General features: G+C 31.9%; 47 protein-coding genes and 1 pseudogene (2 of these 48 running past the window's edge). 36 read left to right on the top strand and 12 right to left on the bottom strand.

All coding sequences use genetic code 11. The features are described 5' to 3' along the window. Positions 1 to 549, bottom strand: partial view of an argininosuccinate lyase gene (gene argH, locus HMPREF2706_RS09340; RefSeq protein WP_030065050.1) — the 5' end (the start) only. 828 nt of this gene lie to the left of the window's left edge; only the first 549 of its 1,377 coding nucleotides appear in the window; its start codon is at positions 547 to 549; the stop codon falls past the left edge of the window. After that, the gene (locus HMPREF2706_RS09335; protein WP_002433255.1) at positions 539 to 1,744 is read right to left on the bottom strand and encodes an argininosuccinate synthase; all 1,206 of its coding nucleotides are present in this window, start codon (positions 1,742 to 1,744) and stop codon (positions 539 to 541) included. The genes argH and HMPREF2706_RS09335 overlap by 11 nt, the downstream gene beginning before the upstream one ends. Before the next feature lie 350 nt (positions 1,745 to 2,094). Between HMPREF2706_RS09335 and HMPREF2706_RS09330 the strand changes: the two genes are divergently transcribed. The 8 genes from HMPREF2706_RS09330 to HMPREF2706_RS09295 all read left to right on the top strand — a co-directional run bounded on the left by HMPREF2706_RS09330 (position 2,095) and on the right by HMPREF2706_RS09295 (position 14,343). Then, on the top strand, positions 2,095 to 3,426 hold the full coding sequence (locus tag HMPREF2706_RS09330) for a glucose-6-phosphate isomerase (protein WP_023350601.1): 1,332 nt from the start codon (positions 2,095 to 2,097) through the stop codon (positions 3,424 to 3,426). A gap of 246 nt (positions 3,427 to 3,672) precedes the next feature. Next, positions 3,673 to 4,248, top strand: coding sequence for a TVP38/TMEM64 family protein (locus HMPREF2706_RS09325; RefSeq protein ID WP_002433402.1), 576 nt, complete (start codon positions 3,673 to 3,675; stop codon positions 4,246 to 4,248). A 4-nt stretch (positions 4,249 to 4,252) separates the two neighbouring features. Further along, the gene (lepB, locus tag HMPREF2706_RS09320; protein ID WP_030065052.1) at positions 4,253 to 4,789 is read left to right on the top strand and encodes a signal peptidase I; all 537 of its coding nucleotides are present in this window, start codon (positions 4,253 to 4,255) and stop codon (positions 4,787 to 4,789) included. Between the two features lie 3 nt (positions 4,790 to 4,792). Next, positions 4,793 to 5,368, top strand: a complete 576-nt coding sequence (lepB, locus tag HMPREF2706_RS09315) for a signal peptidase I (RefSeq protein WP_002433408.1) — start codon at positions 4,793 to 4,795, stop codon at positions 5,366 to 5,368. A gap of 129 nt (positions 5,369 to 5,497) precedes the next feature. Continuing rightward, complete coding sequence (addB, locus tag HMPREF2706_RS09310; RefSeq protein ID WP_030065054.1) at positions 5,498 to 8,965, top strand: helicase-exonuclease AddAB subunit AddB; 3,468 nt, start codon at positions 5,498 to 5,500, stop codon at positions 8,963 to 8,965. Continuing rightward, complete coding sequence (addA, locus tag HMPREF2706_RS09305; RefSeq protein ID WP_070862334.1) at positions 8,965 to 12,621, top strand: helicase-exonuclease AddAB subunit AddA; 3,657 nt, start codon at positions 8,965 to 8,967, stop codon at positions 12,619 to 12,621. Before addB ends, addA begins: the two co-directional genes overlap by 1 nt. Positions 12,622 to 12,819: 198 nt before the next feature. Continuing rightward, positions 12,820 to 13,725 carry a fumarylacetoacetate hydrolase family protein gene (locus HMPREF2706_RS09300; RefSeq protein ID WP_002433262.1) on the top strand — a complete coding sequence of 302 codons (906 nt, stop codon included), beginning with the start codon at positions 12,820 to 12,822 and terminating at the stop codon, positions 13,723 to 13,725. A gap of 216 nt (positions 13,726 to 13,941) precedes the next feature. Then, positions 13,942 to 14,343, top strand: coding sequence for a YisL family protein (locus HMPREF2706_RS09295; RefSeq protein ID WP_002433419.1), 402 nt, complete (start codon positions 13,942 to 13,944; stop codon positions 14,341 to 14,343). A 134-nt stretch (positions 14,344 to 14,477) separates the two neighbouring features. On the opposite strand, the gene HMPREF2706_RS09290 is transcribed toward HMPREF2706_RS09295, so the two are convergent. Both HMPREF2706_RS09290 and HMPREF2706_RS09285 read right to left on the bottom strand, forming a co-directional pair. Continuing rightward, entirely contained in the window at positions 14,478 to 15,794 is a 1,317-nt protein-coding gene (locus HMPREF2706_RS09290; protein ID WP_030065058.1) for a CoA-disulfide reductase, read from the bottom strand. 80 nt (positions 15,795 to 15,874) lie between these two features. Beyond that, positions 15,875 to 16,696 (bottom strand): Cof-type HAD-IIB family hydrolase, encoded by an 822-nt coding sequence (locus HMPREF2706_RS09285; RefSeq protein WP_023350596.1) that lies wholly within the window; start codon positions 16,694 to 16,696, stop codon positions 15,875 to 15,877. A gap of 112 nt (positions 16,697 to 16,808) precedes the next feature. Here HMPREF2706_RS09285 and HMPREF2706_RS09280 point away from each other — a divergent pair, with 112 nt between their 5' ends. The 4 genes from HMPREF2706_RS09280 to HMPREF2706_RS09265 all read left to right on the top strand — a co-directional run bounded on the left by HMPREF2706_RS09280 (position 16,809) and on the right by HMPREF2706_RS09265 (position 23,364). Then, complete coding sequence (locus tag HMPREF2706_RS09280) at positions 16,809 to 17,117, top strand: metal-sulfur cluster assembly factor (RefSeq protein ID WP_002433201.1); 309 nt, start codon at positions 16,809 to 16,811, stop codon at positions 17,115 to 17,117. 462 nt (positions 17,118 to 17,579) lie between these two features. Further along, positions 17,580 to 19,400 carry an acyltransferase family protein gene (locus HMPREF2706_RS09275; protein ID WP_070862379.1) on the top strand — a complete coding sequence of 607 codons (1,821 nt, stop codon included), beginning with the start codon at positions 17,580 to 17,582 and terminating at the stop codon, positions 19,398 to 19,400. Between the two features lie 233 nt (positions 19,401 to 19,633). Beyond that, positions 19,634 to 22,246: an ATP-dependent chaperone ClpB gene (gene clpB, locus HMPREF2706_RS09270; protein WP_049426904.1), complete on the top strand. Its 2,613-nt coding sequence runs from the start codon at positions 19,634 to 19,636 to the stop codon at positions 22,244 to 22,246. A gap of 602 nt (positions 22,247 to 22,848) precedes the next feature. After that, a complete protein-coding gene (locus HMPREF2706_RS09265; protein ID WP_030065066.1) occupies positions 22,849 to 23,364 on the top strand; it encodes a YbhB/YbcL family Raf kinase inhibitor-like protein in 516 nt (171 codons plus the stop codon). A gap of 110 nt (positions 23,365 to 23,474) precedes the next feature. Here HMPREF2706_RS09265 and HMPREF2706_RS09260 read toward each other — a convergent pair whose 3' ends face one another. Next, positions 23,475 to 23,669 carry a YjzD family protein gene (locus HMPREF2706_RS09260; protein WP_002433216.1) on the bottom strand — a complete coding sequence of 65 codons (195 nt, stop codon included), beginning with the start codon at positions 23,667 to 23,669 and terminating at the stop codon, positions 23,475 to 23,477. Positions 23,670 to 23,974: 305 nt separating this feature from the next. Here HMPREF2706_RS09260 and HMPREF2706_RS09255 point away from each other — a divergent pair, with 305 nt between their 5' ends. The 7 genes and pseudogenes from HMPREF2706_RS09255 (at position 23,975) to opp4C (ending at position 32,161) form a co-directional block, all read left to right on the top strand. Beyond that, the gene (locus tag HMPREF2706_RS09255) at positions 23,975 to 24,916 is read left to right on the top strand and encodes a beta-ketoacyl-ACP synthase III (protein ID WP_002433345.1); all 942 of its coding nucleotides are present in this window, start codon (positions 23,975 to 23,977) and stop codon (positions 24,914 to 24,916) included. Between the two features lie 11 nt (positions 24,917 to 24,927). After that, complete coding sequence (gene fabF, locus HMPREF2706_RS09250; RefSeq protein WP_023350591.1) at positions 24,928 to 26,172, top strand: beta-ketoacyl-ACP synthase II; 1,245 nt, start codon at positions 24,928 to 24,930, stop codon at positions 26,170 to 26,172. A gap of 402 nt (positions 26,173 to 26,574) precedes the next feature. Continuing rightward, the gene (gene opp4A, locus HMPREF2706_RS09245; RefSeq protein WP_064212236.1) at positions 26,575 to 28,287 is read left to right on the top strand and encodes an oligopeptide ABC transporter substrate-binding protein; all 1,713 of its coding nucleotides are present in this window, start codon (positions 26,575 to 26,577) and stop codon (positions 28,285 to 28,287) included. Between the two features lie 52 nt (positions 28,288 to 28,339). Beyond that, the gene (locus HMPREF2706_RS09240; RefSeq protein WP_049426911.1) at positions 28,340 to 29,332 is read left to right on the top strand and encodes an ABC transporter ATP-binding protein; all 993 of its coding nucleotides are present in this window, start codon (positions 28,340 to 28,342) and stop codon (positions 29,330 to 29,332) included. Continuing rightward, the gene (locus tag HMPREF2706_RS09235) at positions 29,325 to 30,308 is read left to right on the top strand and encodes an ABC transporter ATP-binding protein (protein ID WP_023350588.1); all 984 of its coding nucleotides are present in this window, start codon (positions 29,325 to 29,327) and stop codon (positions 30,306 to 30,308) included. The genes HMPREF2706_RS09240 and HMPREF2706_RS09235 overlap by 8 nt, the downstream gene beginning before the upstream one ends. Further along, positions 30,301 to 31,263, top strand: a complete 963-nt coding sequence (gene opp4B, locus HMPREF2706_RS09230; protein WP_023350587.1) for an oligopeptide ABC transporter permease — start codon at positions 30,301 to 30,303, stop codon at positions 31,261 to 31,263. The genes HMPREF2706_RS09235 and opp4B overlap by 8 nt, the downstream gene beginning before the upstream one ends. Before the next feature lie 7 nt (positions 31,264 to 31,270). Beyond that, positions 31,271 to 32,161, top strand: a pseudogene (gene opp4C, locus HMPREF2706_RS09225) (oligopeptide ABC transporter permease). Positions 32,162 to 32,217: 56 nt separating this feature from the next. Here the strand turns inward: opp4C and trpS are convergent. Continuing rightward, on the bottom strand, positions 32,218 to 33,207 hold the full coding sequence (trpS, locus tag HMPREF2706_RS09220) for a tryptophan--tRNA ligase (RefSeq protein WP_002433373.1): 990 nt from the start codon (positions 33,205 to 33,207) through the stop codon (positions 32,218 to 32,220). A gap of 291 nt (positions 33,208 to 33,498) precedes the next feature. Between trpS and spxA the strand changes: the two genes are divergently transcribed. The 4 genes from spxA to pepF all read left to right on the top strand — a co-directional run bounded on the left by spxA (position 33,499) and on the right by pepF (position 37,816). Beyond that, the gene (gene spxA, locus HMPREF2706_RS09215; RefSeq protein WP_070862333.1) at positions 33,499 to 33,894 is read left to right on the top strand and encodes a transcriptional regulator SpxA; all 396 of its coding nucleotides are present in this window, start codon (positions 33,499 to 33,501) and stop codon (positions 33,892 to 33,894) included. 253 nt (positions 33,895 to 34,147) lie between these two features. After that, a complete protein-coding gene (gene mecA, locus HMPREF2706_RS09210; protein WP_030065097.1) occupies positions 34,148 to 34,870 on the top strand; it encodes an adaptor protein MecA in 723 nt (240 codons plus the stop codon). Between the two features lie 103 nt (positions 34,871 to 34,973). After that, entirely contained in the window at positions 34,974 to 35,963 is a 990-nt protein-coding gene (locus tag HMPREF2706_RS09205; protein ID WP_049426918.1) for a competence protein CoiA, read from the top strand. Between the two features lie 44 nt (positions 35,964 to 36,007). Then, positions 36,008 to 37,816 (top strand): oligoendopeptidase F, encoded by a 1,809-nt coding sequence (gene pepF / locus HMPREF2706_RS09200; RefSeq protein ID WP_023350584.1) that lies wholly within the window; start codon positions 36,008 to 36,010, stop codon positions 37,814 to 37,816. A 337-nt stretch (positions 37,817 to 38,153) separates the two neighbouring features. On the opposite strand, the gene yjbH is transcribed toward pepF, so the two are convergent. The 3 genes from yjbH to HMPREF2706_RS09185 form a co-directional block, all read right to left on the bottom strand. Continuing rightward, a complete protein-coding gene (gene yjbH / locus HMPREF2706_RS09195) occupies positions 38,154 to 38,945 on the bottom strand; it encodes a protease adaptor protein YjbH (RefSeq protein ID WP_002433191.1) in 792 nt (263 codons plus the stop codon). Positions 38,946 to 38,961: 16 nt separating this feature from the next. Beyond that, positions 38,962 to 39,333, bottom strand: coding sequence for a truncated hemoglobin YjbI (locus tag HMPREF2706_RS09190; protein ID WP_030065104.1), 372 nt, complete (start codon positions 39,331 to 39,333; stop codon positions 38,962 to 38,964). Positions 39,334 to 39,417: 84 nt separating this feature from the next. Continuing rightward, positions 39,418 to 40,005 (bottom strand): CYTH domain-containing protein, encoded by a 588-nt coding sequence (locus tag HMPREF2706_RS09185; RefSeq protein WP_030065105.1) that lies wholly within the window; start codon positions 40,003 to 40,005, stop codon positions 39,418 to 39,420. 290 nt (positions 40,006 to 40,295) lie between these two features. On the opposite strand from HMPREF2706_RS09185, the gene HMPREF2706_RS09180 reads away from it, so the two are divergent. The 7 genes from HMPREF2706_RS09180 to fabI all read left to right on the top strand — a co-directional run bounded on the left by HMPREF2706_RS09180 (position 40,296) and on the right by fabI (position 47,358). Beyond that, positions 40,296 to 40,643: a UPF0738 family protein gene (locus HMPREF2706_RS09180; RefSeq protein WP_002433336.1), complete on the top strand. Its 348-nt coding sequence runs from the start codon at positions 40,296 to 40,298 to the stop codon at positions 40,641 to 40,643. Between the two features lie 16 nt (positions 40,644 to 40,659). Further along, the gene (locus HMPREF2706_RS09175) at positions 40,660 to 41,295 is read left to right on the top strand and encodes a GTP diphosphokinase (RefSeq protein WP_002433078.1); all 636 of its coding nucleotides are present in this window, start codon (positions 40,660 to 40,662) and stop codon (positions 41,293 to 41,295) included. A gap of 13 nt (positions 41,296 to 41,308) precedes the next feature. Continuing rightward, positions 41,309 to 42,118 carry an NAD kinase gene (locus HMPREF2706_RS09170; RefSeq protein WP_030065108.1) on the top strand — a complete coding sequence of 270 codons (810 nt, stop codon included), beginning with the start codon at positions 41,309 to 41,311 and terminating at the stop codon, positions 42,116 to 42,118. Then, positions 42,115 to 42,969 (top strand): RluA family pseudouridine synthase, encoded by an 855-nt coding sequence (locus tag HMPREF2706_RS09165; RefSeq protein ID WP_030065110.1) that lies wholly within the window; start codon positions 42,115 to 42,117, stop codon positions 42,967 to 42,969. Before HMPREF2706_RS09170 ends, HMPREF2706_RS09165 begins: the two co-directional genes overlap by 4 nt. A 25-nt stretch (positions 42,970 to 42,994) precedes the next feature. Further along, complete coding sequence (gene mgtE / locus HMPREF2706_RS09160) at positions 42,995 to 44,380, top strand: magnesium transporter (RefSeq protein ID WP_023350579.1); 1,386 nt, start codon at positions 42,995 to 42,997, stop codon at positions 44,378 to 44,380. A gap of 8 nt (positions 44,381 to 44,388) precedes the next feature. Then, on the top strand, positions 44,389 to 46,233 hold the full coding sequence (locus HMPREF2706_RS09155; RefSeq protein ID WP_049426921.1) for a monovalent cation:proton antiporter family protein: 1,845 nt from the start codon (positions 44,389 to 44,391) through the stop codon (positions 46,231 to 46,233). A gap of 354 nt (positions 46,234 to 46,587) precedes the next feature. After that, positions 46,588 to 47,358: an enoyl-ACP reductase FabI gene (fabI, locus tag HMPREF2706_RS09150; RefSeq protein WP_049426923.1), complete on the top strand. Its 771-nt coding sequence runs from the start codon at positions 46,588 to 46,590 to the stop codon at positions 47,356 to 47,358. Positions 47,359 to 47,539: 181 nt separating this feature from the next. Here fabI and cozEa read toward each other — a convergent pair whose 3' ends face one another. Then, on the bottom strand, positions 47,540 to 48,631 hold the full coding sequence (gene cozEa / locus HMPREF2706_RS09145) for a lipoteichoic acid biosynthesis protein CozEa (protein ID WP_049426925.1): 1,092 nt from the start codon (positions 48,629 to 48,631) through the stop codon (positions 47,540 to 47,542). A gap of 264 nt (positions 48,632 to 48,895) precedes the next feature. On the opposite strand from cozEa, the gene HMPREF2706_RS09140 reads away from it, so the two are divergent. Then, complete coding sequence (locus HMPREF2706_RS09140) at positions 48,896 to 49,642, top strand: esterase family protein (RefSeq protein ID WP_070862332.1); 747 nt, start codon at positions 48,896 to 48,898, stop codon at positions 49,640 to 49,642. A gap of 158 nt (positions 49,643 to 49,800) precedes the next feature. Beyond that, on the top strand, positions 49,801 to 50,310 hold the full coding sequence (locus HMPREF2706_RS09135; RefSeq protein WP_023350576.1) for a YjcG family protein: 510 nt from the start codon (positions 49,801 to 49,803) through the stop codon (positions 50,308 to 50,310). 151 nt (positions 50,311 to 50,461) lie between these two features. Here HMPREF2706_RS09135 and ltaA read toward each other — a convergent pair whose 3' ends face one another. Beyond that, a complete protein-coding gene (gene ltaA, locus HMPREF2706_RS09130) occupies positions 50,462 to 51,652 on the bottom strand; it encodes a lipoteichoic acid biosynthesis MFS flippase LtaA (RefSeq protein ID WP_023350575.1) in 1,191 nt (396 codons plus the stop codon). Then, positions 51,630 to 52,805 carry a diglucosyl diacylglycerol synthase gene (locus tag HMPREF2706_RS09125; protein WP_030065118.1) on the bottom strand — a complete coding sequence of 392 codons (1,176 nt, stop codon included), beginning with the start codon at positions 52,803 to 52,805 and terminating at the stop codon, positions 51,630 to 51,632. The genes ltaA and HMPREF2706_RS09125 overlap by 23 nt, the downstream gene beginning before the upstream one ends. 538 nt (positions 52,806 to 53,343) lie before the next feature. Between HMPREF2706_RS09125 and HMPREF2706_RS09120 the strand changes: the two genes are divergently transcribed. The 4 genes from HMPREF2706_RS09120 to HMPREF2706_RS09105 form a co-directional block, all read left to right on the top strand. Next, positions 53,344 to 54,828, top strand: coding sequence for a UDP-N-acetylmuramoyl-L-alanyl-D-glutamate--L-lysine ligase (locus tag HMPREF2706_RS09120; RefSeq protein ID WP_023350574.1), 1,485 nt, complete (start codon positions 53,344 to 53,346; stop codon positions 54,826 to 54,828). After that, complete coding sequence (locus tag HMPREF2706_RS09115) at positions 54,818 to 55,057, top strand: YueH family protein (RefSeq protein ID WP_030065122.1); 240 nt, start codon at positions 54,818 to 54,820, stop codon at positions 55,055 to 55,057. The genes HMPREF2706_RS09120 and HMPREF2706_RS09115 overlap by 11 nt, the downstream gene beginning before the upstream one ends. Positions 55,058 to 55,071: 14 nt before the next feature. After that, positions 55,072 to 56,634, top strand: coding sequence for a peptide chain release factor 3 (locus tag HMPREF2706_RS09110; RefSeq protein ID WP_002433266.1), 1,563 nt, complete (start codon positions 55,072 to 55,074; stop codon positions 56,632 to 56,634). Between the two features lie 317 nt (positions 56,635 to 56,951). Then, positions 56,952 to 57,671: the 5' portion of a TerC family protein gene (locus HMPREF2706_RS09105; protein WP_002432975.1), read on the top strand. The gene runs 81 nt beyond the window's last position; the window shows 720 of its 801 coding nt (coding positions 1-720); the start codon lies at positions 56,952 to 56,954; the stop codon falls past the right edge of the window.

Below are 57,671 nucleotides of genomic sequence, written 5' to 3'. Positions count from 1 at the left end.
GCGTCCTTTATCACGCTCTAACATCCAGAAGTAAGTCATTACATGATGTGCAAAAGAAATAGGTTGTGCACGTTGGAGATGCGTATATCCTGGCATTATCGTATCTACATGTTCTTCAGCAAGTTTAATTATTTCATGTTGAAATGATTTGATTAATTCGATAATATTTTGAACTTCTTCTTTTGTATATAAATGCATATCTGTAGCAACCTGATCATTTCTACTACGTCCTGTATGCAATTTACCACCAGTTTCCCCAATACGTTGAATCAACTCATGCTCAATATTTAGATGTATATCTTCTAATGATGCTTTGAATTCAATATTACCTTCATTAAAATCCTTTTGAATATTTTTTAGTCCTTGAATGATAGACTGAGCTTCATCCTGTGTAATGATATGTTGATTCGCAAGCATTGTGGCATGTGCAATACTACCTTGAATATCTTGATTAATTAAATTTTTATCAAATTCGATTGAAGCATTAAAGTCATCAACCCAATCTTCTGGTTGAGCTTCAAATCTACCTCCCCAAGCTTTACTGCTCATCACTATAACCTCCATGTAACATTGCATTTACTTGTGTTGGTAATCCATAGATGTCAATAAATCCTACTGCCGCTTCTTGATTGAATGCATCTTCTTTAGTGTAAGTAGCAAGTTTCTCATCATATAAAGTAAATGGTGATTTTCTACCGTTCACTATTGAGTTGCCTTTAAATAATTTAACTCTTACGTCACCTTCTACATATTGTTGCGTACTATCAATAAAGAGTTTCAAACTATCTGTAAGAGGTGAGAACCATAGTCCATTATAGATTTGTTCTGAAAATTGCTTTTCAATAACTGGTTTAAAGTGAGCAACATCTTTTGTTAAAGTAATTGTTTCTAGCGCCTTGTGAGCTTTGAGTAATACTTCAGCACCAGGAGTCTCATAAATCTCTCTAGATTTAATACCCACCATTCTATTTTCAACGTGGTCAATTCTTCCAATACCATGTTTACCAGCTAATTCATTTAAGTAAAGAATAAGGTCATCGAGTTGATAATCTTTACCGTCAATTTGAACTGGAAGTCCTTTTTTAAATGAAATAATAATCTCATCTGCTTTATCAGGTGTCTGTTCTAGAGGTGTAGTTAAGTCAAATGCATCCTCAGGTGGAGCAGCATAAGGATCTTCTAAAATACCACATTCATTTGCTCTTCCCCATAGATTTTGGTCGATAGAGTAGGGAGAATCGTGATTGATTGAAACTGGAATGTTATGTTTGATTGCGTAATCAATTTCTTCTTCTCTACTCCAAGCCCACTCACGTACAGGTGCAAATGCTTTTAAATTAGGGTTTAATGCTTTAATAGCCACTTCAAAACGTACTTGATCATTTCCTTTACCAGTACATCCATGTGCAATTCCAATAGAATTAGTTTTCTCAGCGATTTCCACTAGCTTTTTAGCAATTAATGGACGAGAAAGTGCAGAAACTAGGGGATATGCATTTTCATACATTAAATTTCCTTTAATTGCATAACTTACATAATCTTCACTAAATTCTTTTGTTGCATCTATAATGTGACATTCAATAGCTCCCATATCTAATGCTTTTTGATATACAACATCAAGATCTTTACCTTCTCCTACGTCTAAGCAACATGCTACGACGTCGTATCCTTTATCAATTAACCATTGCACTGCAACGCTTGTATCTAAACCGCCAGAATAGGCTAAAACAATTTTTTCTTTCATAAGTTTACACCTCTAATAAATTTTCAGAATTTTAATATGGATACATCATAGCAGATTACAGATGAAAATAAAACCATTTTATTACATAAATATTCAAAATGCGATAATGATGTAATAGGTGTATCAATTATTAAACTTTGTAATAACGGTATTTTTAATATATTTAAAAATTCTGTAAAATGAATATAAGATTAATAAAGAAATTACTGATAAAAACTATAAATAACTTGTAATTTAACTTAAAAATTCACAGAACAATCATTTTTCAGTCATTGAGATAGTCTTTGGAATTGAATAGCTCATTTAAACTTAGTAGAATTAAAATAGTACACATCATAGGAGGCAATAAGATGACTCATATTCAATTAGATTATGGTAAAACCTTAGAATTTTTCGACAAACATGAATTAGAACAACAAAAAGAAATCGTTAAAACGATTCATCATACAATTCATAAAGGTAATGGTGCAGGTAATGACTTTTTAGGTTGGTTAGACTTACCAGTAGATTATGACAAAGAAGAATTTTCAAGAATAGTGGAAGCATCAAAACGTATTAAGTCTAATTCTGATGTACTTGTTGTAATTGGAATCGGTGGTTCATATCTAGGTGCGAGAGCAGCTATTGAAATGCTAACTTCATCATTCAGAACAAGTAATGAATATCCAGAGATTGTATTTGTAGGTAATCATTTATCATCAAGTTATACTCAAGAATTAGTAAATTATTTAGCTGATAAAGACTTTTCAGTAAATGTAATCTCTAAATCAGGAACAACTACTGAACCAGCAGTTGCATTTAGATTATTTAAACAACTAGTCGAAGATAAATATGGAAAAGATGAAGCGAAAAAACGAATTTTTGCGACTACAGATAAATCAAAAGGTGCTTTAAAACAATTAGCAGATAATGAAGGATACGAAACTTTTGTAGTACCTGACGATGTAGGTGGAAGATATTCAGTTTTAACTGCAGTAGGTTTATTACCAATCGCAACAGCTGGTATTAATATCGAATCAATTATGATTGGTGCAGCTAAAGCACGTGAAGAATTATCATCTGAAGATTTAGAACAAAATATTGCATATCAATACGCAACTATTCGCAATATTTTATATAGCAAAGGTTACACAACAGAAATGTTGATAAACTATGAGCCTTCTATGCAATATTTTAATGAATGGTGGAAACAATTATATGGTGAATCTGAAGGTAAAGATTTCAAAGGTATCTATCCTTCAAGTGCCAATTACACAACAGACTTGCACTCTTTAGGACAATACGTACAAGAGGGTCGTCGTTTCTTATTTGAAACAGTTGTGAAAGTTAATCATCCTAAACATGATATTACTATTGAACAAGATAGTGAAGATTTAGATGGATTAAATTATTTAGCTGGTAAAACAATTGATGAAGTTAATACGAAAGCTTTTGAAGGAACACTATTAGCGCACACTGATGGTGGTGTTCCTAATATCGTAGTTAACATACCTCAACTAGACGAAGAAACATTCGGCTATGTCGTGTATTTCTTTGAACTTGCGTGTGCAATGAGTGGTTATCAATTAGGAGTTAATCCATTCAACCAACCTGGTGTAGAAGCTTATAAACAAAATATGTTTGCATTACTAGGTAAACCAGGATATGAAGATAAGAAAAAAGAATTAGAAGATCGCTTATAATTTTTCGATTGTAAGTTATCATTCGAATATAGTAATTTTATAGCCAAGGCTTGAGAATATTTCTTAAGTTCTTGGCTTTTTTCATACTCTGTTTGAGATTTTATAATTAATTTTCATATAAATACCAAAAAGAGTATTTATCACTAAAATTTGATTTATGTTGTGAACAAAATTTAGTTGTTTCAAAAAGCGTAAAATACCACTATAATAATAAAGTAATACTAACCCTAGAAAGGATTTGATGTTTTGTCGTTTCATCAATTAGAAGAATGGTTTGACATATTTCGGCAATTCGGATACATTCCTGGGTTCATTATGCTCTATTTAAGAGCAATTGTACCTGTGTTACCTTTGACACTCTATGTTGTGTTATTAATGCACGCTTATGGGTCAATTCCGGGAATTATCATCAGTTGGTTAGGCATCGTAACTGGTACATTTACTGTATTTTTAGTGTGTAAGAAATTAATTAATACTGAAAAAATGAAAAATGTGAAGAAAAGAAAATCTGTACAAAGACTTATAAGTTTTATAGATAGACAAGGTTTAATACCTTTATTTATTTTACTATGTTTTCCATTTACACCTAATACATTGATTAATTTAGTAGCAAGTTTATCTCATATTAAGGTAAAGTATTATTTTATTGTTTTAACTATTTCAAAACTTATTTCAATTACTATTTTAGGAGTAATGGGAAGAGAAGTAACTACTATTTTTACTAATCCTATTCGCGCATTAATAATGTTATTATTACTCGTTGCACTTTGGTTTATTAGTAAAAAAGTGGAAAAATATTTTATGGGTTCTACTAAGGAGTGACAATGTGCAACGCACGATTAAATATTTGATTTCCTTAATTTTTGCAATTATTATTGTACTATTCATTCAAACATTTATTGTTGTTGGGGCGGTTATACCAAATCATGATATGTCTCCAACTATGAAGAAGGATGATAGAGTAATTGTTAATAAAATAAAGGTGACTTTCGATTTACTTAAAGATGGGGATGTTATCATGTATAGTCGTGACAATAAAATCCATTTCAGTAGAATTGTTGGTAAACCTGGAGAATCAATTGAAATTATAAATCATAACTTATATAGAGATGATAGACGCGTCAATCAACAATATGGTAAAAATAGACAAATAAATAATATTGCATTACGAGATATTAAAGATTCAGATGGAGATACTGTACCACCTGGTTCATATTTTGTATTAAATGATAATGATGATAAAAAATCAGACTCAAGACGCTATGGTTTAATTGATAAAAAAGATATCATTGGCGATGTGAGTTTAAAATATTACCCTTTTAAAGAATTTGCCTATGATTTTTATAAATTAGAAGAGGTGTGAAAATTGAAAAAAGAAATAGTAGAATGGATTGTCGCCATTGCCGTAGCGCTAGCACTTATATTTGTAATTGGGAAATTTATTGCTAAGCCGTACACTATTAAAGGTGATTCAATGGATCCTACACTTAAAGATAGTCAACGTGTAATGGTAAATATTATTGGTTATAAAATTGGTGGCGTAAAAAAAGGTAACGTCATTGTTTTCCACGCTAATAAAAAGGATGACTATGTAAAACGTGTTATTGGAACGCCAGGCGATAGTGTTCAGTATAAAAATGACACATTATACATCAATGGAAAGAAACAAAAAGAACCATATTTAAATTATAATGAAAAGCGAAAACAAACCGAATATATTACAGGAACATTTAAAGTTAAAGACTTACCAAATGCTAATCCTAAAACAAATGTAATACCTAAAGACAAATACTTAGTTTTAGGTGATAATCGTGAAGTAAGTAAGGATAGTCGCTCATTTGGTTTAATTGATAAAGATCAAATTGTTGGTAAAGTATCATTTAGATTCTGGCCGTTTAACGAATTTAAATCAAATTTTAATCCGGAAAATACCAAAAATTAAAAAGTATACAAAATGATTTTAATAATGGGGATGTCTATAATTAAAAATTATAGACGTCTCCATTTTTTATTAATATTAGAACCTAACTTTGATGTGATAATATAAAGGATAAAGGAGTGAGGGAATGTTATGGAATTAAATACATATATCGGTAGAGCTGGTACGGGCAAATCAGCTTCGATGTTAAATTATATAAAGAATGAAATGAAACATGATCCTTTAGGCGATCCCATCGTATTAATCGCTCCAACTCAGAGTACGTTTCAATTAGAACAAGCTTTTGTAAATGATTCAGAACTTAATGGAAGTTTGAGAACAGAAGTCCTTCACTTTGAAAGATTAAGTCATCGTATTTTTCAAGAAGTAGGGGGATATACAGAACAAAAATTATCTAAAGCTGCTATGCAAATGATGATTTATCATATCGTTCAACAATATGATTCAGAACTTAAATTATACCGTTCTCAATCTAAATATTATGGCTTTAGTGAAAAACTTGCTGAACAGATTCAAGATTTTAAAAAATATAGTGTTACACCGGACCATTTAGATCAATTTATTACAGAACATCAATTACAAACAAGAACGCAACATAAACTAGAAGATATTACTCTAATTTATAAAGAATTAGAATCTCGCATGAGCGGTGAATTTATAACTACTGAGGATAGTTTAGAGCGTTTTATTGACCAAATGTCTAAATCTGAGTGGCTCAAACGGGCAGAAATATTTATCGATGGTTTCTACAACTTCTCAACACTTGAATATAGGATTATTGAAGCTTTAGTACAACATGCTAAGAGTGTCACAGTTCTACTAACAACAGATGGTAATCAAGACCCATTCAGTCTATTTAGGAAGCCATCAGAAGTTTTAACACATCTTGAAGACATTGCGAATCAATTAAATATTCACTTAAATAAAACCTTATTTAAACAAAAGTTTCGATTTGAAAATGATGATCTCAAACATTTAGAAAGTGATTTTGATGCTTTGCAAATGACACCTCAATCTCATTCAAATTATGTGGAAATACTTGAATCTTCAAATATGCGTGAAGAAGTAAATGAATTAGCAAGACGAATTATTAGAGATGTTCGTGATCATCATTTGAGATTTCAAGACATTGCTATCTTATATCGTGACGAATCATATGCATATTTATTCGAATCTATTTTTTCTTTATACGACATTCCCTTTAATATCGATACAAAAAGGTCAATGTCACACCATCCAATTATGGAAATGATTCGTTCTTTAATAGAGGTCATACAGTCAAATTGGAATATTAACGCAATGTTGCGTTTATTTAAAACAAATGTACTAACTTCACAATTTAAGAATAGTAGCTACTTAATAGATTTATTGGAGAATTTCGCATTAGAGCGCGGTGTATATGGTAAACGTTGGTTGGATGAGGAAGTATTTCATGTTGACCAATTTAATAAAATGGGACGTAAATCTCATGCTCTAACCCCTCAAGAAAAAGAAACTTACGAAGAGGTAGTTCGTTTAAAGAATAACGTCATTGATAAAGTTCTTTACTTTGAAAAAGCGATGAGTGACGCTACCACTGTGAGAGATTTCGCGACTGCTTTTTACGAAAGTATGGAATATTTTGAGCTGCCAAACCAACTCATGACTGAGAGAGATGAGTTAGATGTAGAAGGTAAGCATCAACAAGCGGAGGAAATCGATCAAATTTGGAACGGATTTATTCAAATTTTAGATGATTTGGTAACAGTTTTTGATACTCAAGAGATGACTTTGAAACAATTTCTTGAAGTGTTTGATATAGGATTAGAGCAACTAGAATTTGTCATGATACCACAGACCTTAGATCAGGTAAGTATCGGTACAATGGATTTGGCTAAGGTCGATAATAAACGACATATATACATGGTAGGTATGAATGATGGTTCATTACCTCAACCGGTATCTTCATCTAGCTTGATTACAGATGAAGAAAAGAAATATTTTGAACAAAATGCACAAATTGAACTAAGTCCGACATCAGATATTTTACAAATGGATGAAGCATTTGTTTGTTATATTGCTATGACACGCGCACGAGAAAAAGTAACTTTTTCATATAGTTTGATGGGAAATTCAGGCGATGAAAAAGAAATAAGTCCATTTTTATCACAAATTAAAGATTTATATCATCATTTAGATATAGTTAATATTCAACAAGAACATGAAGAACAACCAATAAGTCTTATGCAACATGTGCATCAAACTAAAATTGAATTATTTGATGCATTGCGTACATGGTTAGACCATGAGGACGTGGATATAAGATGGCTAGATGCATACCAAGTGATTCGAGATGATGAGCAATTAAATGATGGATTGGATTATCTTATCACTTCTCTAACTTATGATAATGAAACAGTACAATTAAATGAGACACTCACAAAGCAATTGTATGGAACAACTATTAATGCAAGTGTGTCACGTTTTGAAGGCTATCAACAATGTCCATTTAAGCATTATGCCTCCCATGGTTTAAGGTTAAATGAACGTTCGAAATATGAATTACAAAACTTTGATTTAGGAGATATATTCCATTCAGTGCTCAAACATATTTCTGACCGTGTAGAAGGTGACTTTAAAAACTTAGATCGTAAGAAGATTAAAGAGCTAACTGAAGAAGCATTAGAGTTGATACTGCCTAAAGTTCAATTCAACTTATTGAATTCAACAGCCTACTATAAGTATTTATCTAGAAGAATAGGTTCTATAGTAGAAACAACTTTAAATGCATTAAAGTATCAAACAGGCTTTTCAAAATTTATACCGCAAAGGTTTGAGACAGGATTCCGAAAATCACCTAGAAATAAAGATGAATTAGTTACGCAACCTCTACATACTAAACAGGGAATCCCAATTAACATAAGAGGTCAAATCGATCGGATTGATACGTATACTAAAGGCGATCACAGTTATGTAAATATCATTGATTATAAATCTTCAACTGGTAGTGCGACTTTAGATTTAACGAAGGTGTACTATGGTTTGCAAATGCAAATGATGACTTACATGGACATCGTCTTACAAAATAAAGATAGATTAGAACTTACTGATATCGTTAAACCTGGTGGATTACTTTATTTCCATGTCCATGAACCACGTATTAAATTTGATAACTGGTCTAAAATTGATGAAGATAAATTAAATAAAGAACTAATTAAAAGTTTCAAAATGAGTGGTCTTGTAAATAGTGATGAGGAAGTAATAGATGCTTTAGATAAGCGTTTGGAACCAAGTTTTAATTCAGATATCGCCCCAATTGGTTTAACTACTAAAGGTGCCATAAGTAAGAATACGAGTCGTGTAGCGAATGAAAACGTTATTCGTCAATTTATTCAGCACAACAAAAATAACTTTATCGATACGGCTACTCACATTATGGATGGCCATACAGAGGTAGCCCCTTTAAAATATAAAAATACTTTACCATGTCAATTCTGTAGTTATCAGTCAGTATGCCATGTGGATAGTATGATAGATAGTAAACGCTATAGAACTGTAGACGAGTCTATTAAACCTATAGAATTAATCCAAAATATGATTGACGAAGGTGGTGACCAGTGATGATACCAACTAAACCTAATGACGTAATTTGGACTGACGCACAGTGGCGTAGTATATACGCTAAAGGTCAAGATGTACTCGTCGCTGCTGCCGCTGGTTCAGGTAAAACTGCCGTATTAGTTGAACGTATTATTCAACGTATTCTCCGAGATAATATGGACGTTGATCTTTTACTAGTTGTAACATTTACAAATTTAAGTGCGCGTGAAATGAAGCATCGCGTAGATCAACGTATTCAAGAAGCTTCTCTTGCAGAACCTGAAAATGAACATTTAAAAAATCAACGTGTTAAAATTCATCAGGCTCAAATTTCTACATTACACAGTTTTTGTTTAAAATTAATTCAACAACATTACGATGTTTTAGATATTGATCCTAATTTTAGAACAAGTAGTGAAGCTGAGAATGTCTTATTATTGGATCAAACAATTGACGATGTTCTTGAACGTCATTATGACATTTTAGACTCAGATTTTATCGAGTTAACTGAGCAATTATCCTCAGATAGAAATGATGACCAATTTAGAAATATTATTAAACGTTTGTACTTCTTTAGTATTGCGAATCCTAATCCATTCGAATGGTTAGATCAGTTATCTCAACCTTATAAAAATGAAGGCCAACAAGATCAATTGCTGAAATTACTTAATGATTTGGCAATGATATTTCTTAAAGCTGCTTATGAAGAGATTATAAAAAGTTTTAATTTGTTCTCAATGCTCGACAATGTGGAAAAGCAATTAGAGGTAGTGGAAGATGAACACCGCTTTGTTTCTAAAGTGATCGAAGGTGACATGATTAATTCTGAATTATTGGTCTCACATGAATTTGTGAGCCGTTTCCCTTCAATTACCAAAAAGATTAAAGAAGCAAATGAAGGTATGGAAGAAGCGTTAGATGACGCTAAGAAACATTACGATAAATACAAAAGTCTAGTTAGTGACGTAAAAAATGATTATTTTTCAAGAAGTGCTGAAGATTTGAAGTTAGATATGCAGAAATTGGCTCCCAGAGTAGCCTATTTAGCTCAAATCGTAAAAGATGTGATAGAGGAATTTAGCAAGCAAAAACGAAGTCGTAATTTATTGGACTTTGCAGATTATGAGCATTTTGCCTTGCAAATACTCACTAATGATGATGGTACGCCTTCACATATCGCAAAAACGTATCAAGAACATTTTGAAGAAATCCTAGTGGATGAGTATCAAGATACAAACCGTGTTCAAGAAAAGATTTTATCTTGTATTAAAACAGGTGAAGAGTACAACGGAAACCTATTAATGGTAGGTGATGTTAAGCAATCAATCTATAAATTTAGACAAGCTGATCCAAGTCTATTTATTGAGAAATATAATCGGTTCACTAGTGAAGGGGAAGGTACAGGTATGGTCATCGACCTATCTCAAAACTTCCGTTCTAGACAAGAGGTACTGTCTACCACAAATTATTTATTCAAACATATGATGGACGATAACGTAGGAGAAATAATATATGATGATGCGGCTCAATTATATTATGGAGCACCATACGATCAAACTGATAAACCTGTACAACTTCGTGCATTAATTGAAGCGGATAAAGAAACGAGTGAATTGACTGGAAGTGAGCAAGAAGCCAATTACATCGTAGAACAAGTAAAAGATATAATTGCAAATGAACAAGTATTTGATATGAAGACTGGAACATATAGAAGTGTAACATTCAAAGATATTGTAATACTTGAGAGAAATACTGATAATGCGCGTAATTTGCAACAAGCTTTTAAAAATAGTGATATTCCCTTCCATGTTAAAAGTAAAAAAGGATATTTTGAACAAACTGAAGTACAACTTGTTTTATCATTTTTAAAAACTGTTGATAATCCCTTACAAGATATTTATTTAGTAGGACTCATGCGTTCAGTTATTTATCAATTCACTGAAGATGAATTAGCAGAAATTAGAGTAGTTAGTCCTAACGATATTTATTTTTATCAATCGATTCAAAATTATATTGAGGATGATAATTCTAAAACTCATTTAGTTCATAAACTACAAAGATTTATAAAAGATATAAAAAATTATCAAGATTATAGTCAAAATCAACCTGTTTATCAGCTAATAGATAAATTTTATAACGACCATTTCGTAATACAGTACTTTAGTGGTCTTATTGGTGGTAAAGGTCGACGTGCAAACCTTTATGGCTTAATTAATAAGGCTATCGAGTTTGAGAACTCTAGCTTTAGAGGTTTATTCCAATTTATTCGATTTATTGATGAATTGATTGATAGAGGAAGAGATTTCGGTGAAGAAAATATAGTTGGACCAAATGATAATGTTGTTAGAATGATGACCATTCATAGTAGTAAAGGATTAGAGTTTCCGTTCGTTATTTATTCAGGACTTTCTAAAAAATACAATGAAAAAGACCTGACTCAGCCTGTAATTCTAAACCAACAATACGGATTGGGAATGGATTATTATGATACTGATAAAGAAATGGTTTATCCATCATTATCCTCAGCAGCCTATCGCGCTATTAATAGAAAAGAGCATATTTCTGAAGAAATGCGTCTTATTTATGTAGCATTAACTCGCGCTAAAGAACAATTAATTTTAATAGGTAGAGTCAAAAAAGAACAAGAATTGACAGAACTTGAACAATTACCTATATCTGCAGATCTTATTGCAGTGAATGAGCGCTTGACGGCTAAAAATTCATTTAAATTTATTTACAGTATTTTATCCAAACATCAATCAGCATCTTTACCTGATGATCAGAAATTCGAACGAGATATTGAAACACTTAATTCTGAAGTGAAACCACGCGTAACGATTACAATTGATCACTACGAAGATGTATCTACAGAAGAGGTCACGCCTGAAAATGAACGTCGAACAGTTAACGATATTGACGACATTAACAGTGGAAATGATGACGTAAAAGCTAAGATTCACCATCAATTAGCATATAGATACCCTTATCAAGATGATACTTTGAAACCTTCAAAGCAGTCTGTATCTGAACTTAAACGTCAACTTGAAACTGAGGAAAGTGACACAAATTATGATAGAGTTAGACAATACCGTATCGGCGTAGCGACATATGAGCGACCTAGATTTTTGAGTGAAAATAAGAAACGTAAAGCCAACGAAATTGGTACGTTAATGCACACAGTCATGCAACATCTCCCTTTTAATGAATCAGGATTAACAAGAGAAGAGCTAGATTCATATGTTGATAAGCTGATTCAACTTAATATCATTGAAGAGGATGCCAAAGCTGATATTAAATATGATGATATTATGAGATTTATTGAAAGTTCCTTGTATTTGCAAATTGCACAAGCAGACAAAGTGTATACTGAATTGCCGTTTGTAGTTAATCAAGCTATGGTCGATCAATTACCTGAAGATAATCAAGACGTTTCAATTATCCAAGGTATGATTGATTTAATTTTCCAAAAGGATGGAAAATACTATTTCGTTGATTATAAAACAGATGCATTTAATCGACGAAAAGGGATTACTGATGATGAGATTGGTCAACAACTCAAACAGAAATATCAAATCCAAATGGAGTATTACCGTAATACGTTAGAAACTATACTCAAACAGCCGGTTCAAGGTTATCTATATTTCTTTAAATTTGGTATGTTAAAGATAGATGAATAAAAATGTGTTTCAATTAGTTAGAATAAATATTCGCTATGTCAGTCATAAGTGTAAGGCTTATGATGACGTAGCGTTTTTATTTATTGATATCAAATATCCTATTAAGAAATTTCTTAATTTTCTTACTTATATGTTTGTTATTTGAACTTAGATATAGTTATAATATGTAATAAGATATAGATGAGGAGTTGATTATGAATGAAATTTTTATCATTCAAACACAATGACAGAACTTCATACGGGGTAAAAGTTAAACGTGAAGATGCTGTTTGGGATTTACCAATGGTTTTTGCTGAATTTGGTGAAGAAGATTTTCATCCCAAAACATTACTACAAGGATTACAACAAAACCAGACTTTAGATTTTCAAGAACAAGTACGTAAAGCAGTTGTGGCTGCTGAAGATAGCGGTAGAGAAACAGAGTTTAAAATTTCGTTTAATGATGTAGAGTTTTTACCTCCAGTTACACCTCCAAATAATGTTATTGCATTTGGGCGTAATTACCAAGATCATGCGAGCGAATTAAATCATGAAGTTGAACGTTTATATGTATTTACTAAAGCTGCTTCATCTTTAACTGGTGATGAATCAACAATTCCTAATCATAAAGATATTACAGACCAATTAGATTACGAAGGTGAACTTGGTATTGTCATTGGTAAATCAGGTGAGAAGATTCCTAAAGGTTTAGCTTTAGATTATATCTATGGTTATACAATTATTAATGATATAACTGACCGCACAGCTCAAAATGCGCATGACCAAGCATTCTTATCTAAAAGTTTAACTGGTGGCTGTCCAATGGGACCTTATATCGTCACTAAAGATGAATTACCAACCCCTGAAAATGTTAACATCGTAACTAAAGTGAACAACGATATCCGTCAAGATGGTAACACTGGACAAATGATTCTTAAAATTGATGAGTTAATTGAAGAAATTTCTAAATATGTAGCACTACATCCAGGTGATATTATCGCGACAGGTACACCAGCAGGCGTAGGAGCAGGTATGGAACCGCCACAATTCTTGCAACCTGGTGATGAAGTTAAAGTTACAATTGATAACATTGGTACGTTAACGACTTACATTTCAGAAAAATAATTAATTACTACTAAATTTTAAAAGCTTGTTGTATATAGATAGGCTGTCGATAAAATTACTTTTATCGACAGCTTTTTAGATTTGAGTTAACTCATCATTTATATTTCTAACTACATACAAAATGATAGAGTTATAAAATTTAAAAGTGCTGCTACATTTATAATTTCTAAATATGTTATGATAGTTGAGAAAATAAATATATGGGGGGACACAAGCATGTTACATGTCCATATCTTAAGTTGGGTATTAGCAATAGTATTATTTATCGCAACTTATTTAAACTTTTCAAAAATACAAGGTCCTTCACCTTACTTTAAACCATTACATATGGCATTAAGACTATTTATGTTACTCACATTATTTACTGGTTTCTGGGAATTAATTAAAGAATTTATCGCAGCAGCTCATGGCGATGGTGGAAACCATATGTTACTTACTTTGAAAATGCTATGTGGTTTAGCGGTTATTGCTTTAATGGAAGTAACCATAGCTAAAAGAAAGAAAAAAGAAGAAGGACATAAATTCTTTTGGATTACAATCGCGCTAATTATTATAACAATGGCTATTGGCATCATCTTGCCATGGGGCCCATTAACTAAAATGTTTGGTTTAGGTTAAAGTAATTAAAACAAGAAACTGCGTCTATACGTCATTGTATAGTACGCAGTTTTTTTATGTTCTTTTGGTTACATTATAGATTTTAAATATTACTTTATTAGATAGAGCAAGGTTATGAGCGATGTAAATGTGCTTTATCTAGCTTTGTAACCAATCATATTAATTAAATCTTTTGGGTGACTATATGGTGGAGCATAAGCAACTTCAAATTCTGTTAATTCATCAACTGTCATATGGTTCATCATTGCTATAGACAAGACATCAATTCTTTTATCTACGCCTTCTTGTCCAACTGCAGCGGCGCGTAAAAGTTTACGTGAAGTTTTGTCATAATATACTCTTAAATGTAGGGGAGTATTTCCTGGGTAATAACCAGCATGAGCTCCTTGTTTAACTTCTACCATTTCATAATCAAAATGAGAAAGTTCATTTGGTTTAACACCCACACTTGCGAATGTATAATCAAAGAATTTAACAATATTAGATCCTAAATACCCTTTAAATATAATTGATTTATCTCCAGCTAATTGTTCTGCAATAATGCTAGCCCCTCTGTGTGCTCCCCATGCCAATGGTACTTGAGCTTGTAAATCAACATGTCGATAAAATGAAGTTATAACATCACCTAAAGCGTAAATATTGGGTATATTTGTTTGAAATTTATCATTTACTGGTATGAAGCCGTGATCATCTAAGTGAATATTAGAAGATTTAATAAAGTTCGAATGCGGATGTGTTCCTACGCCTTCAATAATAAGGTCGTATTTTTCAGTTATCCCAGATGTAAAAGTAACTTCATTACCTTTAATTTGATGGATTTCTTCGTCAAATCTGTAAGAGATATATCTTTTTTCTAATTCATCGATAATAGGGTGATTCATATCTTGATCCATTAGTTTATTAATTTGCTCTGAACGATGAATTAATGTGACGTCGAGCCCACGGGTATATAAGTTCTCTAATACTTCTAGTGATATATAACCAGCACCGACTACCAACGCGTTTTTAGCATGGTTATTAGAGATAAACTGATCAATTGCATCAGTATCTTCTAAATTTCTTAAATTAAATGAAATATTGCTATCAAATCCTAGATTATTAGCCCCAGCACCAGGACTTAAAATAAGCGTGTCATATGATTCTTCAAATGTTTCTCCGGTTTGTCTATTCACAACAGTGACTGTTTGATGCTTATCATTAATTTCAGTTACTTCATGATAGGTTTTAACTTTAATTTGCTTTTTATCATAAAATGATTCTGGTGTATAAGCTAATACTTTTTCCCTTTCAGTAACAAGCTGACCAATATAATAAGGTAGGGCACAGTTAGCAAAGCTCATATCTCTATCTTTCTCAAATACAATAATCTCGCTTTCTTTATCTAAACGACGAATCTGACTAGCGCAAGTTGCACCGCCTGCAACAGCACCAATAATGATTATTTTATTCAAATTGTGAACTCCTTTTATAAAAAATTAAAAAAATAAAAAGGGATACATCATCCATGTCATCCCCTTTAATACTTATCTTATTAATAATAACGAATATTCAAATCAAAGAACTCATTTAAATAGCGACCTATACCATCTTCGTTATTACTATATGTCGTATCATTTGCGACATCTTTTAATTCCTGTAAACCGTTATTCATTGCAATACCATGTGATGCATATTTAATCATTTCTATATCATTATCTTCATCACCGAAAGCAATCACTCGTTCATCTGCGACATTAAGATACTGTTTAACGCATTTGATGCCTCGTGCTTTATTAATACCACGTTTAACGATTTCTATAACAGGAAATGGTGCACCCCAACGACGATGTTCAATATTCTCAGCGTAAAAATGAGTTAACATATCCTTTATTTTAGGAATATTATCTTCTTCTGCTTCAACAAGTAAAGAAGTTGGAGGTTCTGTTAGTTGCTCTAATAAATTACCTGTTTGTATTTTAGGATTCCCCATTGAAAATCCTTCAAATAGGCGTGGATCATGATTATTAATGAATACATAATCTTTTACTTCAGCTATGATATTTGTAACATGAGATTGTTGAAGGGCAGTTATTATATTTTTTGAAATTTCTACATCTAAAACTTCATGTATTGTAGTAAAATCGTTAGCTTTAGGATGATGGACGTAAGCGCCATTGAAATTGACAACCGGTGTATTCATATTTAATTCATGATAATAGATTTGACTTGCTCTATATGGACGACCAGTAGCAATCATAATATGATGGCCACGTTGTTGTAGTTCAGTTAAAACTTGTTTTGTATAGGATGAGATTTCTTTGTTGTCATTTAATAATGTTCCATCTAAATCTAGACAAATTAAATAAGGTTGCATATAAGACTCCTTGTGTATCAATTGTTCATGTAACAGTATCATAGCATTTTATTGGCGTTTTGTCGGATATTTGATATATTAGTATAAAGATAATTTTAAAGAGGTGATACTAATGGAGGAAGCATTAAAAGATAGTATCCTAGGGGCTCTTGAAATGGTAATCGACCCTGAATTAGGCATTGATATTGTCAATTTAGGTTTAGTATATAAAGTTGATGTAGACGATGAAGGTCTATGCACAGTTGAAATGACTTTAACTTCTATGGGCTGTCCTTTAGGACCACAAATTATTGAACAAATTAAAGGTGTATTAGCAGAAATTCCTGAGATTTCTGATACAGAAGTAAACATTGTTTGGAATCCGCCTTGGAATAAAGACATGATGTCTCGTTATGCTAAGATTGCTCTCGGTGTTGGATAACTAATAAATGACTAGGAATAGTTACACATTTTTACTTTTAAAATATGTGTAGCTATTCTTTTTTGTTTAAACATATAAAATTTTTTATGATAGCGCTATTTAAGATTAAAGTGAGTTAAGAAATTTTTAATAAATTGACATTACTATTTAAATTGAATTAATGTTACAAATATATTACAATACATAAGACTTACTACATTTCGGGAAATGAAAATTCTTGCATAAAAGTGTTTAGATTTGCGCGTTATATAGTGCATGTTTAATGAAAATGTGAGGTATTTGACATAAATTTATTAAGTTAATAAGAATGAAACAGTAATTTTCAATATTTAATATGTATGGAAAATTGAATAAGAAGTGTATTAGATGAACTGAAAAGCATTTGTTTTATCATGGGAAATTATAAAAAACTCAATTTAACTGTCTAACGAATTAACTACTTATAGGGAATGAATGTTAACAATGGAAAAAGAATTAAAGAAAGGTCATCAACGCGGTAAAAAAATGCGTTATATGCCTGGACTTGATGGTTTGCGAGCAATTGCTGTTATTGGAATTATAATATATCACTTAAATAAAAAATGGCTTACTGGCGGTTTTTTAGGAGTGGATACATTCTTCGTAATTTCTGGTTATTTAATTACTAGTTTATTATTAAAAGAATACGAAGAAACTGGAATAATTAATCTCAAAAATTTCTGGATTAGACGTATAAAGAGATTGTTACCCGCAGTTTTAGCATTGCTAATTGTTGTTGGACTTGCAACACTGATACTTGAACCGGATAATATTGTAAGAGTTAAACATGATATTGTTGCAGCGATATTCTATGTTTCAAACTGGTGGTATATTGCTAAAGATGTTAATTACTTTGAACAATTTTCATTTATGCCATTAAAACATCTGTGGTCACTGGCTATTGAAGAACAATTCTATTTGTTCTTTCCTGCGATATTGATATTATTATTGCTTACGATTAAGAAATATAGAAATGTGGTAGTAATATTTTGGATTATATCATTAGTATCACTTTTATTGATGGTAATTATCTCACAGCCACATATGAATCACTCACGTGTCTATTTTGGTACAGATACCAGATTACAAACGCTTTTATTAGGTGTACTTCTTGCATTTATGTGGCCACCATTTAAACTCAAGACTCAACCACCTAAAGCATTAAGAGCAACAATTGATACTGCTGGAATAGTCGGGTTAATATTTTTATTCATTCTATTCCTTACCGTTAAAGATGATAGTGATTGGATTTATAACGGTGGATTTTATATTATTTCAACGATGACCTTGTTTATTATAGCAAGTGTAGTCCATCCTGCAACTTTAGTTTCTAAAGTATTAGGTAATCCAGTTTTTGTTTATATAGGCAAACGTTCATATAGCTTGTATTTATGGCATTTTGCAGTGATTAGTTTTATCCATAGTCACTATATAGATGGTCAAATACCAATATATGTCTATCTACTTGATATCATTTTAACGATAGCGTTAGCTGAGTTATCTTATCGATACGTCGAAACACCATTTAGAAAGCAAGGTTTCAAAGCATTTGCTATAAACAAACGTTTCAAGCCTCAGTTTATTAGAACAATTATTACTATTGTATTAGCTTTGCCACTTATTTTAATACTTGCAGGTGCGTTTGATAAATTAGGTAAAGATAACATTAATGATAAAGCGCAAACATTTAACACTAGCGAAAATGATAAATATCTTATCCGTATGTTACCTATCGATGACATTAAACTTACTGCTGACGGAAGAACTGAAGAGGGTAAAGAGGATGAAGTATATTCTAATATTAAACCATTGCTAATTGGTGACTCGGTCATGGTAGATATAGGTGAGCAATTTAAATCTAGAGTTCCTAAAGCAAATATTGACGGTAAAGTAGGAAGAAATTTATATCAAGCATTACCTTTAGTAGATAGTAATTATAAACATTATAATCAGCCTTCAGATCAAGTTGTCCTTGAATTAGGTACAAATGGTGATTTTACTGAAGATCAACTTGATAATTTAATCGAAAAATTTGGTAAAGCTCAAGTGTATCTCGTGAACACTAGAGTACCTCGTTCATATGAAGGCCATGTAAATGAATTAATGGCTGATGCTGCTAAAAAACATAAAAATGTAAAACTTGTTGATTGGTATCAACGGTCAGAGGGGCGTACAGAGTATTTTGCTCCTGATGGTATTCACCTTGAAAATAGTGGTGTTGAAGCACTCACTGATGACATTCTAAAAAATATGAAAAAGAAATAGCTTAAAATAAGGAACTAGTTTGACGTATAAATTACGTTAGGCTAGTTTCTTTTTGTGGTAAAAATGAGAGTGATGAATATGAATATCTATTTCAAGAAAAAAATAAAAAGGTCAAAAAGTAAGTGTAAATTATTGAATTAAAAGTAAAGAAGGTCTATAATGTAATTAAGGTCAAAGAAAGTCAAAGTCAAAAATCGATTTTGACCTACTCTAAATAATAGAGGTGATAACAATTGGATATTAATCAAATGACGTATGCTGTTCAAGGAGCTTTACAAAAAGCCGTTGAAGCAAGCAAAGAATATGAATTACAAAATATTGAAATCGAAGCTTTATTAAAAGCTGCTTTAGAAGAAAATGAAAGTTTGTTTAAAAGTGTATTAGAAAGAGCAAATATTGATGTTGATCAATTAACGAAAGCTTATGAAAATAAATTAAAAAATTATCCAACAGTACAAGGCGATAATGTTCAATATGGTCAGTATATAAGTCAAAAAGCGAATGATTTACTAAATAAAGCTGAAACTTATATGAAAGAATATGATGATGAATTTATTTCTATGGAACATTTATTGCGTGCAGCAATGGATATTGATGAAACGACTCAACAACATGTTGGAAATAAAACAGAAGTTATTAAAGAAATCATTACTAAAATTAGAGGAGGAAATCATGTGACATCTCAAAATCCTGAAGTAAATTACGAAGCTTTAGAAAAATATGGTCGAGACTTAGTAGAAGAAGTTCGCCAAGGAAAAATGGATCCTGTTATTGGTAGAGATGAAGAAATACGTAACTCTATCCGTATTTTAAGTCGTAAAACTAAAAACAATCCCGTACTTATTGGTGAGCCTGGTGTAGGTAAAACAGCTATAGTTGAAGGTCTAGCACAACGTATAGTTAAAAAAGACGTTCCAGAATCATTGTTAGATAAAACCATTTTCGAATTAGATTTAAGTGCCTTAGTAGCTGGAGCGAAATATAGAGGGGAATTCGAAGAACGACTTAAAGCTGTGCTTAAAGAAGTAAAAGAATCAGAAGGTCGAATTATTCTCTTCATTGACGAAATTCACATGTTAGTAGGCGCTGGCAAAACTGATGGTGCAATGGATGCCGGAAATATGCTTAAACCAATGTTAGCACGTGGTGAATTGCATTGTATTGGAGCAACTACACTTAATGAGTATCGAGAATATATTGAGAAAGATTCCGCTTTAGAACGTCGATTCCAAAAAGTTGGTGTGAGTGAACCTGATGTAGAAGATACTATATCCATTTTACGTGGTTTGAAAGAACGCTATGAAGTTTATCATGGTGTGCGTATTCAAGACCGCGCTTTAGTTGCAGCTGCAGAATTATCCGATAGATATATAACTGATAGATTCTTACCTGATAAAGCAATTGACTTAGTCGATCAAGCTTGCGCTACAATTCGCACTGAAATGGGATCTAACCCAACTGAATTAGACCAAGTCAACCGTCGTGTAATGCAATTAGAAATTGAAGAAAGTGCTTTAAAAAACGAATCAGACAATGCAAGTAAACATCGTTTAGAGGAATTGCAAGAAGAGTTATCTAATGAAAAAGAAAAACAAGCATCTTTACAATCTCGAGTAGAACAAGAAAAAGAAAAAATTGCTAAAGTACAAGAAAAACGTGCTGAATTAGACCGTAGCCGACAAGCTTTAGAAGATGCTCAAACTAAAGGTGATCTTGAAAAAGCTGCCGAACTACAATATGGTACAATTCCTCAATTAGAAAAAGAATTAAAAGAATTCGAAGAGGCTTACCAAGACGAGACAGGTGAGGATAGCGAAAGAATGATTCGTGAAGTTGTATCAGATGAAGAAATTGGAGATATTGTAAGCCAATGGACAGGTATTCCAGTATCTAAACTTGTAGAAACTGAAAGAGAAAAACTTCTTAGCTTAAGTGACATCTTGCACGAACGTGTCGTTGGCCAAGACAAAGCAGTAGACTTGGTTTCTGATGCAGTAGTTAGAGCACGTGCAGGTATCAAAGATCCAAATAGACCTATTGGTAGCTTCTTATTCTTAGGACCAACAGGTGTAGGTAAAACTGAATTAGCTAAATCACTTGCTGCTTCACTATTTGATTCTGAAAAACACATGATTCGAATTGATATGAGTGAATATATGGAAAAACATGCAGTCTCTCGTTTGATTGGTGCCCCTCCAGGCTATGTTGGTCATGATGAAGGCGGACAATTAACTGAAGCAGTTAGACGAAATCCTTATTCAGTTATTTTATTAGATGAAGTAGAAAAAGCGCACAGCGATGTCTTCAATGTGCTACTTCAAATATTAGATGAAGGTCGACTTACTGACTCTAAAGGACGCAGTGTTGATTTCAAAAATACAATTATCATCATGACAAGTAATATTGGATCACAAGTTTTACTTGAAAACGTTAAAGACGCTGGAGAAATTAGCGAAAGTACTGAGAAAGCGGTAATGGATAGTTTACATGCTTATTTCAAACCTGAAATCTTAAACCGTATGGATGATATTGTATTATTTAAACCATTATCAGTTAGTGATATGAGTATGATTGTCGATAAAATCTTAACTCAATTAAATATTCGTTTAATGGACCAACGTATTACAATTAAAGTATCTGATGAAGCAAAAAAATGGTTAGGTGAAGAAGCTTATGAACCACAATTCGGTGCAAGACCATTAAAACGTTTCGTTCAAAGACAAATTGAAACACCACTTGCCCGCATGATGATTAAAGAAAGCCTACCTGAAGGTACAACAATTAAAGTAGATTTAAATTCTGACAATGAATTACAATTTGACGTTGAAAAAGCAGAAAATATTTAATGAAATAGAATGAATCAAACAAAGATCCAAGAAAGTGTGTGCAAGTCACTTTCTTGGATTTATTTTTTAAAGTTGCTCTTTCTTTATAAATGATTTAAATGTATCAATAAAATTCTCCAAATATTTGGTTTTCTTTCTATAATAAATATAAGTATATGAGTCAGGAGGAACAATATGTTCTGATTTATTAATTAATAAGTTGAAATCGTTTATATATTATCTTGCTATACTATATCTGGGTACTTAGCTTCTAAATATTTAATAGAATATTTAAACTTTAAATATCTTCCGGAGATATCTTTATTAGCGTTTTTAGTGTTATTTTTTTACTGGTCAAATAAAATTAATTTTAATAAGTATGGTATTTTTAGGTATATCTTCAGGATTAACCCGACCTCAAACTATAAAAGGAATATCAAATACTTCTTATTTAAAGCAAGTTTTAAATAATGCTGAAAACTTATACTTCATTATAAATACATCTTTTTTTATATTAGGTGGTTATTTATATTCTCTCGGATCCATTCAATAAGTTCTGTTGTATATATTGATGCTTTATATCATTTATATAATAATAATTTTATTACTAAGGAGAAGACAACATGAAAATCAACACTAATTTTAACAACAACATTATACCTTATGACTATGCTGCAGGTGCACAACATACTCAACTAATACATAATAACCCAATTAAATCTTTTCCATTTACTGTAGAAGATTTACCATTCGGTACAAAATATCTTGCTTGGACATTAATAGATTATGACGCTATTCCAGTATGTGGCTTCCCATGGATTCATTGGGCAGTTGCTAACGTGAGAGTAAATAGCGATACAATAGATATTGTTGAAGACCTTTCTAGAATTAAAGGTGACTTTGTACAAGGTAAGAACAGCTTTGCAACAGGTTTATTAGCTGAAGACTTTTCAGATATTGAAAATCATTATGTAGGGCCTACGCCTACAGATAAAGATCATTACTATGAACTTGTAGTTTATGCTTTAAGTGAAAAGCTTAATTTAAAAAATACTTTCTATTTAAATGAATTATTACATCAAGTTGATTCTAAATTATTAGATAAAGCAAAAATTAATTTAGTAGGTAGAAAAGTTTAAGGGATAGGGCATCTTCCTCATAAACAATAATAAAACTCCATTTTGGTAAAAAAAGACGAGAATACGTATGAACAATTAAGTCATCGTATCTCGTCTTTTTATAAATATTACTATGAATCGTATTGATCTGAACCTTTGCTTGGTTTCATAACCGCACCTAAAATAGCGATAAAAATTGTGAATACAACAGCCATAATGATTGGATTAATTACATTAAGCGCTGGACCACTGTTAAGGCTATTCAATACGAAGTTAACCATTTCAAGCAATAATACTGCCCAAATAAATGTCATGAGGTACTTCATTGCCTATAACCTCCGCTTATAAAATCGATAACTCTATTTTAAGTGAAATATTTAAGTTTGTATAGTAGTAATCAAGGATTAAGTCCTATAATTTTAACCTTTTTAGGATTAAGGATATCATACAATTATTATGAGCAAATTGTTGTTATTAATCACTTAAGCTATTTAAAGGTTTTGAGGTCATAGATAAGCCTAAAACGCTACTTTTGAAAAGAGGTATAAAAATGAATCTACTTGAGTTTGAAAACAAAAATGTGTTAAATTAATACCTGGTATTAAAAATTTATTTAAGAAGGTGTACGACCATGAACGTGGGTATTAAAGGTTTCGGTGCTTATGCTCCGGAAAACATTGTAGACAATGCCTATTTTGAACAATTTTTAGAAACTTCAGATGAATGGATTTCTAAAATGACTGGTATTAAAGAAAGACACTGGGCAGATGAAGATCAAGACACATCTGACTTAGCGTACAATGCGAGTGTTAAAGCAATTGAAGATGCTGGTATTCAACCAGAAGATATAGACATGATTATTGTAGCAACTGCAACAGGTGATATGCCGTTTCCAAGCGTAGCTAATATACTACAAGAACGTTTAGGAACTGGCAAAGTAGCAACTATGGATCAACTTGCTGCTTGTTCTGGATTTATGTATTCAATGATTACTGCTAAACAATATATTCAATCTGGTGATTATAAAAATATATTAGTTGTAGGTGCTGACAAACTATCCAAAATAACGGATTTAACTGACCGTTCAACTGCTGTCTTATTTGGTGATGGTGCTGGTGCAGTAGTGATGGGTGAAGTTTCTGAAGGCCGTGGAATCATCAGTTATGAAATGGGTTCTGATGGTAGCGGTGGAAAATATTTATATTTAGACAAAGAAACTGGTAAATTAAAAATGAATGGCAGAGAAGTATTTAAATTTGCTGTAAGAATCATGGGTGATGCATCAACACGTGTAGTAGATAAAGCAGGTTTAACGTCAGATGACATTGATTTATTTATCCCTCATCAAGCAAATATTCGCATTATGGAATCTGCGAGAGAGAGATTGGGTATAGAAAAAGAGAAAATGAGTGTTTCGGTGAATAAATATGGTAATACTTCAGCTGCTTCTATACCTTTAAGTATCAATCAAGAGTTACAAAACGGAAAAATTAAAGATGACGATACTTTAGTCTTAGTTGGCTTCGGCGGAGGCTTAACATGGGGCGCAATCGTTATCAAATGGGGAAAATAGGAGGATAACGTATGAGTAAAAATAATAGAGTTGTTATAACGGGTATCGGAGCCTTATCTCCAATCGGTAACGATGCTAAAACAACATGGGCAAACGCATTAAAAGGAGTAAATGGTATCGATAAAATTACACGTTTAGATACCGAAAAATATAATGTTCATCTTGCAGGTGAGCTAAAGGACTTTAATATTGAAGATCATATTGATAAAAAAGAAGCACGTCGTATGGATCGTTTCACACAATATGCCGTTGTTGCTGCGAGAGAAGCGGTACAAGATGCGAAGTTAGATATCAATGATCAAACAGCTAATAGAATTGGTGTTTGGATTGGTTCTGGTATTGGTGGCATGGAAACATTTGAAACTGCGCATACTACACTCGTTGAAAGAGGACCACGTCGAGTAAGCCCGTTCTTTGTACCAATGTTAATTCCTGACATGGCTACTGGACAAGTTTCAATAGACTTAGGTGCTAAAGGTCCGAATGGTGCTACGGTTACAGCTTGTGCAACTGGTACGAATTCAATTGGTGAAGCATTTAAAATCATCCAACGTGGTGACGCTGATGCGATGATTACAGGTGGTACTGAAGCTCCAATTACTCACATGGCAATTGCTGGGTTTAGCGCAAGTCGAGCTTTATCTACAAATGATGATAAAGAAACAGCTTGTCGCCCATTCCAAGAAGGCCGTGATGGTTTTGTCATGGGTGAAGGTGCAGGTATCGTGGTTATAGAATCATTAGATTCTGCTAAAGCGCGTGGAGCTGAAATTTATGCTGAAATCGTTGGTTATGGTTCTACTGGAGATGCATATCATATCACAGCACCAGCTCCAGAAGGTGAAGGCGGTTCAAGAGCTATGCAAGCTGCCTTAGACGATGCAGGTATTGAAGCAAAAGACGTTCAATACTTAAACGCGCATGGTACGAGTACGCCTGTAGGCGATTTATATGAAGTTAAAGCTATCCAAAATACATTTGGAGAAGCTGCAAAATCTCTAAAAGTAAGTTCAACAAAATCAATGACCGGTCACTTATTAGGTGCAACAGGTGGTATTGAAGCCATCTTCTCAGCACTATCAATTAGAGACTCTAAAGTCGCACCTACCATTCACGCGGTCACACCAGATGAAGAATGCGATTTAGATTTCGTTCCTAATAAAGCTGAAGACTTAGATATTACTTACGCTATGAGTAATAGTTTAGGCTTCGGTGGACATAACGCTGTATTAGTATTTAAGAAATTTCAAGACTAATTGAACATAAATAAAAATCTTCAAGTGAGTTTATAGATGGCTCACTTGAAGATTTTTTATATGGAAAAAGAAATAACAATTTTAATTACCAAGGACATATATTTTATAATTTAATAGGTTTCTCTTTATACTACAGTCTTATAATAAATCTTTCTACGAGTTTTGAATCTTTACATCTCACAAAATTATCAATCCTACAGGTTTCCTAAATATTAATGGAAACTAAGGAGAAATAAGGAGACTTATATTTAAACTATTCATATAAATTCAATGATTTTAATTTTAAAATTAGTGAAGATACTTAGTAAATAAATTAACAGAATATTCTAAAAATACACTTGTAATATAATTTATTAATAGTAAACTGTAAAAAGCAACTAAGAATCAACAGGAGGGAATTGGATGAAAAAATGCTTTAAGTATTTAAGTTTATTTTTAGTGATTATACTAGTGCTTAGTGGCTGTGGTAAAGGTAAACAAGAAGATGCATCTAGTGATGAGAGTAAGACAGCTTCGTCCGAGCATAAAGGCGGAGTCTTGAAAGTTGGAATGCCAGCCGCGCCAACTGGAGTTTATTCTTCTGTACTAAGTTCTGATCACACAGATTTTACAGTTGAAAGTTATTTCAATGAAGCTTTAATGAAAATTGATAAAAAAATTAAACCAAAACCATATATCGCATCATGGAAAGATATAGATCCTGGTAAAAAGATTGAGTTTAAGATTAAAAAAGGAATCAAATGGCATGATGGTAATGAATTTACTATAGATGATTGGATTTATACTTTAGATGTATTAGCTAATAAAGATTATGATGGTCAATACTATCCTTCTGTGGAAAATATTAAAGGAGCAAAAGAAGTACATGAAGGAAAAGCAGATCATATTAGTGGTTTAAAAAAATTAGACAACTATACTATGGAAGTTACATTTGATAAGAAAAAACTTAACTATCTTACAGGATTTGTTGGCGGACCGTTACTAAGTAAAAAATATCTTAGTGATATACCAGTAAAAGATTTGTCTAAATCTGACAAAATACGTAAGCATCCTATTGGAATTGGTCCTTACAAAGTTAAAAAAATAGTGGCTGGAGAAGCTATTCAGTTAGAAAGATTTGATGATTATTGGCAAGGAAAACCAGCTCTAGATAAGATTGAATTAAAAGTAGTAGATCAACCGCAAATGATTAAAGCTTTAGAAAAAGGAGATATTGATTTAGTTGATGACGCCACTGGACCCATGGCTAAAGAAGCTAAAAAATCTAAAAACAATTTAAAAGTTTTATCTACTCCAAGTCTAGATTATGCAATTATTGGCTTTGTTTCTCATGATTATGATAAAGCTAAAAACAAAACTGGAAAAGTTAGACCAAAATACGAGAATAAAGAGCTAAGACAGGCTTTATTATATGCGATAGACAGAGAAAAGTGGGTTAAAGCATTCTTTAATGGTTATGGTTCAGTAATTAACTCATTTGTTCCAAGTACGGAATGGATTGCAGCTGATCCTAAAGATTTAAAAGATTACAAATATGATCCTGAAAAATCTAAAAAAATCTTAGATAAGTTAGGTTATAAAGATAGAGATGGGGATGGTTTCAGAGAAGATCCAAATGGAAAACCTTTTGTAATTAACCTCAAACATTACGCTGGAACAAATCCTACTTTTGAACCTAGAACAGCAGCTATTAAAGATTTTTGGGAAAAAGTTGGTTTAAAAACTAAAGTAAAATTAGTTGAATTTGGTAAATATAATGATGACTTAGCCGATGCCTCTAAAAATATGGAAGTTTATTTCAGAAGTTGGGCGGGTGGAACTGATCCAGATCCTTCAGACTTATATCATACTGATAGACCTCAAAATGAAATGAGAACCGTTCTACCAAAATCAGATAAGCTTTTAGATGATGCTTTAGATTTCGATAAAGTTGGCACAGATGAAAAGAAACGTAAAGAACTTTATGTTAAATGGCAACAATATATGAATGAGGAACTACCAGCTCTGCCTATGCTACAGATGAAATCAATCGCTATAACTAATAATAAAGTACGCAATTATGATATTCAATTAGGTACTGAAGCACAATTCTATAAAGTGACAAAAGATAATTAATTTAAGTAAACCTCGACCAAATGTCGGGGTTTATTTTTAAGGGGGGATAAGAATGGAGCATCTTTTAGAAGTTAAGGAACTTGAAACATCACTTCTAATTAATAAGCAATGGTTTCCAACTATCGATAAAGTAAGCTTTAAATTAGATAAAGGAGAAGTTTTGGGTATCGTTGGTGAATCTGGATGTGGGAAATCTATACTAAATAAATCAATTATCAAATTATTACCTGAAAAGATTTCAAAAATTACTAATGGTGAAGTTCTTTTTGAAGGAAAAAGAATAGATAAATATAGCGAGAAGGAATTCTTAAATATTAGAGGTAACGATATTGGAATGATATTTCAAGAACCAATGACAGCATTAAACCCAGTTTTTAAAATAAAGAATCAAATAATTGAGAGTATATTAGTGCATCAGAAGAAATCTAAAAAAGAAGCCTATAAAGAAGCTAAGGAATTACTTTTGAAAGTTGGAATTTCTAGACAGGATGAGGTGCTTAATAGTTATCCTCATCAACTTTCAGGTGGTATGAGACAAAGGGTTATGATAGCTATGGCCATTTGTTGTTCACCTAAATTATTAATTGCAGATGAACCAACTACTGCATTAGATGTAACTATACAAGCTCAAATATTAGATTTATTAAAAAATATACAAAATGATACTCAAATGTCTATTATTTTAATTACTCACGATTTAAGTGTAGTTTCGGAATTTTGCGATAAAGTAATGGTAATGTACGCAGATCAAATTGTAGAATATGGAGATTTAAAATCTATACTAAACAAGCCTAAACATCCTTATACAAAAAAATTATTAAAAACAATTCCTACTTTAGAAGATGAACGGGATAGATTAGAAACTATTGAAGGAATCGTACCATCTATCACTGATTTTCAGTTAGATAAGTGCAGATTTGCTAATAGATGTGATGAAAAGATTGAAGTATGTGACTCTCAATGTCCGAAAATTACTCATGTTGATAGTTCTCTAGTTCGTTGCCATTTATATCAAAATCAAAGTGAGGAAGAACATCATGAATAACATATTAGATGTGCAAAATGTAAAAAAATACTATGAATTAAAAACTGGTTTATTTCAAAAAAATCAATATGTTAAAGCTGTAGATGACATTTCATTTTCTATCAAAGAAGGACAAACATTTGGCTTAGTGGGAGAGTCAGGATGTGGGAAATCAACTATTGGTAAGACAATTGTGAGGTTAGAAAATGTTACGAGTGGAGACATTAAGTTATGTGGGGAAAATATTACTCATTTGAAAGGAAAGAATTTAAGAGAAGCTCGTCAAAATTTTCAAATGATATTTCAAGATCCCTATGCATCATTAAATCCTATGCAAATGGTTGGAAACATTATTGCTGAACCACTACTTAATTATAAAAAAGTCTCTAAAGCAGAAGTAAAGAAAGAAGTTGTGCATTTATTAAAATGTGTAGGTCTTAGTGAAGAAGCATACTTTAAGTATGCTCATGAATTTTCAGGAGGACAGCGACAACGTATTGGAATAGCAAGAGCTATTGCTCTAAGACCGAAGCTAATAGTTGCCGACGAACCGGTAAGTGCATTAGATGTGTCGGTTCAATCTCAAGTATTAAATATTTTAAAAGATTTACAAGATGAATTTAAATTAAGTTATCTTTTTATTGCACATGATTTAAGTGTAGTTAAACACATTAGTGACATCATAGGTGTCATGTATTTAGGTAATATGGTTGAAATAGCTTCTCATGAAGAAATTTATACAAAACCTTTACATCCTTATACACAAGCACTCATTTCTTCTATACCTCAATTTAATCAAGAAAAAAAGAACAGAGTAATCTTGAAGGGAGAGTTACCTTCACCAAGTAATCCACCAAGTGGATGTCCTTTCCAAACTAGATGCCCTTTGGTTCAAGATAAATGTAGGAGAGAGAAACCTAAACTGAAAGAAATAATTAAAGATCATCAAGTAGCTTGTTTTTATCCAAACCATGTAGGGAGTGTAGCTAATGTTTAAGTTAATAATAAAAAGACTAGGTCTAATGATTCCATTGCTCATTATAATTTCGATGGTAGTTTTTGCATTAGCAATTATACAACCGGGTGATCCTTTTTCAGGACAACATGGTACGAATATTAAACAAGAAGCATTAGATGCTCAACGAGAAAAATTAGGTCTTAATGACTCAATACCACAACAATATATTAGATGGGCAAATAATATTATTCATGGAGATTTTGGTGAATCAATCAAGTATAAAAGACCAGTAATGGATCTCATTAAAGAGAGACTACCCAATACCATTCTTTTAGGTAGTGTATCTCTCATTATTACCTATATTATTTCTTTTACTTTAGGAATAGTATCTGGAAGATATGCATATACGATTAGTGATTACTCAATACAAGTATTTAACTACATAATGCTAGCTATTCCTTCTTTTATAGCAGGTGTATTTGCAATATTTTTCTTTGCCTTTCAATTAAATTTATTTCCTTTCCAAGGTTCTGTTGATATTAATGTTCAAGAAGGTACGTTCTCATACTATATAAACAAGCTTTATCATACGATTTTACCAGCGGTTACATTGGGATTGTTATCTACTGCAGGTTATATACAATATTTACGTAATGATATTATTGAAAATTCGCAAAAAGATTATGTATTAACTGCTCGATCTAAAGGACTTTCTACAAATCGAATTTATATGAAGCATATTTTGAGAAATTCTTTAATTCCAATAATTACTTTTCTAGGGGCTGACATAGTTAGTATATTGGGTGGAGCTGTAATTACAGAAACTATTTTCTCTTATAACGGTATTGGAAAATTGTTTTTAGAGTCAGTAACAGGACAAGATTACCCAGTTATGATGGCAATGACATTATTTTTCTCATTTTTAGGTTTGCTAGGAAACTTAATTTCAGATATTACGTATGGCTTTGTTGATCCACGAATACGAAGTAATTAATGAGAGGATGATTATCTTGAAGAAAAAACCAAATTCACCTTTTAAAATTTCTATGAAGAAATTTTATCATAACAAACTTGCGATGATTTCTTTATCATTTTTAATAATTGTTGCAATCATATCTATTATTGCTCCTTTAATAGCTCCTTTACCAATTAATAAATAAGATTTATTAAATATAAAAGGTGATATGTCTATTGAAAATTTGCTTGGTACTGATGCTGGTGGCAGAGATAACTTCAGTAGATTGTTATATGCGGGTAGGATTTCTCTTACTATAGGGTTTACGTCTACGGTAGGAATGCTTTTAATTGGAATATCAATTGGCGTTATTTCTGGGTATTTTGGTGGAGTATTAGATACTGTTCTAATGAGAATTACAGAGTTTGTTATGTTATTTCCATTTCTAATTTTTGCAATAGTACTCAATGCAGCATTAGGAGATAAAATAAAAAATCCCTATGGTTCAGCAATTATTTTAGTATTTGTAATCATAATACTGAGTTGGGGTGGTATTGCTAGACTTGTTAGGGGAAAAGTTTTGCAAGAAAAAGAGAATGAATACTTTTTAGCTGCACAATCAATTGGAACACCTACCTATAAAATTATACTAAAGCATTTATTACCTAATATTTTAAGTGTCGTAATTGTACAAGCAACATTAACTTTTGCAGGTATGATAGTTGTAGAATCAGGGCTTAGCTTTCTAGGATTTGGTATAAGTAAGTCTATTCCTTCTTGGGGAAATATGTTGAGTGATGCACAAGAGGGAGATGTATTAAGTGGTAAACCATGGATATGGATGCCTCCTGCTTTAATGATAACTTTGACTATTTTGAGTATCAATTTTGTCGGAGAGGGACTCAAAGATGCATTTAATCCTAAAGGAAGAAAATAAAAGTTTATAAAAAAAGTTACTGGAACTTTCCTTTCCAGTAACTTTTTTATTTTATATTATCTTTTACGTCCTAATCCCATAGCTTTTTCCATTTTTTTCAATGTTTTAAATGAAGCTTTATGAGCTTTGTCTCGCCCTTTATCCAAGATGTCATCTAAATCATCAGAATTGTAAAAGTTCTCATATTTCTCTTGGAAATTAATCAAGAAGTCTTTAACGATCTCTGCTAAGTCACCTTTAAATTTGCCATAACCTTCACCTTCGTATCTAACTTCAATATCTTTAATAGGTTCATCAGTTAGACCTGAATATATAGATAAAAGATTTGAAACACCTGGTTTATTTTCACGATCGAATTTAATAATGCCATCAGAATCCGTTACGGCACTTTTAATTTTTTTTGCTGCAACATTTGGCTCATCGAGTAGTGAAATAAAGTTTTTCTGATTATCATCACTTTTACTCATTTTCTTAGTTGGGTCTTGTAAACTCATCACACGTCCTCCAACTTTAGGCATGCGAATTTCTGGTTTTACTAAGACATCATTATAACGACTATTAAAACGATCTACTAAATTACGGGTAAGTTCCATATGTTGCTTTTGATCATCGCCAACTGGAACAATGTTAGTGTTATAAATTACTATATCTGCAGCCATAAGAGGTGGATATGTTAATAATCCTGCTGGTACACCATCAACCCGTTTTTGTGCTTTATCTTTAAATTGTGTCATACGTTCAAGTTCACCAATAGAAGCAATTGTTGTAAGCATCCAACCAGCTTGTACGTGTGCAGGGACTTCAGATTGAATAAATAAAGTAGATTTATCTGAGTCAATTCCTGTAGCTAAATATATTGCTGCTAATTGACGAATTTGTTTACGTAATTTCAAACGATCTTGTGGTACCGTTATGGCATGTTGGTCAACAATACAGAAAAAACAATCATAGTCATCTTGTACATCTACAAATTGTTTTAACGCACCTATGTAGTTGCCGATAGTAGGAATACCACTCGGTTGAATTCCTGAAAATAAAGTTTCCATATTAGATGCCTACTTTCTAATTAATATTGTTTAGATAACATTATAACAGTATTTCGTTAAAATGTAAGTTGTGTTAAAATATTAATATAACTGGGTATATACTAAAAGCGAATTAAAAAATTTGATGAATTTCAAGATTTCTCAGAAAAATTAGGATTTTCTCATTTAATTTTAATCTTAGATAGTTATACTATTAAGTGTAAGATTAAGAAAGCTTAAAAATTCAATTTCTTAAATCGATAATAATATTAAAATAATGAATTTAATTCATTCTATAGGAGAGTGAGATGTATGGTAACATTATTTACTTCACCAAGTTGCACATCTTGCCGTAAAGCGAAAGCATGGTTACAAGAACATGACATTCCATATACGGAGCGTAACATTTTTTCTGAACATTTAACAATTGATGAAATTAAACAAATTTTAAAAATGACTGAAGACGGAACAGATGAAATTATTTCAACTCGTTCTAAAACATATCAAAAATTGAATGTAGATATTGATTCTTTACCTTTACAAGATTTATATTCTATTATTCAAGATAACCCAGGATTATTACGTCGTCCTATTATCTTAGACGACAAACGCTTGCAAGTTGGATATAACGAAGATGAAATTAGACGTTTCTTATCAAGAAAAGTTCGTACGTTCCAATTACAAGAAGCACAACGTTTAGTTGATTAATAACTAACATAACTATGTGATATTATCACTTTACTTAAAGATTAAGAACAACACTATTCATTGTTAATAGTGTTGTTTTTTGCATGTTATAGTACCTTCTAAAGTAGTAGTTTTTTGTTAAATAAATAGGGAATATGTGAATATAGATTACCGATTAAAATTAGTTAAATTTAATCAAACAAATAGATTGTAATTTACGTTCCGTTCTAATACAATATGGTTACTATTCATCGACTGTAAGGAGTGAGATGATATGAGAATAGAACGCGTTGATGACACAACAGTTAAATTGTTTATAACATATAGCGACATTGAAGCACGAGGATTTAATCGTGAAGACTTATGGACTAACCGTAAACGCGGTGAAGAATTCTTCTGGTCAATGATGGATGAAATTAACGAAGAAGAAGATTTCGTGGTAGAAGGTCCATTATGGATTCAAGTACATGCTTTTGAAAAAGGCGTGGAAGTGACCATCTCTAAATCTAAAAATGAAGACGCAATGAACATGTCAGATGAAAATACAAATGATCAATTTGATGATCAAGTGAATGAATTATTAGCACAAACCTTAGATGGTGAAGATAATTTAGAAGAATTATTTGAGCAACGTCAACAACAGAAAAAAGCTGAACAACAGGCAAATAATCAACGAACTCATAAACGTGCTAACGTAAGAACTGTAATTGTTAAATTTGATGATTTAGAACATGTTATTAATTATGCATATCATAATAACCAAAATACTACTGAATATGAAGATTTATTATATATGATTGATAATCACTACTATTATTCAGTTCATTTTGATGACTCTGTAAGCCAAGAAACTATTAATGATAGCTATAGTCAATTATTAGAGTTTGCTTATCCAACAGATAAAACGGAAGTATACTTAAATGACTATGCCAAAATTATCATGAGTCATAATGTTACTTCTCAAGTTCGTAGATATTTTACAGACTCAGAAGAATAACACGATTTATCTCACAAGGTACCAAATTAAGGTGCCTTGTTTTTTTTATAAATTTTTAAAGTAAAAATTTTGTTCTCCTCGTTGTTATATATGAGGTGATGAAATGTTAATAGCAATGAATAGAATGAATGAGCGAGTTTTAGCGAAAAATGCGAAGAGAAATCAAATATATCGGTGTCCTTATTGTCTAGGGGAAGTTATATTACGACATGGAGTTAAAGTTATACCTCATTTTGCACATAAAGTTAAAAGTACTAGACTTTGTTATAAAGCTGAAACGTATAATCATTACCAATTAAAAATGCTATTAGCACAAAAATTTGAAGCAATAAATTATGATGTTGATATTGAACCCTTTTTTAAATGTATCAAGCAATATCCTGATTTAGTGATTAACCAAAGACACGCCATCGAAATTCAGTGTTCCACAATTAGTACGACTGAAATAATTGAAAGCACCCTTGGTTTAAAAAGTATAGGCTTAAAGGTTTATTGGATAATCAATGATGTGAAAAAAAGAGGGGATTTTATTGAACTTACACAATTTCAAACTACTTTTATTAATCCTATTCATCGTACCCTAATAACCTGGGACTTCACAAAATCAAGACTCATAATTTACACGCACCTTCAAAATATCGCTGGAAAAAAATTTATTTGCAAAAAACATACCATACAAATTAAACAACTTTTCAATACATATCAATCAGAACAAGCACAAATCTATAAATTATCTAAAAGAACAATCAATAATTATATTCTACAGTGTAGAAGGAAAAATTCGGTTCTTGAACCAACTCTAAGTGCAATATATCAGCTACAAATGAATGATAATGAAGTATGTATAAATACAGGTTTTATATTTCCAAATCAAATATATATTGAAACACACCCAGTTGAATGGCAACTCAATTATCTATTATTAAGACGTAAATATGACAGACATCAAAGTTGTGACTTATTAATGTCTATCATTAAATTCAGATATTTCGCATACCATAAGTATCATAAGTTGACTATATTAAAAGATTTGTTAAATGACTTCGAGAAAATGTATTATAACAGATGTTTAAGCGTGCAAAACCAATCCTAAAATGAGAAAATTATATTATTGATATAATCAAGGAGGTTTACTTTATGAGTCAACAATTAACAAGAGAAGAGCAGGAACGTAAATATCCTGAGTATACATGGGACTTAACGACGATTTTCGAAAACGACGAGGCTTTTGAGGAGGCGTTCAAGGAAGTAGAGAATGAGTTAGGTAAGGAAGAACAATTCAAAGGACATTTAGGTGATAGTGCTGAAACTTTATATAATGCCTTAGCACTTGAAGATGAATTAGGAACTAAACTTGAAAAAGTCTATGTCTATGCTCATTTGAAGCAAGACCAAGATACTGCTAATGATAAATATACTGGTCTAGAAGCGCGTGCACATCAATTATTAATTAAATACAGTTCTGCATGGAGCTTTTTAGTGCCTGAAATTTTACAGTTAGATCAATCTACTATTGAACAATTTGTTTCCTCATTTGATAAATTAAAACAATATGAGTTCGACTTAAAATTAATTAACGAGAAACGTCCACACATTTTAGATGCAGACACAGAGAAACTATTAACAGAAGCACAAGATGCTTTATCTACACCTTCAAATGTTTATGGAATGTTTAGTAACGCAGACTTAGAATTTGAGGACGCCATTGATAAAGATGGGGAAGCACATCCGTTAACGCAAGGTACTTTTATAAAATATTTAGAGTCTGATGATCGTAAATTAAGAGAATCAGCATTTAGAAATGTATATAAAGCTTACGGTTCACATAACAATACACTAGGTGCAACGCTAGCAGGAGAAGTGAAGAAAAATGTATTTAATGCTCGAACTCATCATTATAATTCAGCTCGTGAGCGTGCTTTAAGTAACAATCATATCCCAGAGGCTGTATATGATAATTTAGTCAAAACAGTGCATAAGTATCTTCCATTACTTCACAGATACACTAAATTAAGAAAAGAGTTATTAGGTATTGAAGATTTAAAAATGTATGATCTCTACACACCTCTAGTTAAAGATGTGAAATTTGATATGCCATACGAAGAAGCTAAATCGTGGATGTTAAAAGCACTAGAACCAATGGGCGAAGAATATTTAAACGTTGTTAAAGAAGGTTTAGACAATCGATGGGTTGACGTCTATGAAAATAAAGGTAAACGCTCTGGAGGTTATTCTTCAGGAGCGCATCTTACAAATCCTTTCATTTTATTAAATTGGTCAGATACTGTTTCTGATTTATACACTTTAGTACATGAATTTGGTCATTCAGCTCATAGTTATTTCAGTCGTCAAAATCAACCTTCAAACTTAAGTGATTATACGATATTCGTTGCAGAAGTCGCATCTACATGTAACGAAGCGCTTTTAAGTGACTATATGGATAAACATTTAGACGACCAGCGTCGATTGTTATTGTTAAATCAAGAATTAGAACGCTTTAGAGCTACTTTATTCCGTCAAACTATGTTTGCTGAATTTGAACATAAAATTCACCAAATCGAAGAGGCGGGCGAACCATTAACACCTAACCGAATGAATGAAGAGTATGCGAAGCTTAATAAGCAATACTTCGGAGATGCTGTTGAAACAGATGAAGATATTAGTAAAGAATGGTCACGTATACCACACTTCTATATGAATTATTATGTATATCAATACGCTACAGGTTATAGTGCAGCACAAAGTTTAAGTCATCAAATTTTATCAGAAGGTAAACCAGCTGTAGAAAGATATATTAATGAATTCTTGAAAAAAGGTAGCTCAAACTATCCAATAGAAATTCTAAAAAATGCAGGCGTAGATATGACTACACCTAAACCTATTGAAGAAGCGTGTGAAGTATTTGAACAAAAATTAGATGCATTTGAAAAACTTATGAAAGCTTAGTACGAGTGTATTCGCTTTCAATTTGAACAGATTGTGACAATTTATGTATATAATTAAACAAAGGTTGAAAAGGGGTATGCACCGTGTTATATTATGAACATGAAATTAATCACATAACAAACATACCCCTTTGTTTGAAGTGAAAAATTTCTCCCATCCCCTTTGTTTAGCGTCGTGTAATCAGACACGGCGTTTTTTTATATTTAATTTTAAAATACTATTTTCTGATGTGTAAATTATGCAGTTCCTATACATAAAAGAGTATAAGATGATTTTCAATATAAATACTAAAAGACGGCTAGTTTTATTTTACTAGCCGTCTTTTTACATTAAGTTATTAAGGCATTTTTGATTTCCAAAAATCGCCTTCTGGATATTGTAATTTCTCAACTTTTTGTTGTAAGGAAAGTTTTTTTAATTCTTTATTAAGTAACTTTTCTGGCCACTCGTAAATGGTTAAAAGTTCTTCCATCGTTACTAATTGTTTCTTTTGAATGTACACTTCTAATTTAGGTGGAAGATTCTTCTCAATAGGTTTTCCCATTAATTCGTTTATGATGTAAGTATAGATATGATATGGGTATAGACCTTCAACTTTTAAACCTTCTTCTTGGACGTCTTCACTAAAGAAAACAAGAGAGGGCGCTTGCTCAATGTCCATTTCTCTAGCAATATGGAGATCTACCTTTAGGCTATCAGTAAGCTTGCTCTTCTGTAAATCTTCCTTAAATACTTGATAATCAATACCTGCATTATTAATACAATCGCAAATCATATCTTCGGTAATGATATCGCGTTTAGGTATGATTTCATTTTGCATTAAATGAATAAATCTTTCAGCCCTCAAACGTCCTTGTAATTCAGCTGCTTTATATGCCAGAGCAATGTTATCGAAATCCGATGTACTTTGAGCCTGACACTTAGTTAAAACTTTCAAGGAAGGGTTTAAAATGTGTCTTACTCGGATATATTGATTATATTCAATTCTTAATTTTGATAATATAGCTGATAGCTTAAAACATTCTTTGCTAAAAGGATCAAAAAAAGAATAAATTTCTATTTTACTTACAGGTGATAGATTAGCATCTTCACGACTCTTGTTATCCAATATTCTTAATTCTTCAGCCATGTATTTTCACCTACAATTATTTTTCGGAATTTACCATGTGGTTTGCAGTTAAGCGTAATCTTTCAAATAAATACTCACCAACACCTGCAGGGAAATTTGCATATTGAATCGCAGTATACATATTTTCTAACCATGCATCTCGCTCATATTCAGTAATTGTAAATTCCATATGTCTTCTTTTTAACATGGGGTGTCCATGTTCTTGAGTATATAAGTCAGGGCCACCAAGAAATTGAGTTAAAAACTGTTTCTGCTTTCGGCTTGTTTCATTAAAGTCCCCTGGAAATAAATAATTAATACGATTATCTCTTTCGACTAGATAATAGAAATAGTCAATCATTTGATACAGAGCGTCTTGACCTACTAACTCATAAGGTGTTTTAGACATAATATCACCGTGTTCCATTAATATATATCTAATATAACATGAATTTTTACATTTGAAAGTAATTTGCCTTTTCGGAACATATTGCTATTTATCACTTGCTTTTTTCTTTTCTTCAAAGAATCTTTGTACTTTATTTAAAGGTTTTTTATGTTTTATATCGAATTCCTGAAGTAATTGTTTAAACTTTTCATAACCTTCATCGTACGAACTAACTTCATATTCAAGTTCGTAGTCAACTTTATTTAGGTATTCACTTTTATCTAATACAAGTAATTCGTTTTGATATTGAGTTTCTATTCTATAAGTTGTTAAATCCCCTAAAATAACTAATTCTTCGTCTAAAACATTAAATTGTCCTTCAATAATATTTCTTATATCATCTGGTAGTTTGGAGTTTGATATTGAATCATTCATCTTTGGTTTAATATCAGTTGCGTGGTTATACTCCATTAATCCAACTTCAGCAGGTACCTTCAAAGTCATTTCATATGTATTATCTTTAACTCTGATACGTAATGCTGAACGATGATCTTTAAGTTTAAAATCTATAGTATCAATATAATAATTAGTTTGGCTAAATGGTTTTTCATTTTTAAAATAAGTGTTAAAAATTTTATCGTACAAATCTTTGGTTAAGATTTGTTTGAACTCAATTTCATTATTTGTTGCCATTGTAAACACCTCAATCATTTACTTTTGTTCATATTTAAAGCATTTACAATTATGACGAATTTCTTCTATAAATTAAAGTAATTTAATAGCACATTTAAGTTTGTGAAAAATTTTGTGAAGTCGTTTTAACTCTGAAAATTAACTTATAACGTATGTAGACTTCGGAATATATAAATTACTTGAAAGAAAATGAAAATCTGTAATTTAATCTAAGATTTCAATGCAAGTTGTGGCGTGTTTTGTAAGCGTATATTATGTTAAACTAGTATGGAATAAGGAGGAAGACGGGCATGCGTATTTATATAAATGAAATTAAAGTTAAAGATGATGGCATTTATTGCTTCTCAGAGGACCCAACAGATGGTCTAGAGGAAGTTGGACAAATGCTTGTTGATAGTGATAATTATGGATTCGCATATCTATTAGATGACGGTGAATCGTATTCTTATCTAATCTTTGTGCAAGAGACATGGTCACTGTTACATGAAAATAGAGATAAGAAGATTATCATCAATAACGATTTAGAATTGAAACATTTCCAAGAAGAACTAGATTACATATTAGAAAATATTGAAGGAAATAATAACTATGGTAAGGAGTTTGTTTCAGCTGTTGAAAAAACTTTCGAACTAGAGTGAAGCGGAGTGAAACAAAATGAACCAGTGGGATCAATTTTTAACACCTTATAAACAAGCGGTAGATGAATTAAAGGTAAAACTTAAAGGTTTGCGTAAGCAATATGAAGTAGGTGAACACACGTCACCTATCGAGTTTGTTACAGGAAGAGTTAAACCTATATCAAGTGTTATCGATAAGGCAAATAAAAGAGGTATTCCGTTCGACCGCTTACATGAAGAAATGTATGACATTGCTGGATTAAGAATGATGTGCCAGTTCGTGGATGATATTGATATTGTTGTTAATATATTAAGGCAACGAAGAGACTTCAAAGTCGTAGAAGAACGAGATTATATCCGTAATACTAAAGAAAGTGGCTATCGTTCCTATCATGTAATTATTAAATATCCTATTGAAACATTAAACGGACAAAAACATATTCTAGCTGAGATTCAAATAAGAACGTTAGCTATGAATTTCTGGGCTACAATAGAACATACTCTTCGTTATAAATACGATGGAGACTATCCTGATGAAATACAACATCGTTTGGAAAGAGCAGCAGAAGCAGCATATTTATTAGATGAAGAAATGTCTGAAATAAAAGATGAAATTCAAGAGGCACAGAAGTATTATACTCAGAAACGTGCGAAGAAACATGAAAATGACTAATGAGGTGTAGATGATGCGTTATACAATCCTAACTAAAGGTGATTCGAAATCGAATGCATTAAAGCATAAAATGATTAATCATATGAAGGATTTTCAAATGGTAGAGGATAGTGAAAATCCTGAAATTGTCATATCTGTTGGTGGTGATGGAACGTTACTACAGGCATTTCATCAATATAGTCATATGTTATCAAAAGTCGCCTTTGTAGGAATTCACACCGGTCATTTAGGTTTTTATGCAGACTGGTTACCTCATGAAGTTGAGAAGTTGATTATTGAAATAAATAATACTGAATTTCAAGTGATAGAATATCCATTATTAGAACTAATTGTGAGGTATAACGACAATGGATATGAAACACGATATCTTGCTTTAAATGAAGCTACAATGAAAACAGAAAATGGTTCAACATTAGTTGTGGACGTTAATATACGTGGTAAACATTTTGAGCGATTTAGGGGAGATGGATTATGTATATCAACACCGTCTGGTTCAACTGCTTACAATAAAGCCTTAGGCGGAGCGCTTATACATCCATCATTAGAAGCAATGCAAATTGCTGAAATAGCTTCTATTAATAATAGGGTTTTTAGAACAGTAGGATCTCCTTTAGTTCTACCTAAACATCATACTTGTTTAATTACGCCTGTTAATCATGACACGATTAGGACAACTATTGATCACGTAAGTATTAAACATAAAAATGTAAATGCCATTCAATTTAGAGTAGCAAATGAAAAAGTAAGGTTTGCTAGATTTCGACCATTTCCTTTTTGGAAAAGAGTTCATGATTCATTCATATCAAGTGATGATGAAAGATGATTTTCAAATATGTTATCGAGAAATCAGAAACTGTTAAATCTTTCTTACAGAGAAATGATTACTCTAAAAAGACGATTAGCGCCATTAAACATAATGGCGCTTTATCTGTAAATGGACGTTCTGTAACAGTTAGAAAAGAGATGGCTATCGGAGATCACTTTGAAGTTCATATGCCAATTGAAACACCGAGTTCAAATTTGTTACCTTATCCAAAACCTTTAGATATCGTATACGAAGATGAATTTATACTTATAGTTAATAAACCTCAATTACAAAACTGTGCACCTTCAAGGGAACATCCTCATGAGAGTTTAGTAGAGCAAGTATTAGCTTATTTGATGAATAAAGATGAGCAGACAAATCCGCACATTGTTACTAGATTAGATCGTAATACATCAGGGCTCGTCTTATTTGCCAAGTTTGGACACATTCATCATTTATTTTCAAAGGTGAAATTTGAAAAAGAATATATATGTTTAGCTTATGGTCGTACTCAATCTGAAGGTGTTATAGAAGCACCAATTGCTAGAGACAACGAAAGTATTATTACAAGAAAAGTCTCTGACAAAGGAAAATATGCTAAGACTAGTTATTACACTATCGCTCAAAATAATAACTTGAGTTTATGTAAAGTGAAACTTCATACAGGACGAACCCATCAAATCAGAGTTCATTTCCAATTTATGGGTCACCCAATAGTAGGAGATGATTTATATGGTGGCATACATCGTCTAGTTGAGGGGCAAAGTTTACAATGTTGTTCACTTAAGTTCGTTCATCCCATAAAACATAATAAAATCACAATAAATGTTGATTACAAACAATTAATTCAATTATTTAACGTGCTATAATAAATATGCTTTGGAGGTGTGAATATTGTCTAACGACACAGAGATTAAAGATAAAGTGCGCGAAGACGTATATGATGAAGAATTATTAAATAGATTATTAGATGGAAATGACATCGACCAATTTAGAGATGAATTTTTAGCAATGCATAATTACGATCAAAGTGAATACTTTGAAGACACGGATGATAATAATAGACAAAAAATATTTGAGTTCTTATCACCTAAAGAAGTTGCTAATTTCTTTGATCAATTAGATATTGATGATGAAGATTACGAAGAACTTTTCGATAAAATTAATGCCAATTATGCAAGTCATGTATTAGAGGAAATGTCTTATGATAACTCAGTTGATATTTTAAATAAATTATCAAAATCTAAAGTCGCTAGCTTACTAACATTAATGGATAAAGATGAAGCTAATGAAATAAAAGCTTTATTACATTACGAAGAAGATACAGCTGGCGGTATCATGACAACGGAATATATCTCATTAAAATCCACAACACCAGTGAAAGAAGCGTTAATGCATGTAAAAGAACAAGCACCTGATGCTGAAACGATTTATGTTATTTTCGCTGTTAATGAAGCGGGACAACTGGTAGGAGTTTTCTCTTTAAGAGATTTGATAACTGCTGAAAATGATTCTTATATCGAAGATGTGATGAGCGAACGTGTCATTAGTGTGAATGTGGCTGATGACCAAGAAGATGTTGCTCAGGTCATAAGAGATTATGATTTTATTGCAGTGCCAGTTGTTGATTATCAGAACCACCTATTAGGTATCATTACTATTGATGATATTTTAGACGTAATGGATGAAGAGGCAAGTGAAGACTACTCTCGTTTAGCCGGTGTATCTGATATTGACTCTACAAGTGATTCAGTTATCAAAACAGCCAGTAAACGACTTCCTTGGCTAATTGTCTTAACTTTCTTAGGAATGATTACTGCTACTATTTTAGGAAGTTTTGAAGATACATTATCTCAAGTCGCTTTATTAGCTGCGTTTATTCCAATTATTAGTGGTATGTCTGGTAATTCAGGTACTCAATCCTTAGCCGTTTCAGTACGTAATATTTCTACTGGTGAAATTAATGAACAAAGTAAATTTAAAATAGCTTTAAGAGAAGCTGGAAGTGGATTTTTATCTGGTTTAGTTTGTTCAGTGGTACTATTCTTAATTATTGTAGTTATATATAGACAACCTTTATTAGCACTAATAGTTGGAGGCAGCCTTACATGTGCAATGACTGTCGGAACATTAGTTGGCTCTATGATTCCATTAATCATGAATAAATTTAAAATAGACCCAGCAGTTGCAAGTGGTCCTTTCATTACTACTATAAATGATATTGTAAGTATGTTAATTTACTTCGGTTTAGCAACATCATTTATGTCATATTTAACTTAGGAGGTCGCATGGAGTTTTTATCATTAGTTATCGTAGTTGTTGCTGCATTTTTAACTCCTATTATCGTTAACCGACTTAACATTAATTTTCTGCCTGTGGTAGTGGCAGAAATCTTAATGGGTATTGTCATAGGTCATTCTTTCCTTAATATTGTGGAAAGAGATTCTGTACTAAACATATTATCTACTTTAGGCTTTATATTTTTAATGTTTTTAAGTGGATTGGAAATTGATTTTAAAGCATTTAAAAAAGATTCACGTTCTAGACAAGGAAAGAATAAACAAGAAAAGAATTTACCAAGTCATTTAAATTTAGCTTTAACTGTATTTGGTTTTATCATGTTGATTTCTATCATCTTGGCTTACGCTTTTAAATGGTTAGGTTTAGTAGATGATGTATTATTAATGGTCATCATTATATCAACTATTTCTTTAGGCGTTGTCGTACCAACACTTAAAGAAATGAATATCATGCGTACAACAATAGGTCAATTTATACTTTTAGTTGCAGTTTTAGCTGATCTTGTAACGATGCTTTTATTAACTGTTTATGGCGCTATTAATGGCCATGGAGGCAGTACGATATGGTTAACTGGAATACTCATAGTATTTACAATTATTTTCTACATACTCGGTGGCGTATTTAAACGCATGTCATTTTTACAAAAGTTAATGGATGGCACAACTCAAATTGGGATTCGTGCAGTCTTTGCATTAATAATTTTATTAGTAGCACTTGCTGAAGGTGTAGGTGCAGAGTATATTCTAGGTGCATTCCTAGCCGGTGTTGTTGTCTCATTATTAAATCCCGATGAAGAAATGGTGGAAAAATTAGATTCATTTGGATATGGATTCTTTATTCCAATATTCTTTATTATGGTGGGTGTAGATCTCAATATACCATCTTTAATTAAAGAACCATCTCTGCTCTTAATTATTCCAGTGCTCATCATAGCTTTTGTAGTGTCAAAGCTTATCCCAGTTTTATTTATAAAACGTTGGTTTGATACTAAAACGACGATTGCTTCAGCATTTTTATTAACTTCAACTTTATCTTTAGTCATAGCGGCTGCGAAAATCGCAGAACAACTTAAAACGATTTCAGCTGAGACCTCAGGTATATTAATTTTAAGTGCGGTCATTACTTGTGTATTTGTGCCTATCGTTTTTAAAAAGTTGTTCCCAATACCCAATGAGGTTAATCGTCGAATTGAAGTGAGTTTAATTGGTAAGAATCAGTTAACTATTCCGATTGCTCAAAATTTAACATCACAGTTGTATAATATTTCGTTATATTACCGTAAGGATTTAAGTGATAGCAGAAAATTATCTGACGAAATTACAATGGTAGAAATTGCCGATTATGAAGAGAGTTTATTAGCTCGTTTAGGTTTATTCGAAAAAGACATCGTAGTATGCGCAACTAATGATGATGATATTAATAGGAATGTAGCATTAATGGCAAAGAAATACGGTGTCGACCGTGTGATTTGTAGATTAGAAAGCTCTAATGAAGACGCGGAAATTAAAGCGCAAGGCATTGAGGTGTTTAGTAATTATCTAAGTAATAAAATTTTACTAAAAGGTTTGATCGAAACTCCAAATATGCTAAACCTTTTAAGCAATGTAGAAACATCTCTTTACGAAATTCAAATGTTAAATCATCATTATGAAAATATACAACTGCGTAATTTCCCATTTGGAGGCGACATCATATTCGTACGAATAGTACGTAATAATGAATCATTAGTACCTCATGGTGATACACAACTACGTTATAAAGATCGTCTTATTGTGACTGGTTCAAAAGAATACGTTGATGAACTTAAACAAGAATTAGAATTCTATTATTAAATCTACAGCTTTAAATATCTTTAAGGTGGAAGTTAGAAAACAAACATTAGTATTAACGCCTATAATTGGATTTTAAACCAATCCAATTGTAGGCTTAATTATTATTAATCCAGTTTCGATAATTTATTGCGCTATTAGGAGTGTAGAACTTGAGTTACAAACTTCTAAATTTTCTATATTCTTATATTTGTTTATCATAGAATAAACCACATTGTCTGAACATTAATCAAGGTCTAAAATACTTTATTATCAGGTACTAAAAGTGTTAAACTAATTATGGTAGAAGGGTTATTTAAGAAACAATTTTATAACCGTTGAAAAAAGAATTGATTTTTATTAAGGAGTTATACTGTAATGTTAAATTTAGAGAACAAAACATATGTCATCATGGGTATTGCAAACAAACGTAGTATCGGATTTGGTGTAGCTAAGGTATTAGACAAATTAGGTGCAAAGTTAGTATTTACATATCGTAAAGATCGTAGCCGTAAAGAATTAGAAAAATTATTAGAACAATTAAATCAATCTGAACATTATTTATATCAAATTGACGTACAAAGTGATGAAGATGTTATTAATGGTTTCGCTAAAATTGGTGAAGAAGTAGGAAATATTGACGGCGTTTATCATTCAATTGCGTTTGCTAATATGGAAGACTTAAGAGGACGCTTCAATGAAACTTCACGTGATGGCTTCTTACTTGCACAAGATATTAGTTCTTATTCTTTAACAATCGTTGCGCATGAAGCTAAAAAGCTTATGCCAGAAGGTGGAAGTATCGTTGCAACAACTTATCTTGGTGGTGAGTTTGCTGTTCAAAACTACAACGTCATGGGTGTTGCTAAAGCAAGCTTAGAAGCAAATGTTAAATATTTAGCGCTTGATTTAGGTGAAGATAATATTCGTGTGAATGCTATTTCTGCAGGACCACTTCGTACTCTAAGCGCGAAGGGTGTAGGTGGCTTCAATACAATCCTTAAAGAGATTGAAGAACGTGCACCATTAAAACGAAACGTTGATCAAGAAGAAGTAGGTAAAACGGCAGCTTACTTATTAAGTGATTTATCAAGCGGTGTAACTGGTGAAAATATCCATGTTGACAGTGGGTTCCACGCAATTAAATAACAATGCATAATATTTGAAGCGGTTGAGTAATTGACTCAATCGCTTTTTAATATTGCTTATTAACGATACATTAAGTATGCCGTTGTTAAATTGAAGTGTTAGTGATATTGCATTAGTGGGTTTAGACGTTTTCAATAAAAAACATCACTTACTCGAAAAAAGTAAGCGATGTTGGAACTGTTTATTTAATATCTTTAACGTCACTGTTTGCTTTATCAATAATTCTTTGACGATATTTAAAGATGTTGCTAACTAATGTTTTAATTACTGCATATAATGGAACAGCTATTAGAATTAATGTAAATCCACCTAAATCTCCTGCAGCTAAGATAACAACAATAATTGTAAGTGGGTGAATACTTAATGATTTACCCATAACATTAGGAGTAATTACGTTTCCTTCAAGTTGTTGTGCTATTAATGTAACAACACAAACCCATATAAATGTTGTTGGGCCTTCAATGATGCCAAGAATAGCCGCGGGTGTAAATGAGAGCCATGGACCTAGGAAAGGAATTAAATTTGCCACACCTGCAAATAAAACAAGTAATGGTGTGTATGGTAATCCTATGATTGTATAACCGATGTAAAGAATAATACCTAGAATCACACTGACTGTTACTTGACCTTGAATATATGATTTTAAAGTGAAGTTTAAATCTTTTAATAAATCTACGATGAATACTTTTCGTTCACCTTTGAAAAATTTCCCTATAGCTGGAATAAATTTCTCATGATCTTTCAACATATAAATTAAGAAGAAAGGTACCATGATTAATAAGAAAACTGTTGAAATGAATGATGTAATGTAAGTGACTGAGTTAGATAAAACTGATGTTGCGCCATCACCTACAGATCTAACAGCCTTATTAATACGATGAGTCACATCATCAGGTAATTTGTCCATTTGTTTTAAAGAGAAATTAATAATATGTTCAGCTTCTTTTTGTAACGCTGGTGTCTGTTTAATTAAATTATTAATATTCGAAATAATAATCGGTGCGATAAATGAAACCACAATTGCTATAATTGCAATTAACCCGATAAATATCGTTAAAATACTTGCCCAACGTGGAAATCCCCATCTTTCCAAAATATTTTGAAAAGGTAAACATATGTAAAATAGAAAACCACTGATTAGGAATGGAAGGAATACAGAGCCGATAATCGTCGCAATAGGTGTAAATACTTCATGTACTTCCATAAATAGTTTGATGAGTATGAGCAGCATGATAATAAATATGCCGGTTCTAAACCAAACTTTATTTAACATAAACCTCTTTCCTCCTATAGTAATACTTTTATTTATTCTTAATAAGTATATCTTAAAACCATATCTTAAAAAAGGGAAAATACTTTATAAATCATAGTTAAAGGCGCTATGAAACAGCTTTCGCTTAATTTTTTTAAAAGGTTCTCCATATCTTGAAAATTAGTAATAAGATACTGAGGATTCTGCTTAAAATCATTTTAGAGAATTTAAATGTGTTACAAGTCTTGATACAATGATAATACTACTATGAGGGGGCATACGCATATGACAGAGTTTAACGCTGGAAAAATAAATAAAAAAGTAATACACAGTGACATTCTAGATAGAGATGAAACACTCTCCATTTATTTACCTGAAGAATATACTGAGTTGTTTAAGTATCAAGTTATTATATGCTTTGATGGATTAGATTTCTTAAGATTCGGTAGAATTCAACGTACATACGAACAGTTGAGAAAGGATAATTCTATTCAAAGAGCAATTATCGTCGGGTTTCATTATGAAGATATTGATAAACGACGAGAAGAGTTTCATCCATCAGGCAGTCGTTCACATTTGACAGTTCAAGCAATTGGTAAAGAAATATTACCTTTTATTGATTCTACTTTTCCAACTTATAAAGTAGGTAATGCTCGATTGTTAATTGGAGATAGTTTGGCTGGTAGTATCGCTTTAATGACTGCTCTAACATATCCAACTATATTTAGTCAGGCAGCAATGCTAAGCCCAATGTATGACGATAATGTTAAACAAAAAGTAGTTAATTGTGATAATAGAAATCAACTTACACTGTGGCACGCAATTGGCTTAGAAGAGGAAGACTTCACATTACCTACAAATGGTAAACGTGCTAATTTTCTTACGCCTAACCGTGAATTAGCTGACCTTATTAAAGATTATGATGTTGATTATTACTATACTGAGTTCGAGGGTGGGCATAGTTGGAAATCATGGAAACCATTATTAGGAGATATTCTTGAATATTTCTTGAGTGATGTCATTCTAGATTAAGCGTTCTCCCTAATATTTATACTCTATTAGTGAAGGCTATAAATATAAATCTTACTAAATGTAGATATTTCAGAAATGTAATTGTTTTCACTTTAAAAGTAACGGTTTTCAAAAAATTTTGATATAATGGAAATATGTTAAACAAAGGAGGAATTTAAATGATTCTAGGATTAGCATTAGTTCCGTCTAAGTCATTCCAAGAAGAGGTGAATGCTTATCGTAAACGCTATGATACGCATTATGCACAAATCATGCCTCATATAACAATTAAATCTCAATTTGAAATTGATGATAATGAATTAGATTCTATTAAAGAAGAAGTGAAAAAACGTATTAGTGACATTCAACCAGTTGATGTTCATGCAACGAAAGCTTCAAGTTTTGCACCAACAACTAATGTTATTTACTTCAAAGTAGCTAAAACTGATTCTTTAGAAAAACTTTTTGATCAATTCAATACTGACGAGTTTTATGGTAAGGCTGAACATCCATTTGTTCCGCACTTTACAATTGCACAAGGCTTATCAAGTCAAGAATTTGAAGATATCTATGGTCAAGTAAAATTAGCAGGGGTAGACCATAAAGAGACAATTAACGAACTTTCTTTATTACAATATAGTGAAGAAGACGATAAATGGACAGTAGTAGAAACATTTGAGTTAGGATAATTAATATAAATGATTGGATGAATTGTACAGGGGTGTCGATTCATCCTTTTTTTGTAGCGGATTTTTATGTTTTATCTCAAATGAAAAAAGAAGTACATTAAGCCAAAGAAAAGCCTATCCATGAAAATTCATCAATAGGCTTCGAAATACTTTATTTCCTTTTTTGTCTACTACTTATAAAGTAATAACCATAGAATACAGCTAAAGATAGGAAAATCATAGCTGAGAAGTAAAATGTATTATTTAAATTATTTGTAAATTGAGTGATTAATCCACCAACTAATGGTCCAATCATAGATCCAAACCCTTGAACACTATTAAATACGCCCCAAGTTTCTTCTTGTTCTTCAGGATTAATATGACCAGCCATAAAAGTATTCCACGCAGGTAAAAGTATTCCATACATTAATCCAATAAAGAGACCTATTACCCAAACTAAGTAGATATTAGTTAACAATGATAAAGCAAATATTAATAACGTATATAATATGAAACCACCAAAGATAATGGTATACATAAATCCACGACTATTATTATCAATAATCTTTGATAAGAACAACATTGAAAATGCACAACCAATACCACCTATAATGATTGCAATAGTGTATTCAACGGTAGAAACTTTGATTACTTTTGTAGCGTATTTAGGAAGTATAGGCACTAATGCTGAAATTGCTGCACCTTGTAGTAATATCCCAGGAAATAATACGAGATGTCGTTTTGTAACATCAACGATTTGTTTAAGCTGTTCTGAGACAGGTTTCGTATTATAATTCGTTAATTGTATATTAACAAAATAATATAATACCCATGCGATAAGAACTACGAGAGACATCATGAAAGCAAAGTGAGTAGGGTGTACTTTGATTAACAAGTTCATTACGACCATGCCGACTAATAAACCTAGTAACCATGAGAAGTATACATACCCCATTTGCTTACCACGATTATTCTCTTCAACACTTGATAACATGATGACCCATATCGGACTAACGGCTATTCCTAGCATAATAGAACTAAATATGATTACGAATGGTGATGCTGGGAACCAGATGACTAGAAACAAACTTACAAATGCGAGTAAAAAGCCTGCAGTTAAAACAATCTTTGCACCAAATTTCTTAAGTAAAAATCCGATAACAAAATTTGTTGCTGCATCAGCTATAAAATGTATAGAAAATGCAAATGAAGTAATTGCGATTGCAATCGACGTCACTGTTGGCAAGAAGTTAATATAGCTAAGTATGTACATGCCTCGTGCAAATTCCATTAAGAATAAAATAACTAACATAATAACAAAATTTTTGTTATTGGAGTAATTATTTAACGAAGAATCTTGCATATAAAGGAACCTTTCCGTAGATTTCTTCTGGTTGAGATGAGTGACCAATTAAATCTAATAAATCTCTACATAGCTTCTGAGTAGAATAACTTACTTTTGATAATCGCATTTGATTAGTCATAGCTTCTAGTCTGTCTTCATGATTTGTTAAATGAGATACGATATCGATGGCTTCATTTGGTGTGTCAGCAATTTTACCGAACCCTTTATCTTCGAAATAATGAGCATTTTCAAGTTCTTGACCAGGTGCTGGATTTAAGAAAATCATTGGAATGCAACGAGTGAGTCCTTCAGAAATTGTAATTCCACCTGGTTTAGTAATCATCAATTGACTTGAAGCCATCCATTCATTCATATAGTCGGTATAACCCAAAATTAAAACGTTTGGATTATGTTTGAATTTTGCTTTTAAAGAGCGTTTCAGTTCTTTACTACGTCCGCATATCATCACTATTTGAGAGTGAGGACTTTTTTCTAAGATTTCATTAATCATATAATCGAAACCTTTAGAAACTCCAAATGCACCTGCTGACATTAAGATAGTTGGTTTGTTTGGATCTAAATGATGCTTAGACAACCAAGCTTCTTTATCAATGGAGTCTTCAAACTTATCAGCAATAGGGATTCCAGTTACTTTTATATGAGAAGCTGGCACGCCTGCTTCAACGAAATCATCTTTAGTATCCTCTGTAGCAACGTAATATCTTTGAGAATCTGGGGTAATCCAATTTTTATGCATGCGATAATCTGTCATAACAGTTGCAATTGGAATATTAATATTAAATTGCTCAGTAAGTACTGACATGACAGGTGTAGGGAATGTTAAAAGTATTAAATCTGGTTTTTCTTTTATGAGTAAGTTGATTAATTTATTTAATCCGTAATATTTATAAAAACATTTATCAAGCTCGTTAGGGCGGCTATAATAAAAACGTTTATACATATTTCTAAAATATTTAAAGCTATTGATATACCATTTTTTACAAATAGAAGTCATAATTGGGTGAGCTTCCATAAATAAATCATGTTGTATTACTGATAAATGATCTAAATTCATTTCATTCAATTGGTTGACAATACTTTGTGTGACTTGCATATGACCGTTACCAAATGATCCAGTAATAATCAATATCTTTTTATTTTGAGTAACCATTTATAGCCACCCTCCATTAATTTTTAAAATTTATAATAAGTGTAACGTATTTTCATACATTATAAAAGGAATTAAGCGACATGAAGTTGTCGCTTCTTAGCATGATAAATACAGTGTGCAACACATTTCAAATTCATGAATTAACTATGTAAACTAAGTAATTTAAATTTTTATTTATGCATTATACCACACTCATCTTCAAAATAAATTTTTAATTACTCAATCTAAACTTCGTACTAACACAAAATAAACTTATTAAAAACTTTATATTTTCTTAATCTACTTTCATACTAGCATTAATTAAGGGAAATGTATTGGGATGATTGGGGCTATAGAAATATTTTTAAGATATTTTTACTTAAGCTTAATAAAAATTGACTTAATTTTACAATGAAGAATATTTTTAATTAAATTTTTACCTCCTATTAAATATAGAAGGACTTTATTTTAATAACGAACCTCAATAAATAAGAATAAATTTATCAACACTAGTAAAATGTGTATAATAGAATTATTGTAAAAAAAGGAGCGATACATTTTGAATGCGAGTGCGTTGTTCGAGAAAATAAGAGTAAAAAATGTAATTGGAACACTAGATAAAAATGTAGATGATATTACTACTGATTCACGTACAGCTAAAGAAGGAAGTATTTTCGTAGCATCTAAAGGATATACGGTAGATAGTCATAAATTTTGTCAAAATGTAATTGAACAAGGTTGTAGTATTGTAGTGGTAAACAGGGAACTTGAACTTGATGGGGAAGTGACTCAAGTTGTTGTTCCAGATACATTAAGAGTAGCTAGTTTACTAGCACATACGTTATTTGATTTTCCAAGTCATCAGTTGACTACATATGGTGTCACGGGGACTAACGGAAAAACATCAATTGCAACAATGATTCATCTCATTTATAGAAAATTAAATAAAAATAGTGCCTATTTAGGTACCAATGGATTCCAAATCAATGAAACAAAGACTAAAGGTGCCAACACAACGCCTGAAACAGTTTCATTAACTAAAAAGATTAAAGAAGCAGTTGATGCTGATGCCGAAGCTATGACAATGGAAGTATCGAGTCATGGTTTATCACTTGGTCGGTTAAGAGGTGTAGAATTTGATGTTGCGATTTTCTCAAATCTAACACAAGATCACTTAGATTTTCACGGCACTATGGAAGCATACGGCCACGCGAAATCATTATTATTTAGCCAACTTGGTGAAGATTTAGCTAAAGAAAAATACGTCGTACTTAATAATGACGATGATTTCTCTCATTATTTAGCAAGTGTGACACCTTATGAAGTGTTTACATATGGCATAGATAACGAAGCTCAATTTATGGCTAAGAATATTAATGAATCGTTACAGGGTGTGGAGTTTGATTTAAGTACACCATTTGGAGATTATCGAGTTAAATCACCATATGTAGGTCGATTCAATATCTCTAATATTATGGCTGCTATCATTGCAGTTTGGAGTAAAGGCGCTTCTATGGAAGAAATTATTAATGCGGTAACTTCTCTTGAACCCGTAGAAGGACGATTAGAGGTACTCGATCCTTCATTACCAATTGATTTAATTATTGATTACGCTCATACAGCAGATGGTATGAATAAATTGATTGACGCTGTGAAACCTTTTGTTAAACAGAAATTGATTTTCTTAGTTGGTATGGCTGGAGAAAGAGACATGACTAAAACACCTGAGATGGGTAGCGTAGCATGTCGTGCAGATTATGTTATCTTTACTCCTGATAATCCTGCAAATGACGATCCTAAAATGCTTACAGCTGAGTTAGCTAAAGGTGCAACTCATGATAATTATGTCGAATTTGATGATCGCGCTGAAGGCATTAAACATGCAATAGATGTTGCTGAACCTGGAGATACAGTAGTATTAGCATCTAAAGGAAGAGAACCTTATCAAATTATGCCTGGCCATGTGAAAGTTCCTCATAGAGATGATTTAATTGGATTAGAAGCTGCTTATAAGAAATTCGGCGGTGGACCTGTTGAAGATTAAGCAACTTCAGTATAATGAACTAATAATAAATATTTATTTCTATCAAAATAGCGATAGAGGCGTTATGTTGATAGCGATTCCTGACTTATTTTGGTCTGTAGAACTGCCCCTCGACTTAACTGTTAATGATTTACATGATGAATTATTAATGCAATTTTTTAATTTTTATACTGAAAATGAAGCCGATGCACTCGCACGTGACATTTGTGATTGGATAGCAACAAACTAAAAGGAGAATGATGAATGAATTTAAAGGAAGAAGTAGAGTCAAGAAAAACATTTGCCATCATCTCGCATCCGGATGCTGGTAAAACTACCTTAACTGAAAAATTATTATACTTCAGTGGAGCGATTAGAGAAGCTGGTACTGTTAAAGGTAAGAAAACAGGGAAATTCGCTACAAGTGACTGGATGAAAGTAGAACAAGAACGTGGTATTTCTGTAACTAGTTCAGTTATGCAATTTGATTATGATGATTATAAAATTAACATTTTAGATACACCAGGACACGAAGACTTCTCTGAAGATACGTACCGTACTCTTATGGCAGTAGATAGTGCTGTCATGGTCATTGACTGCGCAAAAGGTATTGAACCTCAAACTTTAAAACTTTTCAAAGTATGTAAAATGAGAGGTATTCCTATATTTACGTTCATCAATAAACTTGACCGAGTTGGTAAAGAACCATTTGAATTGTTAGATGAAATTGAAGAAACATTAAATATTGAAACGTATCCAATGAACTGGCCTGTGGGTATGGGTCAAAATTTCTTCGGTATTATAGATAGAGCGACTAAAACTATTGAGCCATTTAGAGATGAAGAAAATCTATTACATCTCAATGATGATTACGAATTAGAAGAAGATCATGATATTAAAAATGATAGTGCCTTTGAACAAGCTATTGAAGAAATGATGCTTGTGGAAGAAGCGGGCGAAGAATTTGATAATGATGCGTTACTAAACGGTGAGCTCACACCAGTTTTCTTTGGTTCAGCTTTAGCTAACTTTGGTGTTCAAAACTTCTTAAACGCTTATGTTGACCACGCACCGATGCCTAACGCTCGTCAAACAAATGAAGATGTTGAAGTAAGTCCATTTGATACAGACTTCTCAGGATTTATTTTCAAAATACAAGCGAATATGGATCCTAAACACAGAGACCGAATTGCGTTTATGCGTGTTGTAAGTGGTGCCTTTGAACGTGGTATGGATGTAACATTACAGAGAACAAGTAAGAAACAAAAAATAACACGTTCTACTTCATTCATGGCGGATGATAAAGAAACTGTTAACCACGCTGTAGCTGGTGATATTATTGGTTTATACGATACAGGTAATTATCAAATAGGGGACACACTTGTCGGTGCTAAGCAAAAATATAGTTTCCAAGATTTACCTCAATTTACGCCTGAAATCTTTATGAAAGTTTCAGCTAAAAACGTGATGAAACAAAAACATTTCCATAAAGGTATTGAACAACTTGTACAAGAAGGTGCAATCCAATATTATAAAACGCTACACACCAATCAAATTATTCTTGGTGCTGTAGGTCAATTACAATTTGAAGTGTTCGAGCACCGTATGAAGAATGAATACAATGTTGATGTAGTAATGGAACCAGTCGGAAGAAAAATCGCGCGATGGATAGAAAATGAAGAAGATATTAAAGATAATATGAACACTTCACGTTCTATATTAGTGAAAGACCGCTATGACAACTTTGTCTTCTTATTTGAAAATGAATTTGCTACTCGTTGGTTTGAAGAGAAATTCCCTGATATTAAGTTATATAGTTTATTATAAGTTTTGAGTTTAACTTTATTGACAACGGGGTATTCTTTAAGAACATATTAAACGAAGTAGATACGATTTAGATTGTGTTACTTGTACAATCTATGTATACTATTATTAACAAATGAATACCTATGACGACTTTGTCAGAGGGGAGTAACTAGAGGATAGTAGAACTTTAATTATTAGCAACTACTATTTAACACTTTATCGTCATTACGAAGGTAAGTCTTCCGGTAAAGTGGGCAATACAATTGCTTAGTGAGACCTTTGCTATTATTTAGCATAGGTCTCTTTATTTGTATTTTTTAATAAAGGAGTTGTCCACTATGGATCCAAGTTTGATTTTACCTTATTTATGGGTACTCTTAGTGCTTGTGTTCTTAGAAGGTTTATTAGCAGCTGATAACGCAATAGTTATGGCTGTAATGGTAAAACACTTACCACCAGAACAACGTAAGAAGGCATTGTTTTATGGTTTATTAGGAGCATTTATATTTAGATTTATAGCCTTATTCTTAATTAGTATTATTGCGAATTTCTGGTGGATTCAAGCTGCAGGTGCAATCTATTTAATCTATATGTCTATCAAGAATTTGTGGGATTTCTTCCATAAATCAGAAGAAGAGCATCATAAAGACTCAGGTGATGATCATCACTATGATGATTCAGGAAATGAAAAGAAAGTTGGGCCTAAAGCATTTTGGGGCACAGTTTTCAAAGTAGAATTTGCAGATATTGCCTTTGCTATTGATTCAATGTTAGCTGCTTTAGCTATAGCAGTGACATTACCTAAGATGGGGATTCACTTCGGTGGAATGGACTTAGGTCAATTTATAGTAATGTTCTTAGGTGGCATGATTGGTGTCATTCTTATGAGATTTGCTGCAAATTGGTTCGTTGAATTATTAAATAAATATCCAGGTTTAGAGGGAGCAGCCTTTGCCATCGTTGGTTGGGTTGGTATTAAATTAGTTGTAATGGTTCTTGCGCATCCTGATATTGGCGTTTTACCAGAAGAATTCCCTCATGGTGCTTTATGGCAATCC

Origin of the sequence: Staphylococcus sp. HMSC067F07, from assembly GCF_001837405.1 — a bacterium.
In the GTDB taxonomy this organism is placed as follows: domain Bacteria; phylum Bacillota; class Bacilli; order Staphylococcales; family Staphylococcaceae; genus Staphylococcus; species Staphylococcus capitis.
Note: the sequence above shows the minus strand (reverse complement) of the source record. Positions and strands in the feature narration are given on the sequence as shown.

Coding starts and splice junctions, on each gene's coding strand:
- HMPREF2706_RS09155 (WP_049426921.1), top strand. CDS start 44,389: ATGGAGTTTTTATCATTAGTTATCGTAGTTGTTGCTGCATTTTTAACT.
- addA (WP_070862334.1), top strand. CDS start 8,965: ATGATACCAACTAAACCTAATGACGTAATTTGGACTGACGCACAGTGG.
- HMPREF2706_RS09185 (WP_030065105.1), bottom strand. CDS start 40,005: ATGGCAACAAATAATGAAATTGAGTTCAAACAAATCTTAACCAAAGAT.
- HMPREF2706_RS09110 (WP_002433266.1), top strand. CDS start 55,072: ATGAATTTAAAGGAAGAAGTAGAGTCAAGAAAAACATTTGCCATCATC.
- HMPREF2706_RS09205 (WP_049426918.1), top strand. CDS start 34,974: ATGTTAATAGCAATGAATAGAATGAATGAGCGAGTTTTAGCGAAAAAT.
- ltaA (WP_023350575.1), bottom strand. CDS start 51,652: ATGCAAGATTCTTCGTTAAATAATTACTCCAATAACAAAAATTTTGTT.
- HMPREF2706_RS09140 (WP_070862332.1), top strand. CDS start 48,896: ATGACAGAGTTTAACGCTGGAAAAATAAATAAAAAAGTAATACACAGT.
- HMPREF2706_RS09330 (WP_023350601.1), top strand. CDS start 2,095: ATGACTCATATTCAATTAGATTATGGTAAAACCTTAGAATTTTTCGAC.
- HMPREF2706_RS09300 (WP_002433262.1), top strand. CDS start 12,820: ATGAAATTTTTATCATTCAAACACAATGACAGAACTTCATACGGGGTA.
- addB (WP_030065054.1), top strand. CDS start 5,498: ATGGAATTAAATACATATATCGGTAGAGCTGGTACGGGCAAATCAGCT.
- HMPREF2706_RS09125 (WP_030065118.1), bottom strand. CDS start 52,805: ATGGTTACTCAAAATAAAAAGATATTGATTATTACTGGATCATTTGGT.
- HMPREF2706_RS09265 (WP_030065066.1), top strand. CDS start 22,849: ATGAAAATCAACACTAATTTTAACAACAACATTATACCTTATGACTAT.
- opp4B (WP_023350587.1), top strand. CDS start 30,301: ATGTTTAAGTTAATAATAAAAAGACTAGGTCTAATGATTCCATTGCTC.
- fabI (WP_049426923.1), top strand. CDS start 46,588: ATGTTAAATTTAGAGAACAAAACATATGTCATCATGGGTATTGCAAAC.
- HMPREF2706_RS09135 (WP_023350576.1), top strand. CDS start 49,801: ATGATTCTAGGATTAGCATTAGTTCCGTCTAAGTCATTCCAAGAAGAG.
- cozEa (WP_049426925.1), bottom strand. CDS start 48,631: ATGTTAAATAAAGTTTGGTTTAGAACCGGCATATTTATTATCATGCTG.
- HMPREF2706_RS09255 (WP_002433345.1), top strand. CDS start 23,975: ATGAACGTGGGTATTAAAGGTTTCGGTGCTTATGCTCCGGAAAACATT.
- trpS (WP_002433373.1), bottom strand. CDS start 33,207: ATGGAAACTTTATTTTCAGGAATTCAACCGAGTGGTATTCCTACTATC.
- opp4A (WP_064212236.1), top strand. CDS start 26,575: ATGAAAAAATGCTTTAAGTATTTAAGTTTATTTTTAGTGATTATACTA.
- HMPREF2706_RS09280 (WP_002433201.1), top strand. CDS start 16,809: ATGGAGGAAGCATTAAAAGATAGTATCCTAGGGGCTCTTGAAATGGTA.
- HMPREF2706_RS09275 (WP_070862379.1), top strand. CDS start 17,580: ATGGAAAAAGAATTAAAGAAAGGTCATCAACGCGGTAAAAAAATGCGT.
- fabF (WP_023350591.1), top strand. CDS start 24,928: ATGAGTAAAAATAATAGAGTTGTTATAACGGGTATCGGAGCCTTATCT.
- HMPREF2706_RS09190 (WP_030065104.1), bottom strand. CDS start 39,333: ATGTCTAAAACACCTTATGAGTTAGTAGGTCAAGACGCTCTGTATCAA.
- HMPREF2706_RS09180 (WP_002433336.1), top strand. CDS start 40,296: ATGCGTATTTATATAAATGAAATTAAAGTTAAAGATGATGGCATTTAT.
- HMPREF2706_RS09165 (WP_030065110.1), top strand. CDS start 42,115: ATGATTTTCAAATATGTTATCGAGAAATCAGAAACTGTTAAATCTTTC.
- spxA (WP_070862333.1), top strand. CDS start 33,499: ATGGTAACATTATTTACTTCACCAAGTTGCACATCTTGCCGTAAAGCG.
- HMPREF2706_RS09260 (WP_002433216.1), bottom strand. CDS start 23,669: ATGAAGTACCTCATGACATTTATTTGGGCAGTATTATTGCTTGAAATG.
- HMPREF2706_RS09240 (WP_049426911.1), top strand. CDS start 28,340: ATGGAGCATCTTTTAGAAGTTAAGGAACTTGAAACATCACTTCTAATT.
- HMPREF2706_RS09285 (WP_023350596.1), bottom strand. CDS start 16,696: ATGCAACCTTATTTAATTTGTCTAGATTTAGATGGAACATTATTAAAT.
- HMPREF2706_RS09175 (WP_002433078.1), top strand. CDS start 40,660: ATGAACCAGTGGGATCAATTTTTAACACCTTATAAACAAGCGGTAGAT.
- HMPREF2706_RS09335 (WP_002433255.1), bottom strand. CDS start 1,744: ATGAAAGAAAAAATTGTTTTAGCCTATTCTGGCGGTTTAGATACAAGC.
- HMPREF2706_RS09295 (WP_002433419.1), top strand. CDS start 13,942: ATGTTACATGTCCATATCTTAAGTTGGGTATTAGCAATAGTATTATTT.
- HMPREF2706_RS09170 (WP_030065108.1), top strand. CDS start 41,309: ATGCGTTATACAATCCTAACTAAAGGTGATTCGAAATCGAATGCATTA.
- mecA (WP_030065097.1), top strand. CDS start 34,148: ATGAGAATAGAACGCGTTGATGACACAACAGTTAAATTGTTTATAACA.
- pepF (WP_023350584.1), top strand. CDS start 36,008: ATGAGTCAACAATTAACAAGAGAAGAGCAGGAACGTAAATATCCTGAG.
- HMPREF2706_RS09235 (WP_023350588.1), top strand. CDS start 29,325: ATGAATAACATATTAGATGTGCAAAATGTAAAAAAATACTATGAATTA.
- yjbH (WP_002433191.1), bottom strand. CDS start 38,945: ATGGCTGAAGAATTAAGAATATTGGATAACAAGAGTCGTGAAGATGCT.